This window comes from Halomonas salsilacus, from assembly GCF_051216275.1.
Classification (GTDB): Bacteria; Pseudomonadota; Gammaproteobacteria; order Pseudomonadales; family Halomonadaceae; genus Halomonas.
In genome coordinates, this window is sequence record NZ_JBPKAQ010000001.1 from 92184 (window position 1) to 149854 (window position 57671).

Annotated in this window: 45 protein-coding genes and 3 tRNA genes (1 of these 48 only partly in view); 39 read left to right on the forward strand and 9 right to left on the reverse strand. The window is 67.3% G+C overall.

Annotated features, from left to right (window positions below; all coding sequences use genetic code 11):
- Positions 1-388: primosomal protein N' family DNA-binding protein (locus ACR80S_RS00445; RefSeq protein WP_463323801.1), on the reverse strand; the 388-nt coding region annotated here is incomplete at its 3' end.
- A 188-nt stretch (positions 389-576) separates the two neighbouring features.
- On the opposite strand from ACR80S_RS00445, the gene rpmE reads away from it, so the two are divergent.
- Positions 577-789, forward strand: a complete 213-nt coding sequence (rpmE, locus tag ACR80S_RS00450) for a 50S ribosomal protein L31 (RefSeq protein WP_435401274.1) — start codon at positions 577-579, stop codon at positions 787-789.
- A 263-nt stretch (positions 790-1052) separates the two neighbouring features.
- Complete coding sequence (locus tag ACR80S_RS00455) at positions 1053-2321, forward strand: malic enzyme-like NAD(P)-binding protein (protein WP_435401275.1); 1269 nt, start codon at positions 1053-1055, stop codon at positions 2319-2321.
- Positions 2322-2464: 143 nt separating this feature from the next.
- On the opposite strand, the gene ACR80S_RS00460 is transcribed toward ACR80S_RS00455, so the two are convergent.
- Both ACR80S_RS00460 and ACR80S_RS00465 read right to left on the reverse strand, forming a co-directional pair.
- Positions 2465-3214, reverse strand: coding sequence for a DUF481 domain-containing protein (locus ACR80S_RS00460; protein ID WP_435402261.1), 750 nt, complete (start codon positions 3212-3214; stop codon positions 2465-2467).
- Between the two features lie 99 nt (positions 3215-3313).
- The gene (locus ACR80S_RS00465) at positions 3314-5842 is read right to left on the reverse strand and encodes a penicillin-binding protein 1A (RefSeq protein ID WP_435402262.1); all 2529 of its coding nucleotides are present in this window, start codon (positions 5840-5842) and stop codon (positions 3314-3316) included.
- 258 nt (positions 5843-6100) lie between these two features.
- Here ACR80S_RS00465 and ACR80S_RS00470 point away from each other — a divergent pair, with 258 nt between their 5' ends.
- The 12 genes from ACR80S_RS00470 (at position 6101) to eno (ending at position 23381) form a co-directional block, all read left to right on the forward strand.
- Positions 6101-7162: a pilus assembly protein PilM gene (locus ACR80S_RS00470; protein ID WP_435401278.1), complete on the forward strand. Its 1062-nt coding sequence runs from the start codon at positions 6101-6103 to the stop codon at positions 7160-7162.
- Positions 7159-7749: a PilN domain-containing protein gene (locus tag ACR80S_RS00475; protein ID WP_435401279.1), complete on the forward strand. Its 591-nt coding sequence runs from the start codon at positions 7159-7161 to the stop codon at positions 7747-7749. The genes ACR80S_RS00470 and ACR80S_RS00475 overlap by 4 nt, the downstream gene beginning before the upstream one ends.
- The gene (locus ACR80S_RS00480) at positions 7746-8369 is read left to right on the forward strand and encodes a type IV pilus inner membrane component PilO (RefSeq protein ID WP_435401280.1); all 624 of its coding nucleotides are present in this window, start codon (positions 7746-7748) and stop codon (positions 8367-8369) included. Before ACR80S_RS00475 ends, ACR80S_RS00480 begins: the two co-directional genes overlap by 4 nt.
- A complete protein-coding gene (locus ACR80S_RS00485) occupies positions 8366-8896 on the forward strand; it encodes a pilus assembly protein PilP (protein ID WP_435401281.1) in 531 nt (176 codons plus the stop codon). The genes ACR80S_RS00480 and ACR80S_RS00485 overlap by 4 nt, the downstream gene beginning before the upstream one ends.
- Before the next feature lie 127 nt (positions 8897-9023).
- On the forward strand, positions 9024-11108 hold the full coding sequence (gene pilQ / locus ACR80S_RS00490) for a type IV pilus secretin PilQ (protein WP_435401282.1): 2085 nt from the start codon (positions 9024-9026) through the stop codon (positions 11106-11108).
- Entirely contained in the window at positions 11108-11650 is a 543-nt protein-coding gene (aroK, locus tag ACR80S_RS00495; RefSeq protein WP_435401283.1) for a shikimate kinase AroK, read from the forward strand. Before pilQ ends, aroK begins: the two co-directional genes overlap by 1 nt.
- A gap of 4 nt (positions 11651-11654) precedes the next feature.
- Complete coding sequence (aroB, locus tag ACR80S_RS00500) at positions 11655-12761, forward strand: 3-dehydroquinate synthase (RefSeq protein WP_435401284.1); 1107 nt, start codon at positions 11655-11657, stop codon at positions 12759-12761.
- A 463-nt stretch (positions 12762-13224) separates the two neighbouring features.
- Complete coding sequence (gltB, locus tag ACR80S_RS00505) at positions 13225-17676, forward strand: glutamate synthase large subunit (protein ID WP_435402263.1); 4452 nt, start codon at positions 13225-13227, stop codon at positions 17674-17676.
- A 146-nt stretch (positions 17677-17822) separates the two neighbouring features.
- Positions 17823-19241 (forward strand): FAD-dependent oxidoreductase, encoded by a 1419-nt coding sequence (locus ACR80S_RS00510; protein ID WP_435402264.1) that lies wholly within the window; start codon positions 17823-17825, stop codon positions 19239-19241.
- A 300-nt stretch (positions 19242-19541) separates the two neighbouring features.
- Complete coding sequence (locus ACR80S_RS00515; protein ID WP_435402265.1) at positions 19542-21197, forward strand: CTP synthase; 1656 nt, start codon at positions 19542-19544, stop codon at positions 21195-21197.
- Positions 21198-21202: 5 nt separating this feature from the next.
- Positions 21203-22054 carry a 3-deoxy-8-phosphooctulonate synthase gene (gene kdsA, locus ACR80S_RS00520; protein ID WP_435402266.1) on the forward strand — a complete coding sequence of 284 codons (852 nt, stop codon included), beginning with the start codon at positions 21203-21205 and terminating at the stop codon, positions 22052-22054.
- A 34-nt stretch (positions 22055-22088) separates the two neighbouring features.
- The gene (eno, locus tag ACR80S_RS00525; protein WP_435401289.1) at positions 22089-23381 is read left to right on the forward strand and encodes a phosphopyruvate hydratase; all 1293 of its coding nucleotides are present in this window, start codon (positions 22089-22091) and stop codon (positions 23379-23381) included.
- A 536-nt stretch (positions 23382-23917) separates the two neighbouring features.
- Here the strand turns inward: eno and fdxA are convergent.
- Together fdxA and mutS are read right to left on the reverse strand one after the other, a co-directional pair.
- Positions 23918-24241: a ferredoxin FdxA gene (gene fdxA / locus ACR80S_RS00530; RefSeq protein WP_290909628.1), complete on the reverse strand. Its 324-nt coding sequence runs from the start codon at positions 24239-24241 to the stop codon at positions 23918-23920.
- A gap of 280 nt (positions 24242-24521) precedes the next feature.
- Positions 24522-27101, reverse strand: a complete 2580-nt coding sequence (gene mutS / locus ACR80S_RS00535; RefSeq protein WP_435401290.1) for a DNA mismatch repair protein MutS — start codon at positions 27099-27101, stop codon at positions 24522-24524.
- A 106-nt stretch (positions 27102-27207) separates the two neighbouring features.
- Here mutS and ACR80S_RS00540 point away from each other — a divergent pair, with 106 nt between their 5' ends.
- The 9 genes from ACR80S_RS00540 (at position 27208) to ACR80S_RS00580 (ending at position 34333) form a co-directional block, all read left to right on the forward strand.
- Positions 27208-27720, forward strand: a complete 513-nt coding sequence (locus tag ACR80S_RS00540) for a CinA family protein (RefSeq protein WP_435402267.1) — start codon at positions 27208-27210, stop codon at positions 27718-27720.
- A 105-nt stretch (positions 27721-27825) separates the two neighbouring features.
- Positions 27826-28890, forward strand: a complete 1065-nt coding sequence (gene recA, locus ACR80S_RS00545) for a recombinase RecA (protein WP_435401292.1) — start codon at positions 27826-27828, stop codon at positions 28888-28890.
- A gap of 3 nt (positions 28891-28893) precedes the next feature.
- Positions 28894-29388: a regulatory protein RecX gene (locus ACR80S_RS00550; RefSeq protein WP_435402268.1), complete on the forward strand. Its 495-nt coding sequence runs from the start codon at positions 28894-28896 to the stop codon at positions 29386-29388.
- A 111-nt stretch (positions 29389-29499) separates the two neighbouring features.
- Positions 29500-32109, forward strand: coding sequence for an alanine--tRNA ligase (alaS, locus tag ACR80S_RS00555; protein ID WP_435402269.1), 2610 nt, complete (start codon positions 29500-29502; stop codon positions 32107-32109).
- 106 nt (positions 32110-32215) lie between these two features.
- Positions 32216-33466 carry an aspartate kinase gene (locus tag ACR80S_RS00560; protein ID WP_435401295.1) on the forward strand — a complete coding sequence of 417 codons (1251 nt, stop codon included), beginning with the start codon at positions 32216-32218 and terminating at the stop codon, positions 33464-33466.
- A 198-nt stretch (positions 33467-33664) separates the two neighbouring features.
- A complete protein-coding gene (gene csrA / locus ACR80S_RS00565) occupies positions 33665-33862 on the forward strand; it encodes a carbon storage regulator CsrA (protein WP_119023335.1) in 198 nt (65 codons plus the stop codon).
- A gap of 114 nt (positions 33863-33976) precedes the next feature.
- Positions 33977-34069 (forward strand) — tRNA-Ser (locus tag ACR80S_RS00570).
- Between the two features lie 51 nt (positions 34070-34120).
- Positions 34121-34197, forward strand: a tRNA-Arg gene (locus tag ACR80S_RS00575).
- A 59-nt stretch (positions 34198-34256) separates the two neighbouring features.
- A tRNA-Arg gene (locus ACR80S_RS00580) sits at positions 34257-34333 on the forward strand.
- Between the two features lie 161 nt (positions 34334-34494).
- On the opposite strand, the gene ACR80S_RS00585 is transcribed toward ACR80S_RS00580, so the two are convergent.
- Positions 34495-35421 carry a tRNA dihydrouridine synthase gene (locus tag ACR80S_RS00585; protein ID WP_435402270.1) on the reverse strand — a complete coding sequence of 309 codons (927 nt, stop codon included), beginning with the start codon at positions 35419-35421 and terminating at the stop codon, positions 34495-34497.
- A 179-nt stretch (positions 35422-35600) separates the two neighbouring features.
- Here ACR80S_RS00585 and ACR80S_RS00590 point away from each other — a divergent pair, with 179 nt between their 5' ends.
- Genes ACR80S_RS00590 through ACR80S_RS00600 form a run of 3 tightly spaced genes read left to right on the forward strand, consistent with a single transcriptional unit; the run spans position 35601 to position 39099 of the window.
- Positions 35601-35855, forward strand: a complete 255-nt coding sequence (locus ACR80S_RS00590) for an OadG family protein (RefSeq protein WP_435401297.1) — start codon at positions 35601-35603, stop codon at positions 35853-35855.
- Between the two features lie 60 nt (positions 35856-35915).
- Complete coding sequence (gene oadA, locus ACR80S_RS00595) at positions 35916-37766, forward strand: sodium-extruding oxaloacetate decarboxylase subunit alpha (protein ID WP_435402271.1); 1851 nt, start codon at positions 35916-35918, stop codon at positions 37764-37766.
- A gap of 10 nt (positions 37767-37776) precedes the next feature.
- Positions 37777-39099: a sodium ion-translocating decarboxylase subunit beta gene (locus ACR80S_RS00600; protein ID WP_435402272.1), complete on the forward strand. Its 1323-nt coding sequence runs from the start codon at positions 37777-37779 to the stop codon at positions 39097-39099.
- Between the two features lie 72 nt (positions 39100-39171).
- Here the strand turns inward: ACR80S_RS00600 and ACR80S_RS00605 are convergent, their stop codons facing one another.
- Positions 39172-39789, reverse strand: a complete 618-nt coding sequence (locus tag ACR80S_RS00605; protein WP_435401300.1) for an IMPACT family protein — start codon at positions 39787-39789, stop codon at positions 39172-39174.
- Positions 39789-40274: a LexA family protein gene (locus tag ACR80S_RS00610; protein ID WP_435402273.1), complete on the reverse strand. Its 486-nt coding sequence runs from the start codon at positions 40272-40274 to the stop codon at positions 39789-39791. Before ACR80S_RS00610 ends, ACR80S_RS00605 begins: the two co-directional genes overlap by 1 nt.
- 216 nt (positions 40275-40490) lie before the next feature.
- On the opposite strand from ACR80S_RS00610, the gene ccmA reads away from it, so the two are divergent.
- From ccmA to ACR80S_RS00675, 13 genes are all read left to right on the forward strand, one after another.
- Positions 40491-41138: a cytochrome c biogenesis heme-transporting ATPase CcmA gene (gene ccmA / locus ACR80S_RS00615; RefSeq protein ID WP_435402274.1), complete on the forward strand. Its 648-nt coding sequence runs from the start codon at positions 40491-40493 to the stop codon at positions 41136-41138.
- Positions 41125-41868: a heme exporter protein CcmB gene (gene ccmB / locus ACR80S_RS00620; RefSeq protein ID WP_435402275.1), complete on the forward strand. Its 744-nt coding sequence runs from the start codon at positions 41125-41127 to the stop codon at positions 41866-41868. The genes ccmA and ccmB overlap by 14 nt, the downstream gene beginning before the upstream one ends.
- 28 nt (positions 41869-41896) lie before the next feature.
- The gene (locus tag ACR80S_RS00625) at positions 41897-42637 is read left to right on the forward strand and encodes a heme ABC transporter permease (RefSeq protein WP_435401335.1); all 741 of its coding nucleotides are present in this window, start codon (positions 41897-41899) and stop codon (positions 42635-42637) included.
- The gene (gene ccmD / locus ACR80S_RS00630; RefSeq protein WP_435402276.1) at positions 42637-42876 is read left to right on the forward strand and encodes a heme exporter protein CcmD; all 240 of its coding nucleotides are present in this window, start codon (positions 42637-42639) and stop codon (positions 42874-42876) included. Before ACR80S_RS00625 ends, ccmD begins: the two co-directional genes overlap by 1 nt.
- Before the next feature lies 1 nt (position 42877).
- Complete coding sequence (gene ccmE / locus ACR80S_RS00635) at positions 42878-43411, forward strand: cytochrome c maturation protein CcmE (protein ID WP_435401336.1); 534 nt, start codon at positions 42878-42880, stop codon at positions 43409-43411.
- A gap of 12 nt (positions 43412-43423) precedes the next feature.
- Entirely contained in the window at positions 43424-45442 is a 2019-nt protein-coding gene (locus tag ACR80S_RS00640; RefSeq protein WP_435401305.1) for a heme lyase CcmF/NrfE family subunit, read from the forward strand.
- Entirely contained in the window at positions 45439-45972 is a 534-nt protein-coding gene (locus ACR80S_RS00645; protein ID WP_435401306.1) for a DsbE family thiol:disulfide interchange protein, read from the forward strand. Before ACR80S_RS00640 ends, ACR80S_RS00645 begins: the two co-directional genes overlap by 4 nt.
- Positions 45963-46436 carry a cytochrome c-type biogenesis protein gene (locus tag ACR80S_RS00650; protein ID WP_435401307.1) on the forward strand — a complete coding sequence of 158 codons (474 nt, stop codon included), beginning with the start codon at positions 45963-45965 and terminating at the stop codon, positions 46434-46436. The genes ACR80S_RS00645 and ACR80S_RS00650 overlap by 10 nt, the downstream gene beginning before the upstream one ends.
- Positions 46433-47680, forward strand: a complete 1248-nt coding sequence (ccmI, locus tag ACR80S_RS00655) for a c-type cytochrome biogenesis protein CcmI (protein WP_435402277.1) — start codon at positions 46433-46435, stop codon at positions 47678-47680. The genes ACR80S_RS00650 and ccmI overlap by 4 nt, the downstream gene beginning before the upstream one ends.
- A gap of 19 nt (positions 47681-47699) precedes the next feature.
- The gene (gene smc / locus ACR80S_RS00660) at positions 47700-51200 is read left to right on the forward strand and encodes a chromosome segregation protein SMC (protein WP_435402278.1); all 3501 of its coding nucleotides are present in this window, start codon (positions 47700-47702) and stop codon (positions 51198-51200) included.
- Positions 51201-51426: 226 nt separating this feature from the next.
- Complete coding sequence (gene zipA, locus ACR80S_RS00665) at positions 51427-53172, forward strand: cell division protein ZipA (protein ID WP_435402279.1); 1746 nt, start codon at positions 51427-51429, stop codon at positions 53170-53172.
- A gap of 152 nt (positions 53173-53324) precedes the next feature.
- The gene (ligA, locus tag ACR80S_RS00670; RefSeq protein WP_435402280.1) at positions 53325-55451 is read left to right on the forward strand and encodes an NAD-dependent DNA ligase LigA; all 2127 of its coding nucleotides are present in this window, start codon (positions 53325-53327) and stop codon (positions 55449-55451) included.
- Positions 55448-55714 (forward strand): YheU family protein, encoded by a 267-nt coding sequence (locus ACR80S_RS00675; RefSeq protein WP_435401312.1) that lies wholly within the window; start codon positions 55448-55450, stop codon positions 55712-55714. The genes ligA and ACR80S_RS00675 overlap by 4 nt, the downstream gene beginning before the upstream one ends.
- A 15-nt stretch (positions 55715-55729) precedes the next feature.
- On the opposite strand, the gene mnmC is transcribed toward ACR80S_RS00675, so the two are convergent.
- Positions 55730-57671, reverse strand: the 3' portion of a protein-coding gene (gene mnmC / locus ACR80S_RS00680) for a bifunctional tRNA (5-methylaminomethyl-2-thiouridine)(34)-methyltransferase MnmC2/FAD-dependent 5-carboxymethylaminomethyl-2-thiouridine(34) oxidoreductase MnmC1 (protein WP_435402281.1). 113 nt of this gene lie beyond the right edge of the window; only the last 1942 of its 2055 coding nucleotides appear in the window; the start codon falls outside the window, past its right edge — the gene reads right to left on this strand; it ends in the stop codon at positions 55730-55732.

Below are 57671 nucleotides of genomic sequence, written 5' to 3' on the forward strand. Positions count from 1 at the left end.
CGGTAAGCTGCCAGCGTTCCCGGGTGCGCCCCTCCAAGGCGCGCCCCTGGCGCAGCAGCCCCGGCATCGCCTGGTGGAGGGTGTCCCCCAGGGAGTGCTGGTAGTAGCGGGCGGTGAAGTGGCACAGCCACAGCCAGTCGGCGGGCAGCGGGGTCGAGTCCAGGCAGGCGCTGACGGGCTTGAGCTCGGCCAGGGGCAGGTCGCTGCGCTCGCGGCACTCCATCACCACGCCCACCACCTCGCGCCGACCGAACGGCACCCTCACGCGCAGCCCCGGCGCCCAGCCTCCGGGCGGGGGCGAGCCAGCGGGGCGATAGTCGAACAGGCGGCGCAGCGGTGAGGGAACCGCGACGCCCAGCACGCGCGGGGGCGGAGTCGAGGTGGGCAATTGGCCTCCGGGATTGGCTCTGCTAGAATATTGCGCCTCCCTGATTGCCGAGTGCGGCCAGGGCGGTACAACCGGTTTGCACTCGCGCTTGCGGTTTCGTGACCAATAGACAGCGCGACCGATAGACAACCCGTATGCGGTGCCTGGCAGCCGATCAGGTGGCGGCATACAGCTCAACGAGGCTCAAGATGAAACAAGGTATCCATCCCGAATACAAGGCGGTCAACGCGACCTGCTCCTGCGGCGCCAGCTTCCAGGTCGGCTCTACCTCCGGTCATGACTTCTCCCTGGATGTCTGCTCCCAGTGCCACCCCTTCTACACCGGCAAGCAGAAGCAGGCGACCACCGGGGGGCGCGTCGAGCGCTTCAACAAGCGTTTCGGTGCCGCGATCAAACGCTGATTGTGCTGGCGCTCTTCGGACCGTCGAGAAACCCGCCCGTCGAGGCGGGTTTTTTTGTGCCTGCAGGTGTTGCCCCGATTCCATGCGGAAGGGTCGGCGATAAGGAAAGGGTTATGACTGGGCTTTTCGTCATAAGTTGCAGCAAATAGCTGTTATCGGTGTCAAACAAGCGTACAACAGGCGAGAAATTCCATCAGCTTGAGCGATGGAAGGTTTTTCTATATCGTGGAGGGTCTATTCCACCCTGACCGGAACCCACCTTCATGAGTGACGCACGACAGGCCGCGCTGGATTATCACGCCAAGCCCATTCCCGGAAAGCTTTCCGTCGAACTGACCAAGCCCACCGCCACCGCCAAGGATCTCTCCCTGGCCTACAGCCCGGGCGTGGCCGAACCGGTGCGCGAGATCGCCCGCGACCCCGAGAACGCTTACCGCTATACGGGCAAGGGTAACCTGGTGGCAGTGATCTCCGACGGTACCGCGATCCTGGGGTTGGGCAATCTGGGCGCCTTGGCCAGCAAGCCGGTCATGGAGGGCAAGGGCGTGTTGTTCAAGCGCTTCGCCGGCATCAACTCCGTGGACATCGAGGTCAACTCCGAGAGCCCCCAGGCCTTCATCGATACCGTGGCGCGCATTGCCGACACCTGGGGGGGCATCAACCTCGAGGACATCAAGGCGCCGGAGTGCTTCGAGATCGAGCAGGCGCTGATCGAGCAGTGCAACATTCCGGTGTTCCACGATGACCAGCACGGCACCGCCATCGTCACCGCGGCGGGCATGCTTAACGCCCTGGAGATTGCCGGCAAGCGCCTGGACGAGGCGAACATTGTCTGCCTGGGGGCCGGAGCGGCGGCAATCGCCTGCATGAAGCTGCTGGTGGCCTGTGGCGCCCGCGCCGAGAACCTGGTGATGCTCGACCGCAAGGGTGTGATCCACACTGGTCGCGAGGATCTCAACCCCTACAAGGCGATGTTCGCCGTCGATACCGACAAGCGCACCCTGGCCGATGCCATCGATGGCGCCGACGTCTTCGTCGGTCTCTCCGGCCCCGGCCTGATGACGGCCGATCACATCCGCAAGATGGCGCCCAATCCGGTGGTCTTCGCCTGCACCAACCCTGATCCGGAGATCCACCCGGACCTGGCCCGCGAGACGCGCCCCGACGTGATCATGGCCACCGGCCGCTCGGACTACCCGAACCAGGTCAACAACGTGCTGGGCTTCCCCTTCATTTTCCGCGGGGCGCTGGACGTGCGTGCCACCCGCATCAATGAGGAAATGAAGGTCGCCGCGGTTCACGCCCTCATGGGCCTGGCCCGCGAGCCGGTGCCCCAGGAGGTGCTGGACGCCTATGAGCTGAAGGAAATGAGCTTCGGTCGCGAGTACATCATCCCCACCCCGGTGGACGTGCGCCTGCTCGAGCGGATCACCTCCGCGGTGGCCCAGGCGGCGGTGGATTCCGGCGTGGCGCGCCGCCCCTACCCGTCACATTACCCGCTGAAGAGCGTGGACGACGTTTACGGCGTGTAACGTACGGCGTGTAACGTACGGCGTGTAACGTATGGTTGTAACGCGCAACGTGTTGCTGCCTCGAGACGCACACTCCTCTGCGACGCCGGCCCCAGGGCCGGCGTCGTCATGTCTGGGGGAGAGAGGGCTCGAGGATAAGGGGGTTACCAGTGGTAGAGCAGCGAGGCACTGGTGGTGTGGTCGGTGCGTGCCTCGGCGCCTTCCGGGGGCTGGGAGTTGCGCTTGATCTCGTGGGAGAGGCGCATCGCCAGGCGTGAGTTGAGCAGCGTGGTCAGCGAGGAGAGCGAGCGCGAGGTGGTGTCCTCGTCGGTGGACTCCACCGAGAGTTCCTGGCTGAGAGTGGTGGTCTCGGTGGCCTCGAGGTGCCAGTCCAGGGCCCCGTAGGCCACGGCAAGCGAGGCGTTGGGCTCGGTATCGATGCGGTCGTGGCGATAGCCCGGCCCGGCCTCCAGCGAGAGCCGGTGGCGCTCGCTGCTGATCAGTTCGCGGCCGTAGCCGGCGATGGCGGAAAGCTGCAGTTCGTAGCCGCTGAAGCGGTCTTTCTCCCAGCGGGCAAAGCCGAACAGGTAGTGGGGCCCCTCGAGGTCGTAGCGTTCGCGACCGGTCAGGCGATACTGCTCGGCGCTGGTATCGCCGTTCCGGGAGACATGGCGCACCTCGCCGCGAAGCAGATGGGTCCAGCGGTCGCGCAGCCAGGTCAACTGGCTCTTGCCGATCAGCGTCTGGCTGTCGGTATTGCCGGTGAGGTGGGTATAGCCAAGCTCTGCTTCACCGCTGAAGCCGTGGGGCTTCTCGTCGATGGACGGCGGGGCGTAGAAGGGACTGGCGAGGGTGGCGCCGCTGGCGGCGAGGCCCAGCACCAGGGTCATCAGGCGGTTGGCAAGGTGTTGCATGGGCATCCCCATAGTGCCGGTGAGTGAATCCCAGCGGGCGTGAGGTCGGGGTGCTCGAGATAGAGAGGGGCGGCATCCGTGCCACCCCGGCAGGTAGCGCTAGAAGATCGCCTCGTAGGAGCCTGTGCCCTGTGAGCCGCTGTGCTGCTCCACCTCGCTCTCGACGCGGCGGGGCTGGAAGCTGGGCAGGTGGTCCGGATGGAAGAGCTCGCTGATGCCGCCGCCGTGGCCGTCGGGCAGCAGGCGCCCGCTGTTTGCATCGACCCGGGCGGTGACGATGCTGGCGGGCCGGTCGTGTTTCGCCACGGGCCTACCCTCAAGGGCGTCGCCCATGAAGTCGATCCAGATCGGCAGGGCGGCGTTAGCGCCGTACTCGGCGGTGGTCTCGTTGTTGTCCTTGCCCACCCATACGGTGGCGACCAGGTCGGCGTTGTAGCCGGCGAACCAGGCATCCCGCTGGTTGTTGGTGGTGCCGGTCTTGCCGACGATATCGTCACGGCCCAGCGACAGAGCGGCGCGGCCAGTACCGCTGTCGATCACGTCGCGCAACATGTCGGACAGTATATAGGCCGATACCGGATCCACGACCTGGGGCGCCACCGGATGGCGACGGCCGTCGATCTCAACCTCGGTCTGGCCGTCGCGGCATTCGCGGCACACCACCGCAGGAGTGGCCTCCTCGAGCAGCATGTCGTCGTCACCGCGGGTGATGCGTTCGATGAACCAGGGGGCCACCTGATAGCCGCCGTTGGCCAGCACCGCATAGGCGTTGGTCATCTCCAGCGGGGTCAGGTCGGCGCTGCCCAGCGCCAGCGACAACCCGCGGGGCAGGCGTGAGCTGGCGAAGCCGAAGCCCTCCAGGAAGTCGATGGTGGCATCGAGTCCCACCTCCTGCAGCACGCGTATAGTGACCAGGTTGCGCGAGCGCGCCAGGGCCACCCGCAGGCGGGTCGGGCCCAGGAAATCGCCGCTGGCGTTGACCGGGCGCCACAGCTCGCTGCTGCCGTCCTGGATCACCACGGGGGCGTCGTTGACCACGCTGGCGGCGTTCATCAGGCCGCTTTCCAGCGCTGCCAAGTAGACGAAGGGCTTGAAGATCGACCCCGACTGTCGCTGGGCCTGAACGGCGCGGTTGAACTTGCTGGCCTGGAAGCTGAAGCCACCCTGAAGGGCCAGGATGGCGCCGGTGTCGGGGTGCATCACCACCAGGGAGCCCTCGGCATCGGGGCGCTGGGCCAGGCGCAAGCTGCCATCCTCGCGCTCCAGCACGCGGACCAAATCGCCGCGGGTGGCGATCTCGGCGGCGGAGCCGGGCTCCGGGCCGCGGGCTCGTGGGCTGCGATAGGCCCGCGCCCAGGAGAGGCCATCCCAGGCGATGGTGCGCAGTTCGCCGCCGCGGGTCAGTACCCGCATCTCGCGGCCGCTGCTCTCCACCACGATAGCGGCCTGCAGCGGGCCGAAGCCCGGCGTGCGCTCCAGTACCTGCACCCAGTTGCTGACGTCGCCCTCGATGCCCTCGATCTCGGTCTGGCTGCGTTCGGCGGCGCGCTGGGCGGTCTCCAGGATCTCGGGGGACTCGTCGAGCTCCTCCTCCAGGCCGCGGCGGTCGGTAAGCGCCTGGGCCTCCACCAGGCTGGAGGGGAGATTGCGCTCCTCGGCCCCGCGCCACCCGTGACGGGTGTCATAGTCGATCAGCCCGTCGGCCAGGGCGCTGCGAGCGAAGGGCTGCAGGTCGCTATCCAGGGTGGTGTGGATGCGGTAGCCGCCGGTGTAGGCTGCCTCGCCGAAGCGTTCCACGGCGAACTGGCGGGCCATCTCGGCAACGTAATCGGCATCCACCTCGGTCTGGGCAATATAGCGGCGGGCAGTGACCGGTGCCTGGACCGCCTCATCATAAGCGGCCTGGTCGATATGGCCCAGATGGCGCATGCGGTAGAGGATCCAGTTGCGGCGGATCAGCGAGCGCTCCGGGTTGGCCAGGGGGTTGAAGGCCGACGGCGCCTTGGGCAGGCCGGCGATCATCGCCTTCTCGGCCAGGGTCAACTCGGCCAGCGGTCGGTTGTAGTAGGTCTCGGCGGCGGCGGCGATGCCATAGGCGCGGTTGCCGAGGAAGATCTTGTTGACGTAGAGCTCGAGGATCTCTTCCTTGGAAAGCACCTGCTCCATCTGCAGGGCCAGCAGGATCTCGCGGATCTTGCGGGTGAAGGTGCGGTCCAGAGTCAGCAGGTAGTTGCGCGCGACCTGCATGGTAATGGTGGAACCGCCTGACTGGATCTCGCCGCCGCTTGAGGCCAGCTCCATGGCCGCCCGGGCCAGGCCCCTGGGGTCGACGCCACGGTGGTCGAAGAAGTTGGCGTCCTCGGCGGAAAGCAGCGCTTGGATGAAGTCCTCGGGAATCTCCTCGAAATCCACCGGCATGCGGCGCTCCTCGCCGAACTCGCCGATCAGCTTCCCGTCGCGGGTGAAGATGCGCAGCGGGGAGTGGAGCTCGAAGTCCTGGAGCTGACGTACGTCGGGCAGCCCGGGAGCGAAATAGAGCGCGGCGCCCACCACGCCCAGTGTCACGGCCGCGGTGAGCGACACCAGCAGCCAAGCCAGGGAGAAGAGCAGGGTTCTGAAAAACGTCATGAAAAGGCGGTGTCCATGCAGGGAACTGGGGCGTTGCGGTGGCGATGTGTTGTGGCGATCAAGACGCCATTATAGGAATCCAGGCGCGGGGTCACCAGCGTTGAGGGTGCAGGTTTGCGGTTAGCCGTGTGAGGATCGGCAATATCATGTAACCTCAGCTTACAGGGGCTAGCCCCCCAGGCTCAGCCGCCTCCTGTCGAGAGGGGTGAGCGATATAACAAGTGGCATTCCACATGGATCAGCAGGGGCAAGACGGAGATGCGATTCAGGGCATCCAGCAAGGGACTGATCGGTGTCGATATCACCTCGGCAACTGTCAAACTCGTGGAACTCCGGCGTGCTGGCGCCAGCTACCAGGTCGAAAGTTATGCGGTCCGGCCACTGCGTGAGGGCGCCGTGGTCGAGCGGCGCATCCAGGACATGGGGGAGGTGGTCGATGCCCTCTCCCGGGCGGTGCAGCAGGCCAAGCCACATTCCCGCCGTTCCGTGGTGGCGGTTCCTGCCAGTGCGGCCATCACCAAAACGCTCACTCTTCCCGCCTCGCTCAGCGACGACGAGATCGAAGCGCGCATCCAGCTTGACTCAGACAAGCACATCCCCTTTCCGTTCAGTGAGGTCGCCTTCGATTTCCAGCGACTGGGACTGAACGCCCGCTATGCCGACCAGCAGGACGTGCTGCTGGTGGCCTGCCGCCAGCAGGATGTCAGCCAGCTCACCGATGCCCTGCTCCAGGGGGGGCTGACCCCCGAGGCGGTGGATGTCGAGACCTTCGCCATGGAGCGTGCCTTCACCGAGGTGCGCCATCAGCTGCCCCAGGTAGCCGGCGAGGAGGACTGCGTGGCCCTGGTGGACATCGGCGCCACCATGAATACCTTCCACGTGCTGCGCGAGGGTCGGGTGGTCTACAGCCGCGATACCGTGTTCGGCGGCCGCCAGCTCACCGACGAAATCCGCAACCGCTACGGCCTGAGCCTCGACGAGGCGGGCCTGGCCAAGAAGCGTGGCGGTTTGCCCGAGGACTATCAGCGCAGCGTGCTCGCCCCCTTCCTGGATACCCTGGTGCAGCAGGTCGGGCGTTCCCTGCAGCTCTACTACACCGCGGGCCGCAAGCAGGAGGTGCGGCGCATGGTGCTGGCCGGCGGCACCAGCATGCTGCCGGGCCTGGCCGAGCGGCTGGCCCAGGAGAGCGGCATGGAGGTCTCCATCGCCAATCCGCTGGCGCGGATGAAGGTCAACAGCCGCATCGACGTACAGACGCTCTCCGGTGATGCCCCGGCGCTGCTGACCGCCTGCGGCCTGGCAATGAGGTCCCGCCCATGACGATCGAGATCAACCTGCTGCCCTGGCGCGAGGAACTCCGTGCCCGCCGTAGCAAGCGCTTCTTCGTAACCCTGGGGCTGGCCGCGGCACTGGGCCTCGGGGGAGGCTACGGCCTGACCTGGCACTACGAGCAGGAGACCCAAGCCCAGCAGAGACGCAACGCTCATATTCAGGATTACAGTCGTCAGCTTGACGACGATATTCGTGAAATCAGCGAGCTCGAGGCGATCCGCGAGCAGATGCTCGAGCAGGTGCGGGTGTTCACCGATCTGCAGATGGGGCGCACCCAGACCGTCCATGTGCTCGGCGACCTGACCACCAGCCTGGTGGACGGTGTCCACTACACCCAGGTCACCCGCCAGGGTGACAGCCTGCGTCTGGCCGGCCTGGCCGAGAACAACCGCCAGGTCTCCGACCAGTTGCGGGCCCTGGCCGCCGCGGGTGCCTTCACGGTGCCGGTGCTCTCTGAGGTGGAGGCCGAGGGCGGCGGAGAGCGGCGCCGCTTTAGCCTGAGCATGAGCCAGCGGCTCCCCATGGCGGTGGAGGAGAGTGAGGAGAGTCAGGCGTCGTTGGAGGAGGGGTCATGAGTCTCAAGGGAGAGATGCGTCGCCTGCGCGAGCTGGACTGGCGCGAGCTCGATATCAAGGAAGCCGGCGTCTGGCCCTGGACGCTGCAGCTGTTTTGCTGCCTGCTGGTGCTGGGCGTGACCTTCTTCGGCATGCACTGGTACCTGGCGTCGCCCGCCAAGGAGGAGCTGGACCGCGTGCGTGGCCAGGAGGCGCAGCTGATCCGCGACTACCGCAGCAAGGCGGCCCAGGCGGCCAACCTGGAGGCCATGCGCGAGCAGATGGTCATCCTCGAGGGGCGCATGGGCGAGCTGCGCGAAATGCTGCCCACCGGCGCCGAGGTGCCGTCCCTGATCGACAACATCAGCGAGACCGCCATCGACAACCAGCTTGCCATCGACTCCATTCGCCTGCGCAGCCCGATCACCCGCGAGCACTACATCGAGCAGCCCTTCGATATTCAGGTGCAGGGGGACTACCACCGCATCGCCACCTTCCTGGCCGGCGTGGCGGGGCTGCCTCGTATCGTCACCCTGCATGACATGACCCTGTCGCCGGAGGGCGGCAGCGGCCAGCGCCTGCGCCTGTCGATGCTGGCGCGGACCTACAGCTACCGTCAGGGTGAGGAGGGCGTGCCATGAACCATGCCAACCGTCTCTCCGCGGCGCTGGCCGCCGCGCTGCTGCTCGGGTTGGCCGGGTGTGCCGATCCGCAGCTGGGGGCGCTCGACCGCCAGTTGGCCGAGATTCGCAGCAACCCCGGCGCGACCCCGCGGGTGGAGCTGCCCGACATACCCGACTATGAGGCGCTGCCCTACGACGAGGCCGATCGGCGCAGTCCGTTCATCGCCAGGTTGCCCGAGACGGAGCTGCCGCCGCGCGGCTCCGAGGAGCTGGCGCCGGATCTGAGTCGTACGCGGGAGCCACTCGAGGCCTACGGCCTCGGCCAGCTCGACCTGGTGGGCACCCTGATCCATGGCGGGCAGCCCTCGGCGCTGGTCAGGGCGCCCACCGGTACGGTGCATCGGCTGCGCGTGGGCAACCACATGGGCAGCGACTTCGGGCGCATCGTCAGCATCACCTCCGCTTCGGTGCAGCTGATCGAGGTGGTCCCCACCGGGCGCGGTGGCTGGATCGAACGCACGACGCAGCTGACGCTCAACGACTAGAGCCTGGCAAGTGGATTCTGACAGTTAGATTCTGACCATTAAATTCTGACAAACAACCAGGCAAGCGATTCGCCGCCCACCGGCTGAGATGGGCGACAAGCGGGGGAAGGGAACAATGCTACCGATCATGACGCGTGGATTCGTGACACTCTTGCTGCTGGCGGTCTCCGTCGGTGCCCTGGCGGCCTCCTCCCTGGAGGGGCTCGACTTCCGCCAGGGTGCCGGAGGCGAGCTGGAGGTCGACCTCTCATTCGCCGGCCCGGTGCCGGAGGTGCGCGGCTATCGTCTGGATGACCCGGCACGGCTGACCATCGACCTGATGGAGACCGCCAACCGCCTTAACCAGCGCAACTACGCCCTGAGCATCGGCGGCGTGCAGCGGGTCACGGCGCTGGAGGCCGGTTCTCGCACCCGCCTGGTGTTCGACCTCGAGGGGCCGCTGCCCTACAACACCCGCGAGCAGGGCAATCGCCTGCGCCTGGCCATCGGTGGCGGTGCGGCAGATACCGGCGTGGCCCAGGTCGCTGCCGCTTCGCCGGCACCGGCCGCCAGCGAGCCGGCCCGCAGCCGGACCGTCGCCAGCGGCCCCAGCGTTCAGGATATCGACTTCCGCCGCGGCGAAGGGGGCGCCGGCCGGCTGGTCGTCACCTTCGACCGCGCCGGGGTAGATGCCCGGGTGCGCGAGAGTGGGCGCAACCGCATCACCGCCGACCTGCGCGGCGTGGAGTTGCCGCCCTCCCTGGATCAGGTCTATGACGTCAGCGACTTCGGCACCCCGCTGCGCCGCGTCACCCCGCGGGTCGGCCGCGACGGCGTGACCCTCGATATCGAGGGTGCCGGCGAGTACGCCATGGTCTCCACCCAGAGCGGCCGCCAGCTGACCATCGAGGCCCAGCCGGTGACCCAGCAGGAGCGCGACCAGCGCACCCGCGAGCAATTCTCCTACACCGGTGAGCGCATCACCCTCAACTTCCAGGACATCGAGGTGCGCTCGGTGCTGGCGATCATCGCCGACTTCACCGGGCTCAACCTGGTGGCCAGCGATAGCGTCCAAGGCCGGGTGACCCTCAACCTGGAGGATGTGCCCTGGGACCAGGCGCTGGACCTGGTGCTCAAGAGCCACGGCCTGGCCAGTCGCCAGGAGGGCAACGTCATCGTGGTGGCCCCGGCCAGCGAGTTGGCCAATATCGAGCGCCAGGAGCTCGAGGCCCGGGAGCAGATGGAGGTGCTGGCGCCGCTCACTACCGAGTATATCCAGGTGAAGTATGCCCGAGCCACTGACCTGGCGGCGCTGCTGCGCGGTGGGCAGGGGTTCGGCCTGCTCTCCGAGCGCGGCCGAGTGGCCATCGATCCACGCACCAACACCCTGCTGATCCAGGATACCGCCGACCAGATCGACGAGATCATGCGCACCCTGGACCGCCTCGACGTGGCCGTACGCCAGGTGCAGATCGAGGCGCGCATCGTCATCGCCAGCGACAGTGCCTCCCGCGAGTTGGGTGTCAACTGGGGGGCCTCGGGATCATCCCGAGGTGCCGCCGACAGAGGTGTATTCTTGGGTCCCGTAGGCGGTGAAGGTGGAGCTTCGAGCGGTAGGCCTTTGTCAAACCTGGGCGGCCTTGCCGTGGACTTCGGTACCACCGATCGTGGCGTAGGTGGGATGACCAGCTTCGCCTTCGGCTATCTCTCCGGGGATGTCCTGCTCGACCTGGAGCTGCGCGCCATGGAGAGCGAGGGGCGCAGCTATACGATCTCCCAGCCGCGGGTGATCACCGCCAACCAGCGCACCGCGGTCATCAAGCAGGGCCAGGAGCGGGCCTACCGTGAGTCCGCCGCCAGCGGTGCGGCGGCGGTGGACTTCAAGGAAGCGGTGCTGTCGCTGGAGGTGACCCCGCAGATCACCCCGGACAACCGCATCATCATGGACGTGGCGATTACCAACGACACCTTCGGCGAGTTCAACCCCGGCGAGGAGCCACCGATCAACAAGAACGAGATCCAGACCCAGGTGCTGGTGGACAACGGCGAGACCGTGGTGCTGGGCGGCATCCTGCAGACCGAAGAGCTGCGCAACCTGGTCAAGACCCCCTTCCTGGGCGACCTGCCGGTGCTCGGCCATCTCTTCCGCTATACCCAAGAGAGCAATGAGAAGGTAGAGTTGCTGGTATTCATCACTCCCCGAATACTGGACGACGGCGTGGCCCTTCGCTGATGCAGGCACTACCCAACCTGATACTGATCGGCCCCATGGGGGCCGGCAAGAGCACCATCGGCCGCCTCCTGGCGGCCGAACTTTCTCGCGACTTCTTCGACAGCGATCACGAGATCCAGGCGCGCTGCGGCGCCGACATCCCCTGGATCTTCGACGTGGAGGGCGAGGGCGGCTTCCGCGACCGCGAGACCCAGATGATCGATGAGCTGACCCAGCGGGAGGGCGTGGTGATCGCCACCGGCGGCGGCGCCGTGCTGCGCGAGGAGAATCGCCGCATGTTGCGCGAGCGGGGCACCGTCATCTATCTCTTCACCACCGTCGAGCAGCAGCTCAGGCGCACCGCCAAGGATCGCAATCGCCCGCTGCTGCAGCGCGGCGACCGCGAAGCGGTGCTGCGCGAGATGTTCGGGGTGCGCGATCCCCTCTACCGGGCCACCGCCGACGTCACCGTGCGCACCGACCGCCGCGGCCCGCGTGCCGTGGTCAACGATATCGTCAGGCGCGTCACCCGGCTGGTCGACCCCCTGCAATGCAAGGCGTGAACCCATGAGCGAGACCCCCTCCAGCCCGCGCACCCTCGAGGTGTCGCTGGGCAGCCGCAGCTACCCCATCCATATCGGCCCCGGCCTGCTCGGCGAGCCGGAGGCGCTCTCCCCCTGGTTGGTGGGCCGTCAGGTGATGATCGTCACCAACGAGGTGGTAGCGCCCCTCTACCTCGAGCGCTGCCGCGCCTCGCTGCCGGCAGGCCTGGAGGTGCGCGAGCTGGTGCTGCCCGACGGCGAGGCCACCAAGACGCTGGCGAGCGTGTCGCGCATCTGGGACGCCCTGCTGGAGGCGGGCTTCAACCGCCGCTGCACCCTGGTCGCCCTGGGTGGCGGTGTGATCGGCGACATGGTCGGCTATGCGGCCGCCTGCTATCAGCGAGGCGTGGCCTTCATCCAGGTGCCCACCACCCTGCTCGCCCAGGTGGACTCCTCGGTGGGCGGCAAGACCGGGGTCAACCACCTGCTGGGCAAGAACATGATCGGCGCCTTCTGGCAGCCCCGGGCGGTGCTGATCGACACCGATACCCTGGCCACCCTGCCGCCGCGGGAGCTCTCCGCGGGGCTCGCCGAGGTGATCAAGTACGGCCTGATCCGCGACGTTGATTTCCTGGGCTGGCTTGAGGGAGCGATGGCGGACCTGCGCGCCCTGGAGCCGGCGGCTCTGGCACTTGCCATCGAGCGCAGCTGTGCACTGAAGGCCCGGATCGTCGCCGAGGACGAGACCGAGCAGGGGGTGCGGGCGCTGCTCAACCTGGGCCACACCTTCGGCCACGCCATCGAGGCGCACCAGGGCTATGGGGTGTGGCTGCACGGCGAGGCGGTGGGCGCCGGCATGCTGATGGCCGCCGAGCTCTCGGCCCGGCTGGGCTGGCTTTCCGAGGCCGAGGTGGCCCGGGTGCGGGCTATCCTCGCGGCGGCGGCGCTGCCCCTGACCGCGCCGGGTGACATGTCGGTGAAGGACTTCCTGGCCCGCATGCGCCTGGACAAGAAGAACATCGACAGCCGTCTGCGCCTGATCCTGCTGCGCTCCCTGGGAAACGCCTGCCTCACCGACGAGACCCCGCCGGAGCTGCTGGAGGCGCTGATCGAGGGATTCCCCCGCGACTGACGCGCCTCCGCCATCGTTCTCTGCCTCGACCGACCTCGACGCCCGCACCCTGTGCGGGCGTCGTCGTTGGTGGGTGGTAGGGGTAGCGGGCGGTGGTTGTCTTCGGACCGAGCATGGCGATAATCCGCATGCCTTATGCGCTATCAGCATGGGGAAGGCTCGTCTAGTGCGACTAAAGTCTATATTTTCTCATGGGTCGTTGAAATTACGTCAATGCTGTTCGCAAGTTATTGAGTTGTGTGCTTTTTTTCTCCGGTGCCCTTTTTCAAGTCGAGGATTTCCGGGTGTTTTTTGATCGGCAGGGGGGTCGGGGCGTTGCGCGTTTCCGGGGCGAGTGACTATGCTGGACGGCCTTTTGCCGCGCAGCCCTAGCGTCCCTCGAGGCGCATCATGAAATAATTAAAACTTTATAGAATATCATGATTCAGCTGCAAAAAAAATACCCTAACTTCGAGGCGCGCCAATGAACAGAGGACTCCATCAGCCCGGCGAGTTCCGCGACAACTGCGGGTTCGGCCTGATCGCCCACATGGAAGGTCGGGCCAGCCACCAGCTGCTCAAAACCGCCATCGAGTCGCTGACCTGCATGACCCACCGTGGTGGCATCGCCGCCGACGGCAAGACCGGCGACGGCTGCGGCCTGCTGCTCAAGATGCCCGAGGCCTTTATGCGCCAGGTCGCGCAGGATGCCCTCAATGTCGAACTGGGTGAGCGCTTTGCGGTGGGGGCGGTCTTCCTGCCCGACGACGACGCCCGTGCCGAGATGGCCTGCGACACCCTCGAGGGCGAGCTGCGTGCCCGCGGCCTGGTGATCCGTGGCTGGCGCGACGTGCCGGTGGACCCCAGCGTCTGCGGTCCCATGGCGCTCGAGTGCCTGCCGCGGATCCGTCACCTGTTCGTCGAGCCGGGCAAGAACGGCAGTGCCGAGAGCTTCGAGGTCGACCTCTTCATGGGGCGTCGTCTGACCGAGCAGGCGCTGCGCGACGAGCAAGAGTTCTACGTCTGCTCGCTCTCGGAGCAGGTGATCTCCTTCAAGGGCCTGGTGATGCCGGTGGACCTGCCGGCCTTCTACCGCGACCTGGGCGATGAGCGCCTGGAGACCGCCATCTGCGTATTCCACCAGCGCTTCTCCACCAACACCGCGCCGCGCTGGCCGCTGGCCCAGCCGTTCCGGCTGCTGGCCCACAACGGCGAGATCAATACCATCGAGGCCAACCGCGGCTGGGCCAACTCGCGCAAGGAGAACTTCGTCTGCGAGCGCCTGCCCGAGATCGAGGGGCTCGACGAGATCGTCAACACCGTCGGCTCCGACTCCTCGAGCATGGACAACATGCTCGAAGTGCTGCTGACCGGTGGCATGGAGCTGCACCGCGCCGTGCGCTTGATGGTGCCGCCGGCCTGGCAGAACGTGGAGCTGATGGACAGCGACCTGCGCGCCTTCTATGAGTACAATTCCATGCACATGGAGCCCTGGGACGGCCCCGCCGGCGTGGTGATGACCGACGGCCGCCAGGCGCTCTGCATGCTCGACCGCAACGGCCTGCGTCCGGCCCGCTGGGTGATCACCAAGAACGGCTTCATCACCCTGGCCTCGGAGATTGGCACCTACGACTACAAGCCCGAGGAGGTGGTGGCCAAGGGGCGCGTGGGCCCCGGCCAGATACTCGCCGTGGACACCGAGACCGGCGAGGTCCTGCACACCGGCGATATCGATGAGCGCCTGAAGTCGGCCTATCCCTACAAGCGCTGGCTGAAGCAGGAGGCCCACTACCTGGAGTCGGCGCTGACGGAGCTGGCCAGTTTCCACAACATGGATGTCGATGCCCTCAATGTCGCCCAGAAAATGTTCCAGGTGAGCTTCGAGGAGCGCGACCAGTTGCTGCGCCCGCTGGCCGAAAGCGGCCAGGAGGCGGTGGGCTCCATGGGGGACGACACGCCCATGGCGGTGCTCTCCGGCAAGCAGCGTCTGCTGACCGACTACTTCCGCCAGAAGTTTGCTCAGGTCACCAACCCGGCCATCGATCCGCTGCGCGAGGCGATCGTGATGTCGCTGGAGACCTGCATCGGCGCCGAGCGCAACGTCTTCAAGGCGACTCCCGAACATGCCCACCGCATCATCCTGACCACGCCGGTGCTCTCGCCGCGCAAGTTCACCGCCCTGGTGGAGCAGGAGGATCCGGCCTTCGCCAGCGAGATGCTGAGCCTGGGCTATGACCCGGAGCAGATGGGCCTGAAGGCAGCGATCCAGGCGCTCTGCCGCCGGGCCGAGGAGGCCGTGAAGGCGGACAAGGTGATTCTGGCGCTCTCCGACGCCAACCTGGCCAGGGGCGAGCTGCCGATCCATGCGGCACTCGCCGTGGGGGCCGTGCACCACCACCTGAGTCGGTTGGCGCTGCGCCCGCGTGCCAACATCGTGGTTGAGACCGGCTATGCCCGCGACGCCCACCAGATGGCGGTACTGTTCGGGGTGGGGGCCACCGCGGTCTTCCCGTGGCTGGCCTATCAGGTGATGGCCGACATGCAGCGCACCGGCGAGCTCACCGGCAACCCCGCCGACGCCCGTGAGAACTATCGCAAGGGCCTGCAGAAGGGGCTCTACAAGATCCTCTCCAAGATGGGCATCTCGACGCTGGCCTCCTATCGCGGCTCCCAGCTGTTCGAGGCGGTGGGACTGGCCGACGAGGTGATGGAACTGTGCTTCACCGGGATGGCCTCGCGCATCCAGGGCACCGGCTTCAGCGAGCTGCAGCTGCAGCAGGAGTGGCTGGGACGCGAGGCCTGGACGCCGCGCAAGGGCATCTCCCAGGGTGGGCTGTTCAAGTACGTGCACGGCCACGAATACCACGCCTACAATCCCGACGTGGTCAAGGCACTGCAGGAGGCGGTGCAGGAGGGCGACTACGCCAAGTGGAAGAAGTTTGCGGTCCTGGTCAACGAGCGTCCGCCGGCCACCATCCGCGACCTGCTCAAGTTGAAGCCGGCCGTCGAGCCACTGACGCTCGATGAGGTCGAGGCGGTCGAGGACCTGCTCCCGCGTTTCGACAGCGCCGGCATGTCGCTGGGGGCGCTGTCGCCCGAGGCCCACGAGGCGCTGGCCCAGGCCATGAACGAGGCGGGTGGGCGCTCCAACTCCGGCGAGGGCGGCGAGGACCCGGCCCGTTACGGCACCATTCGTTCCTCCAAGATCAAGCAGATCGCCTCCGGGCGCTTCGGCGTCACCCCGGCCTACCTGGTCAACGCCGAGGTGCTGCAGATCAAGGTCGCCCAGGGTGCCAAGCCCGGCGAGGGCGGGCAGCTGCCCGGTGGCAAGGTCAATGAGCTGATCGCCCGTCTGCGCTACGCAGTGCCCGGCGTGACCCTGATCTCGCCGCCGCCGCACCATGACATCTACTCCATCGAGGACCTGGCGCAGCTGATCTTCGACCTCAAGCAGGTCAACCCGGACGCCCAGGTGTCGGTGAAGCTGGTTTCCGAGCCCGGCATCGGCACCATCGCCACCGGCGTGGCCAAGGCCTATGCCGACCTGATCACCGTCTCCGGCTATGACGGCGGTACCGCGGCGAGCCCGATCACCTCCATCAAGCACGCCGGCTCTCCCTGGGAGCTGGGCCTGCCCGAGGTGCATCAGGCGCTGCGCATCAACGGCCTGCGCGACAAGATCCGCCTGCAGACGGACGGCGGCCTGAAGACCGGCCTGGACGTGGTCAAGGCAGCGATCCTGGGCGCCGAGAGCTTCGGCTTCGGCACGGCGCCCATGGTGGCGCTGGGCTGCAAGTACCTGCGCATCTGCCACCTGAACAACTGCGCCACCGGGGTGGCCACCCAGGACGACTACCTGCGCGGCGAGCACTTCCGCGGCACCGTGGACATGGTCAAGCACTACTTCCGCTTCATCGCCGAGGAGGTGCGCGAGCTGATGGCCATGCTGGGCGTGCGCCGGCTCACCGACCTGATCGGCCGCACCGACCTGCTCGAGGTACTCGAGGGCGTGACCGCCTCCCAGCGCCGGCTCGACCTGACCCCGCTGCTCGGCAACGACTTCGTGCCCGCGGACGCGCCCCAGTTCTGCCAGGTGAGCCGCAACGTGCCCCACGACCCGGGCGCCAAGAACCAGGAGGTGCTGGCCGCTCTCAGGGACGCCATCGAGGCGAAGTCCGGCGGTGAGGTTGCCTTCACCATCACCAACTGCGACCGCAGTGTGGGCGCGCTGATCTCCGGTGCCATCGCCAAGCGCTACGGCGAGGCGGGGCTCGAGGATGCCCCGGTGACCGCGCGCTTCACCGGCGTGGCCGGCCAGAGCTTCGGCGTCTGGAACGCCCGCGGCCTGAACCTCTACCTGGAGGGCGACGCCAACGACTACGTCGGCAAGGGCATGAACGGCGGCAAGGTGGTGATCACCCCGCCTGCGGGCAGCCGCTTCGAAAGCCACAAGACGGCCATCGTCGGCAATACCTGCCTCTACGGCGCCACCGGCGGCAAGCTGTTCGCCGCGGGCACCGCCGGCGAGCGCTTCGGCGTGCGCAACTCGGGGGCGCATGCGGTGATCGAAGGAGCCGGGGACCACTGCTGCGAGTACATGACAGGCGGCATGGTCTGCGTGCTCGGCGAGACCGGGGTCAACTTCGGTGCGGGCATGACCGGCGGCTTCGCCTATGTGCTCGACGAGGACCGCTCCTTCGTCGACAAGTACAACCACGAGCTGGTGGAGATCCACCGCGTGAACACGGAGACCATGGAAGCCTATCGGCGCCACCTGCGCGAAGTGATCGAGGAGTTCGTCGCCGAGACCGACTCGCCGCGTGGCCACGCGATCCTTGAGGACTTCAGCGACTTTACCCGCCACTTCTGGATGGTGAAGCCCAAGGCGGCAAGCCTGAACAGCCTGTTGGCCCAATCCCGGCGTCAGCCGGAATAAGAGGCGGCGTCAACCGGAATGAATGAGCCCCGGCGCTAGCCGGGGTGAACACGGCCCGACGCAAGCCGGTACAGGCAAAGTGAGCAGCGCCCCGCCGGGCTCGGAGCCCGGCCGCGGCAGCCAACAGGACTTCCAGGAGAATCAACATGGCAAACCGTCTGAGCAACGACTTCCAGTTCATCGACGTGGGTCGCCAGGACCCGCAGAAGAAGGACGCCCGCGCCCGCTCGCGGGAGTTCGCCGAGATCTACGAGCCCTACAAGCCCCAGGAAGCGGCCAGCCAGGCCCACCGCTGCCTGCACTGCGGCAACCCCTATTGCGAGTGGAAGTGCCCGGTCCACAACTACATCCCCAACTGGCTGCAGTTGGTCAGCGAAGGCAACCTCCTCGAGGCCGCCGAGCTCTCCCACAAGACCAACTCGCTGCCCGAGGTGTGTGGCCGCGTCTGCCCTCAGGACCGCCTCTGCGAGGGGGACTGCACCCTCAATGATGGCTTCGGCGCCGTCACCATCGGTTCGGTGGAGAAGTACATCACCGATACCGCCTTCGCCATGGGCTGGCGCCCGGACATGTCGAAGGTCACCTGGACCGACAGGAAGGTGGCGATCATCGGTGCCGGCCCCGCGGGGCTGGGCTGCGCCGATATCCTGGTGCGCAACGGGGTCAAGCCGGTGGTGTTCGACCGCCATCCGGAGATCGGCGGCCTGCTGACCTTCGGCATCCCCGAGTTCAAGCTCGAGAAGAGCGTGATGGAGCGTCGCCGGGCGGTGTTCGAGGAGATGGGCATCGAGTTTTGCCTCAACGTCGAGGTGGGGCGCGACGTGACCATCGAGCAGCTGCTCGAGGAGTACGACGCGGTGTTCATGGGCATGGGCACCTACAAGTACATGGAGGGCGGCTTTCCGGGCGAGAACCTGTCCGGGGTGCACAAGGCGCTCGACTACCTGATCGCCAACGTCAACCACTGCCTGGGCTTCGAGAAGGATCCCGCCGACTACATCTCCTTCAAGGGCCGGCGCGTGGTCGTGCTGGGCGGCGGTGACACCGCTATGGACTGCAACCGCACCGCCATCCGCCAGGGGGCCACGAGTGTGTCCTGCGCCTACCGCCGCGACGAGGAGAACATGCCGGGTTCGCGCAGGGAGGTGGCCAACGCCCGCGAGGAGGGGGTGGAGTTCCTGTTCAACCGCCAGCCGGTGGCGGTGGTGGGCGAGGGCAAGGTGGAGGGGGTGAAGGTGGTGCGTACCCGCCTGGGCGAGCCCGACGAGAACGGCCGTCGTCGCCCCGAGGTGGTGCCGGGCTCCGAGGAGGTGATCCCCGCCGATGCCGTGGTCGTCGCCTTCGGCTTCCAGCCGGACCCGCCCGCCTGGTTCGCCGACCATGGCATCGAGATGGACGAGCGCGACCGGGTCAGGGCGCCGGAGCAGGGCCAGTTCCGCTTCCAGACCAGCCACGAGAAGGTCTTCGCCGGCGGCGACATGGTGCGCGGCTCCGACCTGGTGGTCACCGCCATTCACGAGGGCCGCCAGGCCGCCGAAGGCATTCTCGACTATCTGGGGGTGTAAATGGCTCGGCTGAAGGCTTGTGCGACTGCTCCCCGGCTCGCCACTTGATTGTTCCGTCAAGGGTGAGCGGCGCCGGTGGCAGGCCTTGAGGGGGTCCTACGCCAGGGATGGCGTCGGTAGCGCCCAGGGAGGGGTTCATAGCGCCCTGATCTGGTCCGGCACCCCGGGGCTTTCGCCGGGTAAGCCGCGACATTGGCCGCCGGCCTGAAATTGAGCCATTGGTCGTATTCTGCTAGTCTGTCGTCCCATCCGGGCGCGGCTTCCTGCCGGGCCTACCGATCACGTTTCGACAGGTTCTTCATGACACGATATATCTTCGTGACCGGCGGCGTTGTGTCCTCCCTTGGCAAGGGCATCGCGTCGGCCTCGCTGGCGGCGATTCTCGAGGCGCGCGGCCTCAAGGTCACCATGCTCAAGCTCGACCCGTACATCAACGTGGACCCGGGCACCATGAGCCCCTTTCAGCACGGCGAGGTGTTCGTCACCGAAGATGGCGCCGAGACCGACCTCGACCTGGGCCACTACGAGCGCTTCATCCGCACCAAGATGACCCAGGGCAACAACTTCACCACCGGCCGAGTTTACGAGCACGTGCTGCGCAAGGAGCGCCGCGGCGACTACCTGGGCGGCACCGTGCAGGTGATTCCGCACATCACCGACGAGATCAAGCGCCGGGTCTACGAGGGTGGCGAGGGCTTCGACGTGGCGCTGGTGGAGATCGGCGGTACCGTGGGTGACATCGAGTCGCTGCCCTTCCTGGAGTCGATTCGCCAGATCCGCAGCGAGTTGGGTGCCAGCCGGGCGCTCTTCATGCACCTGACGTTAGTGCCTTATATCAAGACGGCGGGGGAGACCAAGACCAAGCCGACCCAGCACAGCGTGAAGGAGCTGCGCTCCATCGGTATCCAGCCGGATATTCTGATCTGTCGCAGCGAGGTGGAGCTCCAGGAGTCAGAGCGCCGCAAGATCGCCTTGTTCACCAACGTGGAGGAGCGGGCGGTCATTCCGCTGCAGGACGCCGACACCATCTATCGCATCCCGCTGATGCTCCACGAGTACGGCCTGGACGAGATCGTCTGCGAGAAGCTGCGCCTCACGGCCGACGAGGCCGACCTCAACGAGTGGGTACATGTGCTCGACGCCAAGCTCAACCCGCTCAAGTCGATCAATATCGCCATGGTCGGCAAGTACATGGAGCTGCTCGACGCCTACAAGTCGCTCAACGAGGCGCTGATTCACGCCGGCATCCAGACCCGGGTGAAGGTCAACGTCGACTACATCGACTCCGAGGACATCGAGCGCCACGGCACCGATCGCCTGGCCGGCAAGGATGCCATCCTGGTGCCCGGCGGCTTCGGCGAGCGCGGCGTGGAGGGCAAGATCGCCACCGCCCGCTTCGCCCGCGAAAACGGCATTCCCTACCTCGGCATCTGCCTCGGCATGCAGGTGGCGGTGATCGAGTTCGCCCGGAACAAAGCCGGCTGGGAAGACGCCGACTCCACCGAGTTTACCCACGACACCCAGCACCCGGTGGTGGGGCTGATCACCGAGTGGATCACTCCCGAGGGCAAGATCGAACTGCGCGATGCGGCCTCCGACCTGGGCGGTACCATGCGCCTGGGCGGCCAGGTGTGCCGCCTGAAAGCCGGCAGCAAGGCCCGCCAGTCCTACGGCAGCGACGAGGTCGTCGAGCGCCACCGCCACCGCTTTGAAGTCAACAACCAGTTCATCGAGGAGCTCGAGCAGGCCGGTCTGGTGGTCTCCGGCAAGAGCGTCGACAACTCCCTGGTGGAGATGGTCGAGCTGCCCGACCACCCCTGGTTCGTGGCCTGCCAGTTCCACCCGGAGTTCACCTCCACCCCCCGCGACGGCCATCCGCTGTTTACCGGCTTCGTCAATGCGGCGCTGGAGCACAAGGCGGCGCGCACCCGCGCCCAGTCCTCCCACCAGGAGTGAGCCGGATGAGCGGACCCGAACGTCATGTGTCCATTGCCGGCCTTGAGGCCGGCAATTCGTTGCCGCTGATGCTGTTCGGCGGCATGAACGTGCTGGAATCCCGGGAGATGGCCCTCGAGGTGGCCGACACCTACGTCGAGGTGACGAACCGACTGGGCATGCCCTACGTCTTCAAGGCGAGCTTCGACAAGGCCAACCGCAGTTCCATCCACTCCTACCGCGGTCCGGGCCTGGAGAAGGGGCTCGAGATCCTCGCCGAGGTGAAGGCGCGCTTCGGGGTGCCGATCCTCACCGACGTCCATGAGCCCTGGCAGGCCGCGCCGGTGGCGGAAGTCGCCGATGTGATCCAACTGCCCGCCTTCCTGGCCCGCCAGACCGATCTTGTCGTGGCCATGGCCCGGACCGGGGCGGTGATCAATATCAAGAAGCCGCAGTTCCTCGCCCCCCACGAGATGCGCCACATCATCCGCAAGTGCGAGGAGGCCGGCAACGACCGGCTGATCCTCTGCGAGCGCGGCTCGAGCTTCGGCTACAACAACCTGGTGGTGGACATGCTCGGCTTCGGCGAGATGAAGCAGACCGGCTGCCCGGTGTTCTTCGACGTCACCCACTCGCTGCAGCGCCCAGGCGGGCGCGCCGACAGCGCCGACGGGCGCCGTGCCCAGGTGGCCGAGCTGGCCCGGGCCGGCGTGGCCGTGGGGCTGGCCGGCCTCTTCCTGGAGGCGCATCCGGACCCGGACGCGGCCCTGTGCGACGGCCCCTGTGCGCTGCCGCTGGACAGGCTCGAGGCCTTCCTGGCCCAGCTCAAGGCCATCGACGACGTGGTGAAGGGCTTCGCGCCGCTCGACATCCCATAATGCTCCATCGCTGACACAACTGAGGAAGACTCGCATGACCAAGATCGTCGACATTCGCGCCCTCGAGGTGCTCGATTCCCGCGGCAACCCCACCGTCCATGCCGAGGTGCGTCTGGAGAGCGGCGCCGTGGGCGAGGCCTATGCCCCCAGTGGCGCCTCCACCGGCTCCCGGGAGGCCCTCGAGCTGCGCGACGGCGACCAGAGTCGCTTCCTCGGCAAGGGAGTGCTGAAGGCGGTCGAGGCGGTCAACGGCAACATTCGCGAGTGCTTGGTCGGCATGGATGCCCGCGACCAGCGCGGCCTGGACGACGCCATGCTGGCCCTGGACGGCACCGACAACAAGGCGTCGCTGGGCGCCAACGCCATCCTGGCGGTCTCCCTGGCGGCCGCCAAGGCCGCGGCTAACGCCAAGGGCATGCCGCTCTATGCCCACATCGCCGAGCTCTACGGCCAGCCGGGCCAGTACAGCATGCCGGTGCCGATGATGAACATCCTCAATGGCGGCGAGCATGCCGACAACAACGTCGATATCCAGGAGTTCATGGTCCAGCCGGTGGGCGCGCCCAACTTCCGCGAAGGGCTGCGTATGGGCGCCGAGATCTTCCACGCCCTCAAGAAGGTGCTCAGCGCCAAGGGCCTCTCCACCTCCGTGGGCGACGAGGGGGGCTTTGCCCCCAACCTGGCCTCCAACGCCGAGGCGCTCGCCGTGATCAAGCAGGCGGTGTCGAATGCTGGCTATGCGCTGGGCCGCGACGTCACCCTGGCCCTGGACTGTGCCTCCTCCGAGTTCTTCAAGGACGGCCAGTATGATCTCGCTGGCGAGGGCAAGCAGTATGATGCCCAGGGCTTCGCCGACTACCTGGCCGGCCTGTGCGACGATTACCCCATCGTCTCCATCGAGGACGGCATGGACGAGTCCGACTGGGACGGCTGGAGGGCGCTGACCGACAAGCTGGGTGATCGCGTGCAGCTGGTGGGCGACGATTTGTTCGTCACCAACACGAAGATCCTCAAGCGTGGCATCGACGAGCGGATCGGCAACTCCATCCTGATCAAGTTCAACCAGATCGGCTCGCTCTCCGAGACCCTGGACGCCATCCGCATGGCCCAGGACGCGGGCTTCACCGCGGTGATCTCGCATCGCTCCGGCGAGACCGAGGACACCACCATCGCCGATCTCGCGGTGGGCACCTCGGCCGGCCAGATCAAGACCGGCTCGCTGTGCCGCTCCGATCGCGTCGCCAAGTACAATCGCCTGCTGGTGATCGAGAACGAGTTGGGCGACCGCGCCGGTTATCCGGGGCTCTCGGCCATCAAGGCTCAGTAAGCGAACAGCGTTGTCTTTCGCGGGAGCCCGTGTAGGAAATCGCTGACATCTGAGCGACGACATTGACTCATTCTCAGCGAGAAGACCGATGCCTCTGGTGTCGGTCTTTTTTTTATCTTATTGATTCTAAAGCCGTTGGTGGGCGACCGCCCGAGCGGGTAGCGAGGGCGTTCGCCAGGAATATGCCTCCGCCCTCGCTTGTGTTGCAATGCAGCTCTGCCACAATGAATTCGGGACAAGGGGGGGGGCAGCAATGGCCCTCCGGCAGGATGCAACGGGATGCTGAATGATGCGCCAGGTGCGGCAGGAGGCTGCTTCCGGGCAGGGACGTCATCACGGGAAGCGGGCGGAGGGAACCGCTCAAGGAACGGCTTGGAGCGGGCGGCCCTAGGGTCGCCTTTTTGCCGGTGTTCTCCAGCATGACAGGCAGAAGTTGGAACGCCGAATGTCGAGAGACATTCGGCGTTCCTTTTTCCGACGTTCTTCTTTGCGTTGTTTCTTTCTTGCGTGCTGTCGCCTGTGGGCGGTGGGCGTTCTCAGCGCTCCAGCTGCTCCAGCTTGCCCGGCTTGCCATCCCACTCCTCGGCATCCGGCAGCGGATCCTTCTTCTCGCTGATGTTCGGCCACACCTCGGCCAGCTCTGCGTTGATCTCGATGAACGGTTCCTGGCCCTCGGGCAGTTCATCCTCCGCGAAGATCGCCTCGGCGGGACACTCCGGCTCGCACAGGGCGCAGTCGATGCACTCGTCGGGGTGGATCACCAGGAAGTTGGGGCCCTCGTAGAAGCAGTCCACCGGGCAGACCTCGACACAGTCGGTGTACTTGCACTTGATGCAGTTCTCGGTGACGACGAACGTCATGCCACTCTCCCTTCCTCGGGCCGGCGTCGCTCGGCCACTATGGATAGTTGATTAAACTGTTATAAAGGCCGAGTTTCTTATACTAAGGCGGCGGTGAATCTGACCATTCTAGTCGCGCCCCCCTTGGCGTCGCAAGCGATGCTCGGCCCGCTCAGGTTCGGAGCTGATCCGTCGGCAGGCCTGCGAGAAGGCGCTGTGAACCCCTCCCTGGGCGCTACCGATGCCATCCCTGGCATAGGACCTCCTCTTCGGCCTGCCCCCGGCGCTCCTCGTTGTGCAGTTACAAGGCGTCATGCCAGCGGTAGAGCAACTCCAGCGCCTGGCGCGGGGTCAGCTCGTCCAGGGCGAGGCCGCCGAGCTCCTCCACCAGCGGGTGGGGGGCGCTGGCGAAGAGATCGCTCTGCTGTGGTTGGGGAGCGCCACTGGCGAGACTCGTCGCGGGGCGGCTGCCTTGGTCGATCTCCTGCTGCTCCAACTGGGCGAGCTTCTCCCGGGCCCGTGCGATCACCCTCTGGGGCACGCCGGCCAGCTGGGCCACCTGCAGTCCGTAGCTCTGGCTCGCCGGGCCCTCCTCGACACGGTGCATGAAGACGATGCCGTCCCTGTGCTCGGCCGCGGTGAGGTGGACGTTGGCCACACCCTCGGCTTGCTCGGGCAGGGCGGTCATCTCGAAATAGTGGGTGGCGAACAGCGTGAAGGCCCGGGTGCGGGTCAGGTACTCGGCGCTGGCCCAGGCCAGCGACAGGCCGTCGAAGGTGCTGGTGCCGCGGCCGATCTCGTCCATCAGCACCAGGCTGTGGTCGGTGGCGTTGTGCAGGATGTTGGCGGTCTCGGTCATTTCTACCATGAAGGTGGAGCGCCCACCGGCCAGGTCGTCCGAGGAGCCGATGCGGGTGAAGATGCGGTCCACCGGGCCGATCTCGGCGGCGTCGGCGGGCACGAAGCTGCCGGTGTGGGCGAGCAGCACGATCAGCGCCGCCTGGCGCATGTAGGTGGACTTGCCGCCCATGTTGGGCCCGGTGATCACCAGCATGCGGCGGTCCTCGCCCATGACCAGGTCGTTGGGCACGAAGGGGGCATCAGAGACCTGTTCCACCACCGGATGGCGACCGCCGTGGATGGCGATGCCCGGTGCCTCGGCCAGCTGGGGTCGCACGAACTCAAGGGCCTGGGCGCGTTCGGCGAAGGCGCACAGCACGTCCAGGGAGGCCAGCGCCCGGCCGCTGGCCTGGAGGGCGTCGAGCTCGGCGTTGAGGGTGTCGAGCAGGCCGTCGTAGAGCAGCTTCTCCCGAGCCAGGGCGCGGGACTTCGCTGACAGGGCCTTGTCCTCGAACTCCTTGAGCTCGGGAATGATGAAGCGCTCGGCGTTCTTCAGGGTCTGGCGACGCACGTAGTCCGCCGGGGCGTCCCTGGCCTGGGCGCGGGGGATCTCGATGAAGTAGCCGTGCACTCGGTTGTAGCCCACCTTGAGGTTGGGCAGGCCGGTGCGCTCGCGCTCACGGGTCTCCAGCTTCACTAGGTAGTCGCCGGCGTGTTCCGCCAGCCCGCGGTATTCGTCGAGTTCGGCGTCGAAGCCCGCGGCGATCACCCCGCCCTCGCGGATCACTACGGGGGGGTTCTCCATCAGGGCACGTTTCAGGGTGTCGGCGAGCGCCGGATAGGGGCGGATATGACGCCTGAGCTCGTCCAGGGAAGTGCCTTCGGGGAAGCCGGCAAGCTCGCGCTCGAGCGCCGGCAGGGCGTTGAAGGCGTCGCGCAGCCGGGCCAGGTCCCGCGGTCGAGCGCTGTGGAGGGCGACCCGGGCCAGGATGCGCTCCACGTCGCCGATTGCCTTGAGCGATTCGCGCAGCGCCACGAAGCCCTCGGCCTCCAGCAGCAGCGCCACGGCGGACTGGCGGGCCTGCACCCGCTCGCGGTCACGCAGCGGACGGTTGAGCCAGCGCTTGAGTAACCGCGAGCCCATGGCGGTGGCGGTGGTGTCGAGCACGCTGGCCAGGGTATTGTCGCCGTTGCCGCCCAGGTTGACGTCGATCTCCAGGTTGCGGCGGCTGGCGGCGTCGATGACCACGGCGTCGTCGCGGCTCTCCACGCCGATGGCGGTGACGTGGGGCAGCCCTGAGCGCTGGGTGTCGCGGGCGTATTCGATCAGCACGCCGGCCGCAGTAATGGCGGCGCTGAGGTGGGCGCAGCCGAAGCCGCGCAGGTCCTGGACCTGGAACTGGTCGCACAGCAGGCGGGTGGCGCTCTCCAGATCGAACAGCCAGTCGCCCTGGCGGCGTAGGCCACGCCTGCCGTCCAGCGCCGGGGGCAGGGCCAGGCTCTCGGCCACCAGCAGCTCGGCGGGGTCGAGACGCTGCAACTCGGCCAGCATCTCGCCTTCGCCTTCTACCTCCAGCACGCTGAAGCGCCCGCTGGAGAGCTCCAGCCAGGCCAGGCCGACGCGCTCGCCGGCGGCGTGCACGGCCACCAGCAGGTTGTCGCGGCGGGCGTCGAGCAGCGCCTCGTCGTAGAGGGTGCCGGGGGTGACGATGCGTACCACGCGGCGATCCACCGGGCCCTTGCTGGTGGCCGGGTCGCCGATCTGCTCGCAGATTGCTACCGACTCGCCGGCGGCCACCAGGCGCGCCAGATAGCCCTCGGCACTGTGGTAGGGCACGCCGGCCATGGGGATCGGCTTGCCGGCGGACTGGCCGCGCTGGGTCAGGGTGATGTCGAGCAGCGCGGCGGCGCGTTTGGCGTCATCGAAGAAGAGCTCGTAGAAGTCGCCCATGCGGTAGAAGAGCAGCGCGCCGGGGTGCTCGCGCTTGATCTTCAGGTACTGGGTCATCATCGGCGTGTGGGGGGGGCTGGCCTGTGACATCGCGGATCCCTGTTGAGGCTCTGCACTCGCTGGCAAAAGCCAGTATTCTACCGTCCAGGCATCGGCTCCGTCAGGAGCGATTGCAGATGACTCAGGAGGCCACCCCATGTCCCGTTCCGCCGCCAGCCTTGCCAACCTCGACCTCATCACCCTGGCCGAGCGCCTGGGCCGGCTCTGCCGTGAACTGGGCGTGACGGTGACGACCGCGGAGTCGTGCACCGGCGGCGGGGTGGCCAGCGCCATCACCGCGGTGGCCGGCAGCTCAGACTGGTTCAAGACCGGCTATGTGACCTATTCCAATGCCGCCAAGGGTCGCCTGCTGGGCGTGCCCGAGGCACTGCTCGAGGCCCATGGGGCGGTGAGTCGTGAAGTTGTCGAAGCCATGGTGGCCGGCGCCTGCCGCGACAGCGGCGCCGACATCGGCGTGGCGATCAGCGGCGTGGCCGGCCCGGGCGGCGGCAGTGCCGAGAAGCCGGTGGGCACCGTGTGGCTCGCCTGGGGCGATGCCCAAGACGCCCGGGCCGAGTGCCACCGCTACCCCGGTGACCGCCGCGCCGTGCGTGAGCAGGCGGTGCGTGAGGCGCTGGTGGGCTTGGTCCGCTGTCTTGAGGCCCGCTAAGCCGTCCCGCATCCAGACGGATTTTGCGCTGGTCCTGCCCGCCCTTTTTCGCCATACTACTGTCCAGTCATACAGTATTCGACACCCCCGATCAGGAGATCCGACATGGCTCAGGATGACAACCGCTCCAAGGCATTGAACGCCGCGCTTTCCCAGATCGAGCGCCAGTTCGGCAAGGGCACCGTGATGCGCCTCGGCGACGCCCCTCGCGTGGTCATGCCCTCGGTCTCCACCGGCTCGCTGGGTCTCGACATCGCGCTCGGCATCGGTGGCCTACCGCTGGGTCGGGTGGTCGAGATATTCGGCCCGGAGTCCTCAGGCAAGACCACCCTGTCCCTGTCGGTGATTGCCCAGGCCCAGAAGCAGGGCAAGACCTGCGCCTTCATCGACGCCGAGCACGCCCTGGACCCGAGCTATGCCGAGAAGCTCGGCGTCAACCTGGATGACCTGCTGGTCTCCCAGCCCGATAACGGCGAGCAGGCCCTGGAGATCTGCGACATGCTGGTGCGTTCCGGTGGCGTCGACGTCATCGTCATCGACTCGGTGGCGGCGCTGACCCCGCGCGCCGAGATCGAGGGCGAGATGGGCGACTCCCACGTCGGCCTGCAGGCACGCCTGATGTCCCAGGCACTGCGCAAGATCACCGGCAATATCAAGAACGCCAACTGCATGGTGGTGTTCATCAACCAGATCCGTATGAAGATCGGCGTGATGTTCGGCAGCCCCGAGACCACCACCGGCGGCAACGCCCTGAAGTTCTATGCCAGCGTGCGCCTGGACATCCGCCGCACCGGCTCGGTGAAGCAGGGCGATGAGGTCACCGGCAACGAGACCCGCGTCAAAGTGGTCAAGAACAAGGTGGCCCCGCCGTTCCGTCAGGCCGAGTTCCAGATCCTCTACGGCAAGGGGATCTATCACGCCGGCGAAGTGATCGATCTGGGCGTGCAGTGCAAGCTGGTCGACAAGGCCGGCGCCTGGTACAGCTACCAAGGCAACAAGATCGGCCAGGGCAAGGCCAACGCCGCCCAGTTCCTCGAGGACAACCCGGCCATCATGGAGGAGATCGAGAGCCAGATCCGCGCCCAGCTGCTTGCCCCGGTGGAGCCGAAGAAGGAGGAGACCAAGGAAGCGGTACCCGCCGAGAGCGACAGCGACGACGACCTGCTCTAACCCATGAACGGCAAGGCCCCGGGCGACGCCACGCCACGTGATGACGCCATCCGGCTGCTGGCCCGGCGCGAGCATTCCCGCGCCGAGCTGGTGACTCGGCTCTCGGCGAAGGGACATGCATCGGAGGCCATCGCCGAGTGCCTCGACGCGCTGGCCGAGCAGGGGCTGCAGTCCGATGCCCGCTTCGCCGAGAGCTTCCTGCGCTCGCGTATCCTGCGCGGCCAGGGGCCGCTGAAGATCCGCCAGGCGCTCTCCCTGCGCGGCATCGAGCGCGAGATGATTCGCACCGCCTTCGCGGAGGCGCAGCGGCAAGAGCCAGGTGGGGCCGACTGGTTTGCCCTGGCCTGCGAGACCCTCGCCCGGCGCTTCTCCGGCCCTGGTGACACTCCCCGCGAGCGCGCCCGGCGCGAGCGCTTCCTGGCCGGCCGCGGCTTCGACTTCGACCAGGTGCGCCACGCCCTGGCCCACGCCTGGGACTTAGCGTCAGATCAGTACTAGCCGGCGCGGCCCCTTCAGTCCCTTGACAACTGCGCTATAATGGCTCCCTTTGCGAACGCCCCGGGTGGTCTCCTTGCGGACGGCCACCCAGCCCATCGCCACGGATACCCCATGAAAAGCGCAGATATCAGACAGGCCTTTCTGAGTTACTTCGAGGAGCACGGCCACACCGTCGTGCCCTCCAGCTCCCTGGTGCCGGGCAACGACCCGACCCTGCTGTTCACCAACGCCGGCATGGTGCCCTTCAAGGACGTCTTCCTGGGCCGCGACCCGCGCCCCTACGTGCGAGCGACCTCGTCCCAGCGCTGCGTGCGCGCCGGCGGCAAGCACAACGACCTGGACAACGTCGGGTACACCGCCCGTCACCACACCTTCTTCGAGATGCTGGGCAACTTCAGCTTCGGCGACTACTTCAAGCGCGACGCCATCCGCTTCGCCTGGACCTTCCTCACCGAGACCCTGGGCCTGCCCGGGGAGAAGCTGTGGGTGACGGTGCATGTCAGCGATGACGAGGCCGAGACGATCTGGAAAGAGGAGATGGGCATCGACCCGGCTCGCTTCTCGAAGCTGGACGAGGACAACTTCTGGCAGATGGGCGACACCGGCCCCTGCGGCCCCAGCTCCGAGATCTTCTTTGACCACGGCCCCGAGGTGTGGGGCGGGCCGCCTGGCAGCCCCGAGGAGGACGGCGACCGCTACATCGAGATCTGGAATCTGGTGTTCATGCAGTTCGACCGTGACGCCGCGGGCACCCTCAATCCGCTGCCCAAGCCCTCCATCGACACCGGCATGGGCCTGGAGCGCATCGCCGCGGTGATGCAGGGTGTGCACTCCAACTACGAGATCGACCTGTTCCAGAACCTGCTGGCCTCAGCGGCGCGTCATACCGGCCACGCCGACACCCGCAATCCCTCGCTGCGGGTCATCTCCGATCATATCCGCTCCTGCGCCTTCCTGATCGCCGATGGCGTGCTGCCCTCCAACGAGGGACGAGGCTATGTGCTGCGCCGGATCATCCGCCGCGCCATTCGCCACGGCCACAAGCTGGGCGCCCAGGGCGACTTCTTCCACAAGCTGGTGGGGGCGCTGGATGCTGAGATGGGTGACGCCTATCCCGAGCTGCGCGAGGCGCGCCACCAGATCGAGCGCGTACTGCTCAAGGAGGAGGAGCAGTTCGCCCGCACCCTTGAGCACGGCATGGGCCTGCTCGAGGAGGCCCTGGCCGGCCTCGATGGCGAGGTGCTGCCCGGCGAGACGGTGTTCAAGCTCTATGACACCTACGGCTTCCCCTACGATCTCACCGCCGATGTCTGCCGCGAGCGCGGCGTGACCCTCGACGAGATCGGCTTCGAGCGTGCGCTGGAGGCCCAGCGCGACCGCGCCCGGGCGGCCAGCCAGTTCGGCGCCGACTACGGCGCGGCGCTGGAGCTGGAGGGCGAGACCACCTTTACCGGCTACGACCGGCTCGAGGACCGCGCCACGGTCACCGCCATCGTCGACCGCGAGGGCAACGCCCTGGACGGCCTCACGGCCGAGCAGCGCGGCGTGGTGGTGCTCGACCGCACCCCCTTCTATGCCGAGTCCGGCGGCCAGGTGGGCGATACCGGCTATTTGCACGTGGCGGGCGGGCGCTTCCTGGTCACCGACACCCAGAAGCAGGCCGGCCACCACCTGCACCACGGCGTGCTGCTGGAGGGCGAGCTCACCGTGGGCGCCGAGGTGCGTCCCGAGGTCAACGCCGAGCTGCGGGGCGCCACCCTGCGCAACCACTCCGCCACCCACCTGATGCACAAGGCGCTGCGCCTGGTGCTGGGCGACCACGTGGCCCAGAAGGGCTCGCTGGTCACTCCCGAGCGGCTGCGCTTCGACTTCAGTCACTTCGAGGCGATGACCCCGGAGCAGCTCGATGAGGTGGGGCGCCTGGTCAACGAGCAGGTCCTGGCCAACGCGCCCACCCGTATCGAGCAGATGACCCTCGACCAGGCCAAGGCCAAGGGCGCCGCGGCGCTGTTCGAGGCCAAGTACGCCAACGATGTGCGGGTGCTGACCATCGGCGCCGACGATTTCTCCATCGAGCTGTGCGGCGGCACCCACGTGGCGCGCAGCGGCGACATCGGCTGCTTCCACATCGTCAGCGAGCAGGGCATCGCTAGCGGCGTGCGTCGCGTCGAAGCGATCACCGGCGAGGGTGCCCTGGTGTATTTCCGCGAGCAGGAGGCCCGCCTGAGCCGCATCGGCGAGCGCCTCAAGGCCAAGCCGGAGCAGGTCGAGGAGCGCGTCGAGTCGCTGGTAGAGCGCAACCGGACGCTGGAGAAGGAGCTCGAGCGGCTCAAGGCCAAGCTGGCCAGCGCCGCAGGCAGCGACATGCTCAGCCAGGCCACCGAGGTCGACGGCATCAAGGTGCTGGCCACCCGCCTGGAGGGGGTCTCCGGGAAGGAGCTGCGCAACGTTCTGGACCAGCTCAAGAACAAGCTGGGCTCGGGTATCATCGTGCTGGGCGTGGCTGACAGGGAAGCCGGCAAGGTCAGTCTGATCGCCGGGGTCACCGATGACCTGACCGGTCGCGTCAAGGCCGGCGAGCTGGTCAACCACGTGGCCTCTCAGGTGGGCGGCAAGGGCGGCGGTCGTGCCGACATGGCCCAGGCCGGCGGCAGCGACGTGGCCGCCCTTCCCGGCGCGCTCGAGAGCGTGCCGGCCTGGGTCGAGGCCCGCCTCCAGTAATAATCGGCAGGGCCGGTGACCGCGGGGTCCCGGCCCTGTCTGCATGGGTTCACGTTTCACTCATCCGAGCGCCTCTGGCTCTCGACTCACGAGGGAAAATCGGCAAATGGCACTATACGTACAGAAATTCGGCGGCACCTCGGTGGGCTCCGTGGAGCGCATCAAAGCGGTGGCCGAGAAGGTCAAGGGCTTCCGCGACGACGGTCACCAGATCGTGGTCGTGGTCTCGGCCATGAGCGGCGAGACCAACCGCCTGATCGGCATGGCCAACGAGATCAACGACGAGCCGACGCCGCGGGAGATGGACATGCTGGTCTCCACCGGCGAGCAGGTCACCATCTCGCTGTTGGCCATGGCGCTGCACAAGCTGGGCGTGCCGGCCACCTCCTACACGGGCTCCCAGGTGGGTATCCTCACCGACAGCTCCCACACCAAGGCGCGCATCCAGCGCATCGAGACCGACGAGATCCAGGAGGACCTGGACGAGGGCAAGGTGGTGGTGGTCGCCGGCTTCCAGGGCGTGGACGAGGAGGGCAACATCACCACCCTCGGTCGCGGCGGCTCCGACACCACCGGCGTGGCCCTGGCCGCGGCTCTGAAGGCCGACGAGTGCCAGATCTACACCGATGTCGATGGTGTCTACACCACCGACCCCCGCGTGGTTTCCCGGGCCAAGCGTCTGGATACCATCACCGTCGAGGAGATGCTGGAACTGGCGAGCCTGGGCTCCAAGGTCCTGCAGATCCGCGCCGTCGAATTTGCCGGCAAGTACAATGTTGCGCTGCGCGTGCTGTCCAGCTTCGAGGATGGCCCCGGCACCCTGATCGTTGCTGACTCTGACCAAGACGAGGATTCCATGGAAGAACCGCTGATCTCCGGTATCGCCTTCACCGCCAACGAAGCCAAGCTGACCCTGCTCAACACCCCCGACGTTCCCGGCGTCGCCTCGCGCATCCTCGGCCCGATCGCCGATGCCAACATCGAAGTGGACATGATCGTCCAGAACGTGGCGCCGGCCGGTGACTACACCGACTTCACCTTCACCGTCGCCAAGGGCGACTACAAGCAGACCATGCGCATCATCCAGGACCAGGTTATCCCCGACCTGGGCGGCGGCGAGCTGCGTGGTGACGACAACATCGCCAAGGTCTCCCTGGTGGGCGTGGGCATGCGCTCCCATGCCGGCGTGGCCTCCAAGATGTTCCGGGTGCTGGCCGACGAGAATATCAACATCCGCATGGTCTCCACCTCCGAGATCAAGATCTCCGTGGTCATCGACGAGAAGCAGATGGAGCTAGCCGTGCGCGCCCTGCACAAGGCCTTCGGCCTCGACAAGAGCGACATCGAGAGCGAATAAGCGTGCCCCGAGCGGCTGACACCTTCTACGCTGACAGGGGAGCCCGTGACGGGGCTTCCCTTCAACGGGGAGGTCGGGTGTCATCGGCTGCCGAATTGGTCACGGACGATGCCGTGCCACATAATGGTTCGGTGGACTGCCTGCGGCGAACATCCCGTTACTGCCGAGTTCAGAACAAGCCTGAGAAGGAGATCAGCCATGCTCATCCTGACCCGCCGCGTCGGCGAGACCCTGATGATCGGAGATGACATCACCGTGACGGTGTTGGGCGTCAAGGGGAATCAGGTCCGGATTGGTGTCAATGCCCCCAAGGACGTCGCCGTGCACCGCGAGGAGATCTATCAGCGGATCCAGCGCGAAAAGGGCGAGGAGGCCGCTTCCGGCCACGACGACTGACGCCGCCGGCGCGTTCGTCCTCATCGTGCAGCCGGAGGGCCGTCACATGAAAAAAGGGCGAGTGTGGCTGGACAAAGCGCTTCAGAATCGGTACGATATGCGCCGTGTCGATAGGGAGAGGTGGCCGAGTGGCTGAAGGCGCTCCCCTGCTAAGGGAGTATGGGGTTTATAGCCTCATCGAGGGTTCGAATCCCTCCCTCTCCGCCATGACGGCAAGACTTCGGTCTGGCAGTGATGGACGATACGTTTGAAGACCGGGCGCCCGTAGCTCAGCTGGATAGAGTACCTGACTACGAATCAGGGGGTCGGAGGTTCGAATCCTCCCGGGCGCGCCACTTCAAGCCAGTTTCAGATCAGTGTCACGTGATGGCGTTCACGTTAATCATTCCACCACGCGCCCGTAGCTCAGCTGGATAGAGTACCTGACTACGAATCAGGGGGTCGGAGGTTCGAATCCTCCCGGGCGCGCCAGATTCAGACCCGTCCTCCCAGGAGGGCGGGTCTTCTGCTTTTCCAGGGCCGTATTTTTCGCTTTTCTGCTAGCCGGAGTCGCCCGACCTCGTGCGTGACTCCGCGATCGTTTGAGGCGTCGTCGCCATTGTGACTGCGCCTCTTTTTTATGCTGCAAGTTTTTATGCCGCAAGCCCGGAGAGCAACTCGTCCAGGCTGTTGATGCGCTTGAGTCGCTCGAAGCGTCGGGCGGCCTCGAGGTCCTGGGCGCGCATGTGGCTCAGCCACTGCTTGATCAGCGAGGTCACCCCACGTTCGGCGAGTGTGCTACGCTGCAATGCAGCAAAGCGGGTGAGGATCTCGGCCCTGCCCATCCAGGATGTGGGTGGCAGGCGCTCCCCGGTCAGCTGCCAGTGGCGGATGCGCGGGGCCAGCCAGGGGTCGGCCAGGGCGCCGCGGCCGATCATCACGTCGCGACAGCCTGAGAGGGTGCGAGCCCGCCAGTAGTCCTCGAGGCTCCAGATATCGCCGTTGGCGACCACTGGAATCGACAGGCGGGCGCGGATGCGTCCGATCCACTCCCAGTGGGCGGGAGGTCGGTAGCCCTCGTTGCGAGTGCGGCCATGTATCACCAGCTGTCGGGCGCCACCGGCCTCGGCGGCCAGGGCGCAGCTCAGAGCCAGGCGGCGGTCGGCGAAGCCGAGGCGGAGTTTGGCGGTGACCGGGATGGCATGTCCCACGGCCTCGTGGACCGCGGCCACCAACGCATGCACGCGTGACGGGTCGCGCAGCAGGGAGGCGCCACCGTCGTGCCGGTTGACCAGCTTGGCGGGACAGCCGAAATTGAGGTCCAGGCTGGTGGCCCCGAGGCTCAGCGCCTGCAGGGCATTGGCGGCCAGCGCTTGCGGGTCGGAGCCCAGCAGCTGCAGGTGCACCGGTGTGCCGCCGGGGGTCGCGACGGCGGGGCGGAGCAGCTCGGGGCAGTGCCTGTGAAAGACACGCGGCGGCAGGCGGGCATCGACGACGCGGACGAACTCGGTCACCGTCCAGTCGAACCCCGGTTGTCGGGTCAGCAGGTCCCGGGTGTGGGCATCGATGACACCCTCCATCGGCGCCAGACCGAGCCGCCCTGGCGGTGCTTGTAGTAAATTAACAACGCTGACTTCCACCATGACACCATTGCAATTTGTCGACAATCTGGCAGGTTATAGCATCAGGAAAATTGCGCAAGGCGCCATGTTGTTGAGTGATCGCTGCATGGTGGCTGAAGATCACACGGAGGCACCGTATGCGGGATTTCGAGCTGCTGGAGGAAGGCCTGACCCTGATGGCCCTGGGCATGGGCTTCGTTTTTGTTTTTCTTACCGTTCTGGTAATGACCATCACCCTGATGTCGCTGCTCCTTCGGCGCTTCGCTCCCGAACCGGTCGAGCAAACCGCCTCCGGTGCCCCCCGCCCGGCGCCCCCTGCCCAGCAGGACGCTGAGCTGATGGCAGTGATCGGCGCCGCCCTGCATCGCCATCGCCAGCGCCATCGTCGCTGACGCGCCCCCTCTTCTTTTCTTTCGCCTTATCCAACTCTTAAAAAATACAGGGTCACTTCCATGACTGACACCGCTCGCCCGCTCGGCATCACCGACGTCGTCCTGCGTGATGCCCACCAGTCGCTGTTCGCCACCCGGATGCGCCTGGACGACATGCTGCCCATCGCCGAGAAGCTCGACCGCGTCGGCTTCTGGTCGCTGGAATCCTGGGGGGGGGCCACCTTCGACGCCTGCATCCGTTACCTGGGTGAGGACCCCTGGGAGCGCATCCGCGAGCTCAAGGCGGCCATGCCCAACACGCCCCAGCAGATGCTGCTGCGCGGGCAGAACCTGCTGGGCTATCGCCACTACGGCGACGACGTGGTGGACAAGTTCGTCGAGCGCGCCAGGACCAACGGCGTCGACGTGTTCCGCGTGTTTGACGCCATGAACGACCCGCGCAACCTGGAGCGCGCCATCCAGGCGGTGCGCAACGTCGAGGGCCACGCCCAGGGCACGCTCTCCTATACGGTGAGCCCGGTCCACACCCTGGATGGCTGGGTCGAGCTCGGCAAGACCATTGCCGCCATGGGCGCCGACTCCTTGTGCATCAAGGATATGGCCGGCCTGCTCAAGCCCTACGACGCCTATGAGCTGGTCACCAAGCTCAAGGCCGCGGTGGAGATCCCGATTCACATGCAGTGCCACGCCACCACCGGGCTCTCCACTTCCACCATCCTCAAGGCTGCCGAGGCCGGCATCGACAATGTCGATACCGCCATCTCCTCGATGTCCATGACCTATGGCCACAGCCCCACCGAGTCGGTGGTGGCCATCCTGCAGGGGACCGAGCGCGACACCGGCCTGGACCTCGAGCTGCTCGAGGAGATCGCTGCCTACTTCCGCGAGGTGCGCAAGAAGTACGCCGCCTTCGAGGGGTCGCTGAGAGGCATCGACTCGCGCATCCTGATCGCCCAGGTGCCGGGCGGCATGCTCACCAACATGGAAGGCCAGCTCAAGGAGCAGGGCGCCGCCGACAAGCTCGACGATGTCCTCCAGGAGATCCCCCGGGTGCGCGAGGACCTGGGCTTCATCCCGCTGGTTACCCCGACCTCCCAGATCGTCGGCACCCAGGCGGTGATGAACGTGATGATGGGCGAGCGCTACACGTCGATCTCCAAGGAGGTCCAGGCGCTGCTCAAGGGCGAGTATGGCGCCGCACCGGCCGAGCTCAACAAGGAGCTGCAGGCCCGCGTGCTGGAGGGCAAGGCGCCGATCACCTGCCGTCCCGCAGACCTGCTCGAGGCGGAGATGGACAAGCTTGCCGCCGAGCTCAAGGAAAAGGCCAAGGTGGACGGTATCCGCCTGGCCGAAGGGGCGCGCGAGATCGATGACGTGCTGACCTATGCGCTGTTCCCGCAGATCGGCCTGAAATTCCTCAAGAATCGCGACAACCCCGATGCCTTCGAGCCGGTACCTCAGGCTCCGGGGAAAGAAACCCCGGATGCCAGCGCCAATCTGCCGGCCGATTCGCAGAAAGGCGGGACCCAGGCCCAGATGCCGGCCGCCCAGGGCGCTGCGCCGACCGGCCCCGAGACCTACACCGTCACCGTCAACGGCAAGGCCTATGTGGTCGAGGTCGCCGTGGGCGGCGAGATCGCCGACGTCCAGGCGCAGGGCGGCGGTGCTCAGCCGGCAGCCGAGGCCGCACCGGCCTCCACCGGCGAGGTGATCAGTGCGCCGCTGGCCGGCAACATCTTCAAGGTCAACGTGCGCCCGGGCGATGCCGTCAAGGAGGGTGATGTGGTGATCATTCTCGAGGCGATGAAGATGGAGACTGAGGTGCGCGCGGCAAGCGCCGGCACCGTTTCCGCCGTCAAGGTCGGTGAGGGCGACAGCGTCGCCGTCGGCGACGTGCTCATCGAGCTCTAAGGGCCTCCCCATGGAAAAGCTGGTAACCCTCTGGTACGGGTCGGGGGCCTACAACCTGACCCTCGGCCAGGCCGTGATGATCGTGGTGGGCCTGGTGCTGCTGTACCTGGCCATCGCCAAGAAGTTCGAACCGCTGCTGCTGGTGCCGATCGGTTTCGGCGGCATCCTGGCCAACATCCCCGAGGCGGGGCTGGCTATCTCGGCGCTGGACCAGGCCATTGAGGTGGCGCGTCCGGCGGTGCTCCAGCAGATGGCCAGCGCCCTGGCCGCGACCCTGGACCCGCTGGCCGCCGAAGAGACGTGGCGGGCCACCCTCAGGGCGCTGGTGGATGACGGCGCCTCGCCCGACCAACTGCGCGGGGCCCATGACGTGGCGGTCAACGTCGGCTACGCCGACGGCCTGCTTTACGTCTTCTACAAGGTCGCCGTGGAGTCGGGCATCGCGCCGCTGATCATCTTCATGGGCGTGGGCGCGATGACCGATTTCGGCCCGCTGCTGGCCAACCCGCGCACCCTGTTCCTGGGAGCCGCCGCCCAGTTCGGCATCTTCGCCACCCTGTTCGGGGCGGTGGGCATGTCGGCCATGGGCTGGATGGACTTCTCCCTCGAGCAGTCCGCGGCCATCGGCATCATCGGGGGTGCCGACGGGCCCACTTCAATCTACGTATCGAGCATGCTGGCCCCGGAGTTGCTGGGTGCCATCGCCGTGGCCGCCTACGCCTACATGGCGCTGGTGCCGATGATCCAGCCGCCGATCATGAAGCTGCTCACCACGAAGCGTGAGCGCGAGATCACCATGACCCAGCTGCGTCCGGTGTCGAAGCTCGAGAAGATCGTCTTCCCGCTGGCTCTGCTGGTCCTGGTGGCGCTGTTCCTGCCGGATGCCGCTCCGTTGCTCGGCATGTTCTGCTTCGGCAACCTGATGCGCGAGTGTGGCGTGGTGGAGCGTCTCTCCGATACCGCCCAGAATGCCCTGATCAACATTGTCACCATTGTGCTGGGCCTGGCCGTGGGGTCCAAGCTGATGGCCGAGAGCTTTCTGGCACTAGAGACGCTCGGTATCATGGCGCTGGGCATGGTGGCCTTTGCTATTGGCACCTCCGCCGGCATCCTCATGGCCAAGCTCATGAACGTGATGAGCAAGATGCCCATCAACCCGCTGATCGGCGCCGCCGGTGTCTCCGCGGTGCCCATGGCGGCGCGCGTCGCCAACAAGGTGGGGCTGGAGTCCAACCCCCACAACTTCCTGCTGATGCACGCCATGGGGCCCAACGTGGCCGGCGTGATCGGCTCGGCGGTGGCGGCGGGGGTGATGATCAAGTACCTGGGCTGAGGCTCACAGGCAAGGCCAGGTTCAAGACCATGTAAACGGCGCCCTGCGGGGCGCCGTTGGCGCAATAGTGCGTCACTCGTGGAGCAGTGCCAGCCGCCCGCGCAGGCGTGACTCCAGTTCGTCGAGGTCCACCGGAGTGTCGCTGGGCCAGCCCACGCGCAGGGTCACGCCCTCGGCGGCGTAGTCGGCTGCCTCCACGGGGATCCCGTGCTCGCCCAGCCAGGCGCGGGCCTCGGCCTCGCCGGCGAAGTCGACCTTCAGCTGCAGGGGTGTTCGCTCCACCACCTGGCAACGCGGCAGGAGATCCAGGCCCTGGGCCACCGCCTGGGCATAGGCGCGGGCCAGTCCGCCGGTGCCCAGCTTGGTGCCGCCGAAGTATCGGGTCACCACGCAGCCCACCTGGCCGAGCCCCGAGCCCTCCAGCACCCGGTACATGGGCCGCCCGGCGGTGCCGCCGGGTTCGCCGTCATCCGAGAAGCCGATGGCGGCCTGCTCGCCGGGAGGGCCGGCGATGAAGGCGGTGCAGTGGTGGCTGGCATTGGGGTGGTGTCGCCGCGCCTCGGCGAGCAGCGCCTCGTAAGCGGCCACGTCGGGGGCGTGGCACAGCCAGGTGATGAAGCGGCTCTTCTCCACCTCCAGCTCGCTTTCCTGCCATTCGCCGGGGGGAAGGTCGGGGGCGGAGTAGCGCATCAGGCGGCCAGTTCCTCCTGGCGCACCACGCCCATCACCAGCCCCAGCACCTGGATGTCGCTGTTCTTCAGATAGATCGGGGCCATGCGTTCGTTGGCGGGCTGCAGGCGTACCCCGGACTTCTCGATGAAAAGCTTCTTCAGGGTGACCTCCTGGTTGTTGATCATCACCACGGCGGTCTCGCCGTTCTCGGCGCTCTCCTGACGCTCGATGATGATCACATCCCCGTCGAAGATGTTGCAACCGATCATGGAGTTGCCGCGCACTCGCAGGGCGTAGGTGTTGCGGCGCACCATGCGCCCCGGGACCCGGATGCTGGCGCTGTCCAGGCAGGCCTCGATGGGCAGCCCCGTCGAGACGCTGCCGAGCAGCGGTATCTCGACGAGGTGGTCGTCGGCGGCGTCCGGTCCCTCCAGGGGCGTCCAGGCCTGAGCCAGGGGAAGGTTGGGGCGGCGAAGAAGGTACCGGGGGTTGACCTCGGGCATGGCGTGAGTCTCCTGTCGTCAGTCTCGTTGGCTGGGTACTGTCAAGATATACAGTATCTGGAAAGAATAGCAGGGGTGTCCTAACACGCAAGAAGAGGCCATCGTCGCAAGGCTTGACTCGGGTCAACCGCGACCGGCTGACGCATCCGCGAATCTGGCGGGAAAACCGCTTTCCGTGTAGAGTCTCGAGCCAAATTACCCATCCCGGAGTGTGCCTTGACCCTGAGCCTGCAAGCCCGAAAGCTGGCCTGCGAACGGGATGATCGCTGGCTCTTCGAGGATCTCGCCCTGGACATCCAGGCGGGCGAGATCGTGCGCATCGAGGGCCCCAACGGCAGCGGCAAGACCACGCTGCTCAAGATCCTCTCCGGCCAGCTGGCCGACTATCAGGGCGAGCTCTATTGGAACGGTGCGCCGATGCGAAAAGCTCGTCAGGCCTTCCTGGAGAGCCTGCTCTATCTGGGCCACGCCCCGGGGGTGAAGGGTGCACTGACGCCGCTGGAGAACCTGACCTGGTACCAGGCCCTGGCCGGCCAGCGCGACAATGAGGCGGCACGCCTGGCGGCGCTGGAGTCGGTGGGGCTGGTGGGTTTCGAGGACGTGCCGGCCGGGCAGCTCTCGGCCGGTCAGCAGCGCCGTGTGGCGCTGGCCCGGCTGGAGCTGACGCCTCGCCCCCTCTGGGTGCTGGACGAGCCCTTCACCGCCATCGACCGGGATGGCGTGGCGGCACTGGAAGAGCGGCTGATCGTGCATGCGCGCGCCGGCGGTTGCGTGCTGGTCACCACCCATCATGAGCTCAGGAATACCGACGAGCTGCGCCGCGTGCACCTGGGGAGAGGAGGGCAGACCCATGGCGGGTTCTGAGACTCGGCTGACCGCCGGGGAAAGTTGCGGCCTGTCGCGGCGGGAACCTGGCGGCGGCCTGGCGGTCGCACTGTGGGCGACCCTCAAGCGCGATCTGCTGCTGCTGATGCGCCGGCGCAGCGAGGTACTCAATCCCCTGGTGTTCTTTGCGCTGGTGATCACCCTGTTTCCGATCGGTATCTCGCCGGATCCGCAGCTGCTTGCCACCATCGCGCCGGGCCTGCTGTGGGTGGCGGCGCTGCTGGCGGCGCTGCTGTCACTGGATAGCCTGTTTCGCGGCGACTATGACGACGGCTCCCTCGAGCAATTGCTGCTGACGCCGCAGCCGCTGCCGATGCTGGCGCTGGCCAAGGTGGCGGTTCACTGGCTGCTGACCGGCTTGCCCCTGGCGCTCATGGCGCCGGTGCTGGGCATCATGCTGTCGCTGCCTCCCGGCAGCTACCTGGTGCTGGCGTTCTCGCTGGTGTTGGGTACGGCCAGCTTGAGCCTGATCGGCGCCATCGGTGCGGCGCTTACCGTGGGGCTCTCCCGGGGTGGCGTGCTGCTGTCGCTGCTGGTGCTGCCACTTTATATACCGGTGCTTATCTTCGGAGCCGGCGCGGTGCAGGCGGGCATCGTCGGCGATGGGGCGTCGGCTCACCTGGCGATCCTTGGGGCCCTGCTGGCCCTGGCGCTGATGTTGGCGCCCTGGGCCATTGCCGCGTCGTTGCGCATCAGTATCAACGGTTGAACGTTAAGCGAGAGTTGCCATGGGCATGATCTGGTCCTTCATTCACAAGCTTGGCTCGCCCAAGTGGTTCTATGGCATCAGCGCCCGCTTGATGCCCTGGTTCTGGGTGGCCGCGGCGGGCCTGATAATTGTCGGCACCGTCTGGGGCCTGGCCTTCGCCCCGGCCGACTACCAGCAGGGCAACAGCTTCCGCATTATCTATGTGCACGTGCCGGCGGCCTTCCTGGCCCAGTCCATCTTCGTCTCCATGGCGGTGGCCGGGCTGGTGTTCATGGTCTGGAAGATCAAGGTGGCCGACATGGCCGCGGCGATGATGGCCCCGCTCGGCGCGGCCATGACCTTCGTGTCGCTGTTCTCCGGTGCGGTGTGGGGCGTGCCCACCTGGGGAACCTGGTGGATGTGGGATGCGCGCCTGACCTCGATGCTGATCCTGCTGTTCCTCTACCTGGGGGTGATCGCTCTGCGCGGCGCCTTTTCCAGCCGCGACAGCGCCTCCCGGGCCGCCTCGGTGCTGGCCATGGTGGGGGTGATCAACATCCCGATCATCAAGTACTCGGTGGACTGGTGGTACACCCTCCACCAGCCGGCCACCTTCTCCATCACCGGACGCGCCGCGATGCCCATGGAGATGTGGGCGCCGCTGCTGATCATGGTGCTGGGCTTCTACAGCTTCTTCATTGCCCTGACCCTGATGCGGACCCGCAGCGAGATCCTGCGCCGCGAGTCCAACAAGCGCTGGGTGCGTGACCTGGCCGGAGAGACGCGCTGATGGCCTTCGAGTCCTTCAATGAATTCATTGCCATGGGGGGGCATGCCCCCTACGTCTGGGCCGCCTGGGGGATGACCGGCTCGCTGCTGGTGGCGGTCGTCCTGCACGCCCGGGCCGAACGTCGCCTGCTGCTGCGCAACCTTCGGCGCCGGGTGCGCCGAGAGGATCGCCAGGGCGCCAACCGGGACGAGATGGCTGGAATTTCACATCAAACGGGTGGTAATCGCCATGACACTTAGCCTGACACCGAAGCGCAAGCAAAAGCTCTACGTGATCCTGGGGCTGGTCGCCCTTGCGGCAATCGCCGTTGGGCTGACCCTCTATGCCCTGCGCGCCAACATCAACCTCTTCTTCAGTCCGGTGCAGATCGCCGCGGGCGAGGCGCCCATCGAGCGTCAGATTCGTGCCGGCGGCATGGTCAAGGAGGGCACAGTGGCCCGCAACCCCGACAGCCTCGACGTGGAGTTCACGGTCACCGACTACGTCGACGACCTGCGGGTCCACTACAGCGGCATCCTGCCCGACCTGTTCCGCGAGGGGCAGGGCGTGGTGGTAGTCGGCCAACTGCAACACGACGGCTACCTCAAGGCGGACCAGGTGCTGGCCCGCCACGACGAGAACTACATGCCGCCGGAGGTGGCCCAGGCCCTGGAGGAGGCCGGCTACAAGCCGGAGGACTTCCAGCAGAAGGCCGCCGAGGTGGCCAAGCGCCTGGAAGCCGGAGACGGTGCCGGTGCTGAGAGCGGCGCCGGTCCCACCAGCAGCTCGTACTGACCAGGAGTGCCCATGCTGACCCAGATGATTCCCGAGATCGGCCACTATGCCCTGGTCATCGCCCTGCTGCTGGCGGCGGTGCAGGCAGTGATGCCCCTGGCCGGTGCGGCGACCCGTCGCCCGCTGTGGATGGCCTATGCCCGCCCCATGGCCTCCGGTCAATTCCTGTTCGTGGCCATTGCCTACGCCTGCCTGACCGCCAGCTACATGCTGGACGATTTCAGCGTGGTCAACGTGGCCAACAACTCCAATTCCATGCTGCCCTGGTACTACAAGTTCAGCGCGGTGTGGGGCAACCATGAGGGCTCGGTGCTGCTGTGGAGCCTCATGCTGGCCGGCTGGGGCTACTTCGCGTCGCGCTTCTCTCGCGAGCTGCCCCGGGACATGGTCGCTCGGGTGATGGGTGTGATGGGGCTGGTCTGCGTGGGCTTCCTGCTCTTCATCCTGGTCACCTCCAACCCCTTCGAGCGGATCCTGCCCCATGTGCCGGCGGACGGCGCGGACCTCAACCCGCTGCTCCAGGACATCGGCCTGATCCTGCACCCACCGATGCTCTACATGGGCTACGTGGGCTTCTCGGTGGTCTTCGCCTTCGCCATCGCCGCCCTGCTGGGCGGTCGACTGGATGCCGCCTGGGCGCGCTGGGCGCGGCCCTGGACCAACCTGGCCTGGGCCTGCCTCACCGTGGGCATCGCCCTGGGCAGCTGGTGGGCCTACTACGAGCTGGGCTGGGGCGGCTGGTGGTTCTGGGACCCGGTGGAGAACGCTTCGCTGCTCCCCTGGCTGACCGGCACGGCGCTGATGCACTCCCTGGCGGTCACCGAGAAGCGCGGCGCCTTCAAGAGCTGGACCCTGCTGCTGGCCATCACCACCTTCTCGCTGTCGCTGCTGGGCACCTTCCTGGTGCGCTCCGGGGTGCTCACCTCGGTGCACGCCTTCGCCAACGATCCCTCCCGCGGCTTCTTCATCCTGATGCTGCTGGGCATCACCGTTGGCCTGTCGCTGCTGATCTTCGCCCTGCGCGCGCCGCGGGTCAGCCACAAGGTGGGCTTCGGCTGGCTCTCCCGCGACGCCCTGCTGCTGATCAACAACCTGATGCTGGTGATCATGACGGTCACCGTGCTGATGGGCACCGTCTATCCCCTGTTGCTCGACGCCCTGGATCTCGGCAAGATCAGCGTGGGCCCACCTTACTTCAATGCGCTGTTCGTGCCGCTGACGCTGATCATGGCCGTGTTCATGGGCCTGGGTCCGATCTCCCGCTGGAAGGACACCGCCCCGAGCCTGCTGGTCCGCCGGCTGTGGCTCGCCGCCGTCGTGGCCGTGGTGATGGGCGTAGCCCTGCCGTTGCTCTTCGCCGAGCGCTGGAGCGCGCCGGTGGCCATCGGCCTGATCGCCGCGCTGTGGATCGTGCTGCCCATGCTGCGCGACCTCACCGACAAGATCCGCCGCGCCAGCACCATCGGCGCGGGCTTCAGGAAGCTCTCGCTGGCCTACTGGGGCATGCAGCTCGGCCACCTGGGCGTGGCGGTGACCATCGTAGGCGTGGCGGTCGTCTCCAACTACAACATCGAGCGCAACGTGCGAATGGGGCCGGGCGACAGCGTCCAGGTCGCCGGCTACACCTTCACCATGACAGAGCTCACCGACCGCCGCGGCGCCAACTTCCTGGCCGACCGCGCGGTGATCGAGGTGCAGCGCAACGACCGCCAGCGCAGCTTCACCATGAATCCGGAGAAGCGGCTCTATATCGCCACCGGCATGCCGATGACCCAGGTGGCGCTGCGCCCCGGCTTCTTCCGGGACCTCTACGTGGCCATGGGTGAGGACCTGGGCGACGGCAGCTGGGCCATGCGCGTCCAGTACAAGCCCTTCGTGCGCTGGCTGTGGCTCGGCGCCCTGTTGATGGCCGCCGGCGGCCTGCTCGCCGTGGCCGACAAGCGCTACCGCCGCATGGCCACTGCGCCGGATCCCGAGGAGGCCGTGCTCAAGGCCGCCGCCGGCGATCGCGGCAAGGAGGCGACAGCATGAAGCGTCGCCTGTTGCTGCTGCTGCCACTGGCCGTCTTTCTGGCGTTGTCGCTGTTTCTCTATCAGGGCCTGTCGCTCAATCCCTTCCACCGGGAGTCGGCGCTGATGGCGCGGGACTTCCCGGCATTCGATCTCGCCACCCTGGAGGACCCCGAGCGACGGGTGGACCGCTCGTTGCTGACCATCGGCGAGTTGACCCTGGTCAATGTCTGGGGCGAGTGGTGCCCGGAGTGCAAGCGCGAGATGCCTCAGCTGCTCGACCTGTCCCATCGTCACGATATCCGTATGGTCGGCATCAGCTGGAAGGACACCCGCGAGAAGGGGCTCGGCTTCCTCGAGGAGTTCGGTAACCCTTTCGAGATCAATATCTTCGATCCGGACAGCGAGCTGGGCTTCGAACTGGGCGTGTTCGGCGCCCCCGAGACCTTCCTGGTGGATGCCGACGGGGTGATTCGCTATCACCACACCGGCTATATCTCACCGGGCGAAGTGCGCGAAAAGATCCTGCCGGAGGTGGAAAGATGGCGCTGATGCGAACCCTGATCACGACGCTCGCCCTGCTGCTGGTGGTCGGCCTCGCCCAGGCCGCGGCCATCGAGGTGCGCGAGTTCGACGACCCGGTGCTGGAACAGCGCTATCGCAGTCTGACCGCCTCGCTGCGCTGCCCCACCTGCGAGAACCAGGCGATCAACGACTCCGATGCACCGGTCTCCGGCGACATGCGTGACCGCGTCTACCTGCTGCTCCAGGAAGGGGTCTCCGACATCGAGATTCGCGACCACATGGTGCAGCGCTTCGGCGACTACGTGCTCTACAACCCGCGGCTGGAGGGGCGCACCTTCCTGCTGTGGGGACTGCCGGCCGGCCTTGTGATGCTCTCGGCCATTCTGGTAGCGCTGATCGTGAGATCCCGCCGGAACGCCTCCGCGACGGCGCTCTCCGCCGAGGAGCGCGCCCGACTGCACGCCCTGATCAACCGCGAGAGAACCGAATGACCCTGTTATGGATTGCCTTCGCCGTCCTGCTGCTGCCGGCACTCTGGCTGCTGATTGCCCCGCTGCGCCGGGCGCGTGCCGTGCATGACGCCCAGCGCGACCACGAGGCCAACGATCGTACCGCCGCGCAGAACGTGGAAATCTTCCAGCGCCGTCTGGCATCGCTGGAGGCGGCCCGCGAGCGCGGCGACATTGACCAGGCCGGCTTCGAGGAGAGTCGCCTGGAACTGGAGCGTGGCCTGCTCGAGGACACCGAGAGCCTCAAGCGCGCACCGCTGAAGGCCTCCGCCTCCGGGCGCCTGGTTGTGCCCCTGGTGATGGTGCTGGTGGTGGTGGCCAGCGTGCTCTGGTACCAGCGCGAGGGGGCCGAGGGCGACCTGACCCTGCTCGTCCTGCAGCAGGAGGTGCAGAACCACCCTGATGGCTCCATCGAGATGCTGGTCGAACGCCTCGAGGAGCAGGCCGTGCGCCAGCCCCGCAACCCCAACGTCTGGTCCTCGCTGTTCCCGCTCTACCGTGACCTGGGCCAGGGTCGCGAGGCGATCCACGCCCTGGAGCGGCTGATCGAGATCGAAGGCCGGCATCCCTCGCTGCTCGGCCAGCTGGCCCAGATCGAGTTCTTCGTGGCCGACCGCCAGTTGACCCCACGGGTGCAGGCGCTAGTGGACGAGACCCTGGAGCGTGACTCCAGCCAGCCCACGGTGCTCGGCGTGCTGGGCATCGAGGCCTTCGACCGCAGCGCCTACGAAGCGGCCATCGACTATTGGCGTCGCGCCATCGCCGGCATGAGCGACCCGGCATCTGGCGAGGCGCTGCGCGAAGGCATCCGCATCGCCCAGGAGCGCCTGGGCGTGACGCCGGACGCCGAGCCGGTGATGGGCGATGCCCAGGGGCCGGGGATCCGCGTGCGGGTGAGCCTGGATGACACCCTCGAGGGGCAGCTGGGCGAGCAGGCCACGGTGTTCGTGGTGGCCCGCGACCTCGAAGGAGAGCTGCCGCCCCTGGCCGTGGCTCGCTTCCGGGCCAGCGAGCTGCCGGTGGAGGTGGTGCTCGACGAGCGCAATGCCATGTCCCCCGAGGCGAGCCTGGCCCAGGTGCGCGAGGCCCGGCTGATGGTGCGGGTCTCGGCCAGCGGCGACGCCACCCCTCAAGCCGGCGACCTGTTCGGCGGCCGGGACGGGGTGCCGGTGGGCGCCACCGATGGTGAGCCCATCGAAGTGGTGATCGATCGTGTCTTCGAATAGCCCCGGCGGGTAGGCGTCGATGCGACTCAAGTCGATACGCCTGGTGGGCTTCAAGTCCTTCGTCGACCCGGTCACGGTGCCCTTCGATGGCAACATGACCGCCATCGTCGGCCCCAATGGCTGCGGCAAGTCCAACATCATCGACGCGGTGCGCTGGGTCATGGGCGAATCGTCGGCCAAGACCCTTCGCGGTGAGTCAATGACCGACGTCATCTTCAACGGCTCCACCGGCCGCAAGCCGGTGGGGCAGGCCGCCATCGAACTGCTGTTCGACAACCGCGACGGCACCATGGGGGGCGTCTACGCCCAGTACGCGGAAATCGCCGTCAAGCGGGTGGTGACCCGCGACGCCCAGTCCGCCTACTTCTTCAACGGCCAGAAGTGTCGCCGCCGTGACATCGCCGACCTCTTCCTCGGTACCGGCCTCGGCCCGCGCTCCTACGCCATCATCGGTCAAGGCATGATCTCGCGGCTGATCGAGGCCCGCCCCGAGGAGCTGCGCGCCACCCTGGAGGAGGCCGCCGGTATCTCCCGGTACAAGGAGCGTCGCCGGGAGACCGAGAGCCGCATGCGTCGCACCCAGGAGAACCTGGATCGCCTGGAGGATATCCGCGAGGAGCTTGACAAGCAGCTCGAGCGGCTCAGGCGCCAGGCCGAGGCGGCGCGACGCTACCAGGCCTTCAAGAACGAGGAGCACCGGGTCAAGGGCGAGCTGGCGCTGCTGCGCGCCCGGGCCCTGCGCGCCAGGCAGAGCGAGGAGGAGAGCCGGGTTGGCGAACTCGAGACCGCCGTGGAGCGCGAGGTGCTGGGCCTGCGCCAGTGCGAGACCCGACTTGAAGAGGCCCGGGCCGACCACGATCGCCTGGCTTCCGAACTCGACGTCGAACAGTCGCGCTTCTTCGAGACCACCACCGCCATCGCCCGCCTGGAGCAGGATCTCGAACACGCCCGCGGCCGCGACGCCCAACTGGCCCGCGACCTCGAGGCCGCCCACCGCGACCTGCAGGAGCTGGCTCGCCTGGGCGAGGACGACAGCGAGCGCCTGGCGCGCCTGGAGGCACGCCTGGAGACGCTCACGCCCGAACGCGAGGAACTGGCCGAGCAGCTCGAGGCGTTGGAGGCGGCCCTCGAGGAGGCCGAGCCCGAGGCACAGGAGGCCGACGCCGCCTGGGAGGCCTTCAGCGAACAGTGGCGCGAGGCGAGCCGCGAGGCCGAGCGTGGCCAGGACCGCCTGGGCGAGCAGGAGGCGCGCCTGGAACGTCTCGGCGCCGACGAGCAGCGTCGTCGGCAGCAGCAGGCACAGCTGCCCGACATCGCCTTGCTGGCCGAGCAGCGTGGCGCGATAAGTGAGCGACTCGTCGAGCTGGACCTCCAGCGCGAGTCCCTGGAGGCACGCCGCGAGACGCTGCAGCAGACCCGTGACGGGGCCCGGGAGGCGGCCCGCGAGAGCGAGGCGGCCCGCGAGGGCGAGCGTCGGCGGCGCAGCGAACTGCAGGGTGAGCTCGCCTCCCTGGCGGCGCTGATCCACGCCGGGCTGGCCGACCACGACGAGGCCCTGGATGACCACCTGGCCGGGCTGGGGCTCGCGGATGCCCCTCGCCTCGGTGAGCGCCTGGCGGTCGATCCCGGCTGGGAATCCGCCGTTTCCTGGGTGCTGGCGCCCTGGCTGCGCGCCAGACTGGTTCCTTCGGCGACCCCTGCCCTGGAGCGTAACGCCCTGGTCGCCCCGCCGGCGGAACTGGGGCTGCTCGAGGCGCGCGACGTCGAGGCACCTGCCGGAAGCCTGGCGAACCGCGTCCGGGGCGCCGGGGCCGCCGGCCACTGGCTGGCCACCATCCGCTGTGTCGAGAGCCGCGAGGCCGCCTGGGCCGGGCGCGAGACCCTCGCGCCCGGCGAGAGCCTGATCACCCCGGATGGCCTGTGGCTGGGGCCGGGCTGGCTGCGGCATCGCGGCGAGGGCGTCGGCCCCGATGCCCTGCTCGTCACTCGACGCCGCCAGGCCGAGGCCGAGGAGGCCCTCGCGGCGGTCGCGTCGCGGCTGGTCGAGCAGGAGCAGCGCCTCGCTCGGCAGTTGGAACGAGCCGAACAGGCCGAGCGGGACCTGGAGGCGTGTCGCCTCGAGGAGCGCGACCAGGACCAGCACCGCCAGCAGCTGGCGGTGCAGCAGAGTGGTCTGGCCAGTCGGCTGGAACACCTGGAGGGGCGCGCCGCCGAGCTGGCCGAGGAGCTGTCCGGCCTCGCCGAGGCGCGGGAAGAGGCCCGGCTCGGCATCGAGGAGGCCCGCGACCGCTGGCAGCAGGCCATGGCCCGGCTGGAGGAGGGCGCCGATCGCCGCGAGCGTCTGGAGCGCGAGCGACAGGCCGCCCGCGAGCGGCTCGCCTCGCTGCGTGCCCGCCAGCGCCCCCTGGCCGAGCAGCTGCAGCGTCTGGCCCTGGAGCAGGAGCGCCTGGCCGCCGAGCGCACCGGCCTGGCGGAGCAGCAGGGGCGTGCCGGCGAATCCCGTGAACGCTTCATGGGGCGGCTCGAGGAGCTCGAGGAGGAGCGTGAACTGCTGCGCGAGCCCGATGAGGAGCGCCGCGAGCGCCTCGACGAACTGCTCGACCGTCGTGAGCGAGAGGAGCGCGCCCTTAACGCGGTTCGCGCCCGGTCCGCCGAACTGGTGGAGCGGCTGCGCGAGGACGAGCAGGCGCGCCAGGGCCATGAGCGGAGCCTGGAGGGCATTCGCGAACGCCTCCAGGAGGCGCGAATGCAGGTCCAGGCGCTGCACCTCAGGGCAGAAGCCCAGGATGAGCAGCTGCTCGAACTGGGACTCGAGGAGCGCCCACTGGCCGAGCAGCTCGACCCCAACGCCACCGAGTCCGCCTGGCAGACCCGCCTGGAGGAGCTCGGCGAGCGCATCCGCCGGCTCGGGGCCATCAACCTGGCGGCCATCGAGGAGTATGACCAACAGGCCGAACGGCGCGATTACCTGGAGGCCCAGCACGCCGAGCTCAGCGAGGCCCTGGAGACCCTCGACCGTGCGATCCGGCGGATCGACCAGGAAACCCGGGCCCGTTTCCGTGACACCTTCGAGCGAGTCAATGCCGGCCTGCAGTCACTTTTTCCGCGAGTCTTCGGCGGCGGAACCGCATGGTTGACCCTGACCGGCGAGGATTTGCTGGAGACCGGGGTCGCCATCATGGCCCGCCCGCCGGGCAAGAAGAACAGCACCATTCATCTGCTCTCCGGGGGCGAAAAGGCGCTGACCGCGCTGTCGCTGGTATTCGCCATCTTCCAGCTCAACCCGGCCCCCTTCTGCATGCTGGACGAGGTGGATGCGCCACTGGATGACGCCAACGTGGGCCGCTACGCCAAGCTGGTGAAAGAGATGTCGGAGAACGTTCAGTTCATCTATATCACCCACAACAAGATCGCCATGGAAGCCGGCGATCGACTGATGGGGGTGACCATGCAGGAGCCGGGTGTATCGCGCCTGGTTTCGGTGGATGTCGAGGAGGCCGCGGCCCTGGCCGATGCCTGACGGGCTTGATGCCAAGGGATAAAAGGGGTAACAAGGAGAGTGATAATGCTGCATTGCACGGATGCGGGAAGATCATCGCAGGGTGATTGCGCGGGGCATCGTCGACTCTGGGCTGGAAATCCCTGTAGGTTGACAAACAAAAAAAGTGGCCCCTATTTTGGCGATCGCGCTATGCTAGTGACGGACAACCATCAGGCATGGCGCCTAAGCGAAAGGCTGACGACCCATGGAACTTAGAGAGTGGCTGATCATCCTGGGGTTGGCGCTGGTGACCCTCATCGTGGTGGATGGGGTGCGTCGCCTGCAGCGCCAGCGGCGTGTACCCCGCCTCGATGAGGTGAAGGAAGACACCCGCAGCATCGACCCCGACGAGCTGGCCCGCGAGGCCGAGATCAACTGGGAACTGCCCAACGGAGGGGCGCGAGTCGTCAGGCCCGCGGATTTCAGCCGTGTGCAACCCAAGCCGAAGCTGGAGCGCCAGGAGCATCCTGGGCCCTCTCGGGTGCTTGCCGGTTTCCGCCGGCAGGCCGAGCAGTTTCGTGCCGACGGTACCGAAGGCGCAGCAGAAAGCTCAGTAGCAGAAAGCTCAGTAGCAGAAAGCTCAGTAGCAGAAAGCTCAGTAGCAGAAAGCTCAGTAGCAGAAAGCGCGGCAGTAAATGCAGCAGTAAAAAAAGATGCTGCCCCAACGTCACCCGCCGAGCCTCATGCCGAGAAGCGCGCGCCCGTACCCGAGAACCTGACGACCGCTCGCCGGCCTCTGCAGGAGCAGCACGCTGCTGCAGAGTCCGGCAAACCGGCGCTTGACCGAAGCGCTGTGTCAATGGCGCCCGCCTCTGCCAAGCCCGATCAGAGGGAGCCCGTGCAAGCCAGGTCCGACCGTTCCGAGTCCGTTCAGGCCGAATCCGTGCAGCCGACCGAGCGCCGCGAGCCCAGTCTCTCTGCGCTGGACGATGAGTCTGCACTGGTGGTCGGCGCTGATGAGCCGTTGGCGGCGGATCCCGAGGATCATGACAGCCACCCCCATGATGATGAGCATTATCGTCTGGTGGATCTGGAGGGCATGGGGGACTCCTTCAAGAGCGGTTCGAAGCGCGTAGGGGCCTCCGTCCAGCGTTTCGGGGCCTCCCTGCAGAAGACTCTGGCCGAGCGCCGCGAGCAGAAGCGCCTCGAGAAGGCCCGCCGCGAGAAGGCCAAGGCCGAGAAGGCGGCGCTGGACGCCGAGCGTCAGCGCCTGGCCCGGGAGCAGGCCGAGGCAGAGCAGGCGGTCAGGGAAGTCGAGCGCCGTCGCCTCGAGGCCCAGGCCATTGCCGAGGCCGACGACAACGATCCGCTCTTCGCGCCACCCCGCACTCGCCGGTCCGAATCGGCAGATGCCGAGTACGATGGCGCCTATCCGGATGACGCCTACGAGCCGGAGCACGAACGGGAACCCGCGCTGAACAGCGAGAAGGTTCGCGTGCATCCGGTCCTGGAGAGGGCCCTGCGCCACGATGTCAGCGCCGAGCATGCCCGTGAGACCCTTGGCGCTGCCAGCGAGCTCATCGTGATCAGCGTGATGTCTCGCGATGAGGAGGGGTTCTCCGGCGCTGCCCTGCTCGACCTGATGTTGGCCTGTGGTCTGCGCTACGATCGCGACATGGGGGTCTTCCACCGCTTCGAGACCGAGGATTCGGAGAGCCGCCTGCAGTTCTCCATGGTCAACGTGGTCAAGCCCGGCAGCTTCCCCCTCGCGTCCATGGACGAGTTCCGCACCCCCGGTATCACCCTGCTGATGCCGCTCCCCGGCGCCGAGGATGCCTCCGCGGCCTTCGAGGCCATGGTGGAGACCGCCATGGTGATCGTGCGCCACCTGGGCGGTGAGCTTAAGGACGAGAATCACAGCGTGATGACCGCCCAGACCGTGGAGTTCGCCCGGCAGCGGGTACAGGAGTTCGTGCGCCGCCACCGCCTGCACCGCTATCAGGTGAACTAGCGCCAGGCGCCAATTGCCACCGACCAGGCAGCGAGTCCACACCCCCCGGCATCCCACCGGGGGGTGTTGCTTTGGTAAGCTTGTTGCCTTGCGTGCTTCCGGCCGTGAGCGATCCGCCTCAAGCCCTGTCAACGATCGAGACACCGCACTCCATGACCCACACCGATCAGCCGCTTATCGACGAGGTGGCGCGCCTGCGCGCCGAGCTCGACGACGCCAACCATCGCTACTACGTGCTCGATGACCCGAGCCTCACCGACACCGACTATGACCGTCGCCTGAGGCGCCTTCAGGAGATAGAGGCCGCTCACCCGGAGTTGGTAACATCGGATTCGCCCACCCAGCGGGTCGGGGCGCCGCCGGATGCGGGCTTTCCCGAGTCCGAGCACGCCGTGCCGATGCTGTCACTGGACAACGCCTTCAGCGAGGAGGAACTGGCCGCCTTCGTCACCCGGGTAGCCGAACGGCTGGAGATGGAGGGCGACGAGATCGCCTTCTGCTGCGAGCCCAAGCTCGACGGTGCCGCGGTGTCGCTGGTCTACGAGGAGGGCGTGTTGATCAGCGGTGCCACCCGCGGCGATGGCCGAACCGGCGAGGGCATCACCTCCAACCTGCGCACCCTGCGCTCGGTGCCGCTCAAGCTGCGCGGCGATGCGCCCCCCGTTCTGCTGGAGGTGCGTGGAGAGGTGACCATCGACCATGCGAGCTTCGAGGCGATGAACGAGCGGGCTCGGGCCGAGGAGGCCAAGGTCTTTGCCAATCCCCGCAACGCCGCCGCCGGCAGCCTGCGCCAGCTCGATCCCAGGGTCACCGCCACCCGGCCCCTGGCGTTCAGCGCCTACCAGGTGGCGCGCATCGAGCCAGCACCACAGGATGCCACCCACAGCGCCCTGATGGCGTACCTCGGCGACTTCGGCTTTCGCACCAGCAGGGAGCTTGCGGTGGTCAAGGGGTCGGCCGGCGTGGTCGACTATTGCCGGCGCCTGGGCGAAAAGCGCGATGGGCTGGGTTACGACATCGATGGAGCGGTGATCAAGGTCGATGATCTTCGCCTCCAGCGCGAACTGGGCTACGTGGCCCGGGCGCCGCGCTGGGCCATCGCCTTCAAGTTCCCGGCCCAGGAGCAGACCTCGCGGCTCAACGACGTGGAGTTCCAGGTGGGACGCACCGGTGCCATCACCCCGGTGGCGCGCCTCGAGCCGGTCACGGTGGCCGGCGTCACCGTCTCCAACGCCACCCTGCACAATGCCGACGAGATCCGCCGGCTCAGTGTCATGATCGGTGACACCGTGGCCATCCGCCGCGCCGGTGACGTGATCCCCCAAGTGGTACGGGTGCTGGAGGAGTTGCGTCCGTCAGACGCCCGGGAGATCGTCTTTCCCGAGCGCTGCCCGGTGTGTGACGCCGAGATCGAGCGCCTGGAGGGCGAGGTGGTGGCGCGCTGCTCCGGCGGGCTCTATTGTCCTGCCCAGCGCAAGGAGGCGCTCAAGCACTTCGCCTCGCGCCGGGCACTGGATATCGATGGCCTCGGCGAGAAGCTGATCGAGGCGCTGGTCGAGCGCGACTGGGTCACCACGCCGGCGGATCTGTTCCGCCTGGAGGCCGAGCGGCTGGCCGAATTGCCGCGCATGGGTCAGAAGTCCTCGGAGAATCTGGTGGCGGCTCTTTCGAAGGCCAGGGCCACGACCCTGGCCCGCTTTATCTATGCATTGGGCATCCGCGAGGTGGGGGAGGCCACGGCGGCCAACCTGGCGCGCCACTTCGGCACTCTGGAAGCGCTGATGAGTGCCGAACTGAGCGATCTCGAGGCGGTGGAGGACGTGGGGCCTATCGTCGCCGCCCATGTGCATACCTTCTTCCGCCAGCCCCCCAACCGCGAGACCATTGACGACCTGATCGCCTGCGGCCTGCGCTGGGTGGAGGAGGCCGTCGGCGAACGGCCGCAGCCCCTGGTCGGCCAGACCTGGGTACTCACGGGCACCCTGGCGGGCATGACCCGCGACCAGGGCAAGGCGCGCCTGCAGGCGCTGGGGGCCAAGGTCGCTGGCAGCGTATCGAAGAAGACCGCCGGCCTGGTGGCAGGGGAGGCCGCCGGCAGCAAGCTGGAGAAGGCGATGCAGCTGGGCGTGCCCGTGCTGGACGAGGCGGCCTTCCTCGAACGGCTGGCCGCCTGGGAGGCCGGCGAGGGTGACGCCAAGGCGAGTGACGTGAAGGAAGGTGACGTTAGGGAAAGTGACGTGAAATACACTGATAAGGCTAATGCTGAGGGCGAGTCATGAGTGGACGCTTTATCGAGGTGCCCTACCGGATGCTGCCGGGCGAGACCCTGGATGCCCTGCTGGAGGCCTTCGTCACCCGCCAGGGCTATGACACCACTGATACCGGCGAGGGCATGGGCGGCTGGGTTGTCCAGCTCAGGCGCCAGCTCGAGCGCAGCGAGCTGATCATCGCCCACGACCTGCAGACGGAGACCACCGAGGTGATGACCCTGGCCCAGTGGCGTGCCTTCGGGAGGGACCTGGCCGATGACGAGGAAGGGTAGGGCGTAGGACGCCCTCTACGAGCTGTTTCCTACGCCCCTCGCTGATGCTGATTCATGCTTTCCTTGCATGAGATCGCGGATCAGCCGCCGCCCGGGGTGCAGATGGTCCACCAGCGGCTGCTCCAGGGGCAGCGGCTCGTCGCAGATCATCGAGGCCAGCAGCTCCGCGCAGAGCGGGGCGCTGGCCAGGCCCCGGGAGCCGTGGGCGGTGCTGATCCAGAGCCCGGCATGGTGGCGGCCGGGGATGTCGGGGATGCGCGTCGCGTCCCTGGCCAGCCCGGCGTAGGCCTCCCGCCACGCCTCGGCGTCGGGTACCGGGCCGGCGTAGGGGGTCTTGTCCGGGCTCGCCGCCCGCACTCCGGCGCGGCCCTCGAGGCCACTCCGCGTGAGGTCGGCCCCCGCCTCGCGCAGGGCGGCGACATAGGCGGGCAGGGTGCGCGCGAACTCGGCCAGGTTGGCGTCGTGGTCGCTTTCGTGCACCTCGCCGTCGGCGTCGTTGGGGGAGAAGGTGGCGCCGAAGGTGAGCCAACCGGAAAGCGCCGGCGGCACATAGCCGCCGGCGCAGACCACCCGGCCGAGACCCGGGGTGTCCCGCGGCAGGCGCAGTCGGCTCACCTGGCCGCGCACCGGCTGCAGGGGCAGGGCGCTGGTCTGTGCGAAGCGGTTGGCCAGCGCCGCCGTGGCGATCACCACCTGGTCGGCGTCGAGCGTCGTACCGTCGCCGAGCAGCAGGTGCCAGCCCTCGCGCGTGGCCTCCAGGCGGGTCACCTCGGCCTGCCGGAAGGCGACTCCCGGTGTCTCGGCCAGCCGCCAGCAGAGGGCGTCCGGCCGCACCCAGCCGGCAGCGGGGTAGTCCAGGGCCGGCGCCCCGGTCTCGACGCCGGCACGCTCGGCGGCCTGCCCGGCGCTGACCCCCTCCACCACGCCTGACGGCAGCGGATGGCGTGCCAGGAAGCGCGCCTGGCGCGCCGGCTCCTTCTCGCCGAGCGCGAGCTGCAGCACGCCGCAGGGTGACCACAGGGACTGGCCTGGGTCGAGGCGAGAAAGCCAGCGTCGGCTGTGGAGAAGACCGGCCAGATAGACGCGGCTCTGGGGGTTGGTCTCGGCGGCAAGCTTGACGTAGAGCGCCCCCTGGGCGTTGCCGGAGCCACCGGCCCCGGGGCCCTCGCGGTCGAGCAGGGTCACCGCCAGGCCGCGCTCGGCCAGGGCGGCGGCCACACCAGCGCCGGCGATGCCGGCGCCGATCACCGCCACATGCTGCATTGGCCGTGCCGGAAGCGGGGTGAACCAGGGGGTGGCAGTGCGTCGCCTATCCTCGGGCGGCGCGTCGATCTCGCCGGCCAGCATCTCGCGCTTGCGGCCGAAGCCCGGCACCTTGCGCCAGGCGAACCCGGCCGCCTTGAGTCCGCGCTTGACCACTCCGGCACAGGTGAAGGTGGCGAAGGTGGCGCCGGGGCGCGAGCGCGCGGCCATGGCGTCGAACAGTTCGGGTTGCCACATCGCCGGGTTCTTCGACGGGGCAAAGCCGTCGAGGAACCAGGCGTCGACCCGGCCATCGAGCAGGGCGAGCCGCTCGGCGGCATCGCCGAAGTGCAGGTCCAGGGTGACCCGCGGGCCGAGCCCGAGCCGGTGCACCCCCGCCACCGGCTCGGGCCACTGGGCCACCAGCGCCTCGGCGCGGCTGACCAGGTCCGGCCAGATGGCCAGCGCCCGGGCCAGGTCCTCGCGGCGGAGCGGAAACTTCTCGGTGGAGACCAGGTGTAGCCGCGCCCCCGCCGCGGCGTGGGCGTCAAAGCAGGCCCAGGCGCACAGCATGTTGAGCCCGGTGCCGAAGCCGGTCTCGCCGATCACGAAGGGGCGCCTCTCCTGCCAGCCGGCGAAGCGTTCCGGCAGCCGGTTGCCGTCGAGGAAGACATGCTCGGTCTCGGCGCGGCCGTCGTGGCGCGAGAAGTAGACA

Coding starts and splice junctions, on each gene's coding strand:
- rpmE (WP_435401274.1), top strand. CDS start 577: ATGAAACAAGGTATCCATCCCGAATACAAGGCGGTCAACGCGACCTGC.
- ACR80S_RS00455 (WP_435401275.1), top strand. CDS start 1,053: ATGAGTGACGCACGACAGGCCGCGCTGGATTATCACGCCAAGCCCATT.
- ACR80S_RS00460 (WP_435402261.1), bottom strand. CDS start 3,214: ATGCAACACCTTGCCAACCGCCTGATGACCCTGGTGCTGGGCCTCGCC.
- ACR80S_RS00465 (WP_435402262.1), bottom strand. CDS start 5,842: ATGACGTTTTTCAGAACCCTGCTCTTCTCCCTGGCTTGGCTGCTGGTG.
- ACR80S_RS00470 (WP_435401278.1), top strand. CDS start 6,101: ATGCGATTCAGGGCATCCAGCAAGGGACTGATCGGTGTCGATATCACC.
- ACR80S_RS00475 (WP_435401279.1), top strand. CDS start 7,159: ATGACGATCGAGATCAACCTGCTGCCCTGGCGCGAGGAACTCCGTGCC.
- ACR80S_RS00480 (WP_435401280.1), top strand. CDS start 7,746: ATGAGTCTCAAGGGAGAGATGCGTCGCCTGCGCGAGCTGGACTGGCGC.
- ACR80S_RS00485 (WP_435401281.1), top strand. CDS start 8,366: ATGAACCATGCCAACCGTCTCTCCGCGGCGCTGGCCGCCGCGCTGCTG.
- pilQ (WP_435401282.1), top strand. CDS start 9,024: ATGACGCGTGGATTCGTGACACTCTTGCTGCTGGCGGTCTCCGTCGGT.
- aroK (WP_435401283.1), top strand. CDS start 11,108: ATGCAGGCACTACCCAACCTGATACTGATCGGCCCCATGGGGGCCGGC.
- aroB (WP_435401284.1), top strand. CDS start 11,655: ATGAGCGAGACCCCCTCCAGCCCGCGCACCCTCGAGGTGTCGCTGGGC.
- gltB (WP_435402263.1), top strand. CDS start 13,225: ATGAACAGAGGACTCCATCAGCCCGGCGAGTTCCGCGACAACTGCGGG.
- ACR80S_RS00510 (WP_435402264.1), top strand. CDS start 17,823: ATGGCAAACCGTCTGAGCAACGACTTCCAGTTCATCGACGTGGGTCGC.
- ACR80S_RS00515 (WP_435402265.1), top strand. CDS start 19,542: ATGACACGATATATCTTCGTGACCGGCGGCGTTGTGTCCTCCCTTGGC.
- kdsA (WP_435402266.1), top strand. CDS start 21,203: ATGAGCGGACCCGAACGTCATGTGTCCATTGCCGGCCTTGAGGCCGGC.
- eno (WP_435401289.1), top strand. CDS start 22,089: ATGACCAAGATCGTCGACATTCGCGCCCTCGAGGTGCTCGATTCCCGC.
- fdxA (WP_290909628.1), bottom strand. CDS start 24,241: ATGACGTTCGTCGTCACCGAGAACTGCATCAAGTGCAAGTACACCGAC.
- mutS (WP_435401290.1), bottom strand. CDS start 27,101: ATGTCACAGGCCAGCCCCCCCCACACGCCGATGATGACCCAGTACCTG.
- ACR80S_RS00540 (WP_435402267.1), top strand. CDS start 27,208: ATGTCCCGTTCCGCCGCCAGCCTTGCCAACCTCGACCTCATCACCCTG.
- recA (WP_435401292.1), top strand. CDS start 27,826: ATGGCTCAGGATGACAACCGCTCCAAGGCATTGAACGCCGCGCTTTCC.
- ACR80S_RS00550 (WP_435402268.1), top strand. CDS start 28,894: ATGAACGGCAAGGCCCCGGGCGACGCCACGCCACGTGATGACGCCATC.
- alaS (WP_435402269.1), top strand. CDS start 29,500: ATGAAAAGCGCAGATATCAGACAGGCCTTTCTGAGTTACTTCGAGGAG.
- ACR80S_RS00560 (WP_435401295.1), top strand. CDS start 32,216: ATGGCACTATACGTACAGAAATTCGGCGGCACCTCGGTGGGCTCCGTG.
- csrA (WP_119023335.1), top strand. CDS start 33,665: ATGCTCATCCTGACCCGCCGCGTCGGCGAGACCCTGATGATCGGAGAT.
- ACR80S_RS00585 (WP_435402270.1), bottom strand. CDS start 35,421: ATGGAGGGTGTCATCGATGCCCACACCCGGGACCTGCTGACCCGACAA.
- ACR80S_RS00590 (WP_435401297.1), top strand. CDS start 35,601: ATGCGGGATTTCGAGCTGCTGGAGGAAGGCCTGACCCTGATGGCCCTG.
- oadA (WP_435402271.1), top strand. CDS start 35,916: ATGACTGACACCGCTCGCCCGCTCGGCATCACCGACGTCGTCCTGCGT.
- ACR80S_RS00600 (WP_435402272.1), top strand. CDS start 37,777: ATGGAAAAGCTGGTAACCCTCTGGTACGGGTCGGGGGCCTACAACCTG.
- ACR80S_RS00605 (WP_435401300.1), bottom strand. CDS start 39,789: ATGCGCTACTCCGCCCCCGACCTTCCCCCCGGCGAATGGCAGGAAAGC.
- ACR80S_RS00610 (WP_435402273.1), bottom strand. CDS start 40,274: ATGCCCGAGGTCAACCCCCGGTACCTTCTTCGCCGCCCCAACCTTCCC.
- ccmB (WP_435402275.1), top strand. CDS start 41,125: ATGGCGGGTTCTGAGACTCGGCTGACCGCCGGGGAAAGTTGCGGCCTG.
- ccmD (WP_435402276.1), top strand. CDS start 42,637: ATGGCCTTCGAGTCCTTCAATGAATTCATTGCCATGGGGGGGCATGCC.
- ACR80S_RS00640 (WP_435401305.1), top strand. CDS start 43,424: ATGCTGACCCAGATGATTCCCGAGATCGGCCACTATGCCCTGGTCATC.
- ACR80S_RS00645 (WP_435401306.1), top strand. CDS start 45,439: ATGAAGCGTCGCCTGTTGCTGCTGCTGCCACTGGCCGTCTTTCTGGCG.
- ACR80S_RS00650 (WP_435401307.1), top strand. CDS start 45,963: ATGGCGCTGATGCGAACCCTGATCACGACGCTCGCCCTGCTGCTGGTG.
- ccmI (WP_435402277.1), top strand. CDS start 46,433: ATGACCCTGTTATGGATTGCCTTCGCCGTCCTGCTGCTGCCGGCACTC.
- smc (WP_435402278.1), top strand. CDS start 47,700: ATGCGACTCAAGTCGATACGCCTGGTGGGCTTCAAGTCCTTCGTCGAC.
- zipA (WP_435402279.1), top strand. CDS start 51,427: ATGGAACTTAGAGAGTGGCTGATCATCCTGGGGTTGGCGCTGGTGACC.
- ligA (WP_435402280.1), top strand. CDS start 53,325: ATGACCCACACCGATCAGCCGCTTATCGACGAGGTGGCGCGCCTGCGC.
- ACR80S_RS00675 (WP_435401312.1), top strand. CDS start 55,448: ATGAGTGGACGCTTTATCGAGGTGCCCTACCGGATGCTGCCGGGCGAG.